This is a genomic window from Bacteroides graminisolvens DSM 19988 = JCM 15093 (assembly GCF_000428125.1).
Classification (GTDB): Bacteria; Bacteroidota; Bacteroidia; order Bacteroidales; family Bacteroidaceae; genus Bacteroides; species Bacteroides graminisolvens.
In genome coordinates, this window is sequence record NZ_ATZI01000009.1 from 1 (window position 1) to 57,671 (window position 57,671).

General features: G+C 37.7%; 43 protein-coding genes, 1 other RNA gene and 2 pseudogenes (1 of these 46 running past the window's edge). 7 read left to right on the plus strand and 39 right to left on the minus strand.

Features of this window, described 5'->3' with window-relative positions:
- Positions 1–1,080: 1,080 nt before the first annotated feature.
- The 15 genes and pseudogenes from C511_RS0108305 to C511_RS0108375 all read right to left on the minus strand — a co-directional run bounded on the left by C511_RS0108305 (position 1,081) and on the right by C511_RS0108375 (position 20,037).
- Positions 1,081–2,301, minus strand: coding sequence for a clostripain-related cysteine peptidase (locus tag C511_RS0108305; protein ID WP_034782011.1), 1,221 nt, complete (start codon positions 2,299–2,301; stop codon positions 1,081–1,083).
- Positions 2,302–2,315: 14 nt separating this feature from the next.
- On the minus strand, positions 2,316–2,720 hold the full coding sequence (locus C511_RS0108310) for a hypothetical protein (protein WP_024996512.1): 405 nt from the start codon (positions 2,718–2,720) through the stop codon (positions 2,316–2,318).
- Positions 2,721–2,879: 159 nt separating this feature from the next.
- Positions 2,880–3,740, minus strand: a complete 861-nt coding sequence (locus C511_RS0108315) for a sigma-70 family RNA polymerase sigma factor (RefSeq protein ID WP_024996513.1) — start codon at positions 3,738–3,740, stop codon at positions 2,880–2,882.
- Between the two features lie 184 nt (positions 3,741–3,924).
- Positions 3,925–5,430, minus strand: coding sequence for a Do family serine endopeptidase (locus C511_RS0108320; protein WP_027318031.1), 1,506 nt, complete (start codon positions 5,428–5,430; stop codon positions 3,925–3,927).
- Positions 5,431–5,651: 221 nt separating this feature from the next.
- Entirely contained in the window at positions 5,652–8,855 is a 3,204-nt protein-coding gene (locus C511_RS0108325) for an efflux RND transporter permease subunit (RefSeq protein ID WP_034782014.1), read from the minus strand.
- A 74-nt stretch (positions 8,856–8,929) separates the two neighbouring features.
- Positions 8,930–10,432, minus strand: coding sequence for a TolC family protein (locus C511_RS0108330; RefSeq protein ID WP_024996515.1), 1,503 nt, complete (start codon positions 10,430–10,432; stop codon positions 8,930–8,932).
- Positions 10,433–10,453: 21 nt separating this feature from the next.
- Entirely contained in the window at positions 10,454–13,531 is a 3,078-nt protein-coding gene (locus C511_RS0108335; RefSeq protein WP_024996516.1) for an efflux RND transporter permease subunit, read from the minus strand.
- Entirely contained in the window at positions 13,528–14,616 is a 1,089-nt protein-coding gene (locus C511_RS0108340) for an efflux RND transporter periplasmic adaptor subunit (protein WP_024996517.1), read from the minus strand. Before C511_RS0108340 ends, C511_RS0108335 begins: the two co-directional genes overlap by 4 nt.
- Positions 14,617–14,788: 172 nt before the next feature.
- A complete protein-coding gene (locus C511_RS0108345; protein ID WP_081698288.1) occupies positions 14,789–15,328 on the minus strand; it encodes a BF3164 family lipoprotein in 540 nt (179 codons plus the stop codon).
- A 166-nt stretch (positions 15,329–15,494) separates the two neighbouring features.
- Positions 15,495–16,547 (minus strand): BF3164 family lipoprotein, encoded by a 1,053-nt coding sequence (locus C511_RS0108350; RefSeq protein WP_024996519.1) that lies wholly within the window; start codon positions 16,545–16,547, stop codon positions 15,495–15,497.
- 516 nt (positions 16,548–17,063) lie between these two features.
- Positions 17,064–17,285 (minus strand): hypothetical protein, encoded by a 222-nt coding sequence (locus tag C511_RS0108355; protein ID WP_024996520.1) that lies wholly within the window; start codon positions 17,283–17,285, stop codon positions 17,064–17,066.
- A gap of 14 nt (positions 17,286–17,299) precedes the next feature.
- Positions 17,300–17,530 carry an NVEALA domain-containing protein gene (locus C511_RS0108360; RefSeq protein WP_024996521.1) on the minus strand — a complete coding sequence of 77 codons (231 nt, stop codon included), beginning with the start codon at positions 17,528–17,530 and terminating at the stop codon, positions 17,300–17,302.
- Between the two features lie 114 nt (positions 17,531–17,644).
- Positions 17,645–18,685: pseudogene (locus tag C511_RS16490) on the minus strand (BF3164 family lipoprotein).
- The gene (locus C511_RS0108370; protein ID WP_024996522.1) at positions 18,654–18,890 is read right to left on the minus strand and encodes a hypothetical protein; all 237 of its coding nucleotides are present in this window, start codon (positions 18,888–18,890) and stop codon (positions 18,654–18,656) included. The pseudogene C511_RS16490 and the gene C511_RS0108370 overlap by 32 nt, the downstream one beginning before the upstream one ends.
- A 130-nt stretch (positions 18,891–19,020) precedes the next feature.
- On the minus strand, positions 19,021–20,037 hold the full coding sequence (locus C511_RS0108375) for a winged helix-turn-helix domain-containing protein (RefSeq protein ID WP_024996523.1): 1,017 nt from the start codon (positions 20,035–20,037) through the stop codon (positions 19,021–19,023).
- 427 nt (positions 20,038–20,464) lie between these two features.
- Here C511_RS0108375 and C511_RS16495 point away from each other — a divergent pair.
- Positions 20,465–21,375 (plus strand): annotated as a pseudogene (locus C511_RS16495) (IS982 family transposase).
- A gap of 40 nt (positions 21,376–21,415) precedes the next feature.
- Here the strand turns inward: C511_RS16495 and C511_RS0108385 are convergent.
- The 16 genes from C511_RS0108385 to C511_RS0108470 form a co-directional block, all read right to left on the minus strand.
- Positions 21,416–23,059: an O-antigen ligase family protein gene (locus tag C511_RS0108385; protein ID WP_024996524.1), complete on the minus strand. Its 1,644-nt coding sequence runs from the start codon at positions 23,057–23,059 to the stop codon at positions 21,416–21,418.
- A gap of 19 nt (positions 23,060–23,078) precedes the next feature.
- Entirely contained in the window at positions 23,079–25,037 is a 1,959-nt protein-coding gene (locus C511_RS0108390; RefSeq protein ID WP_024996525.1) for a discoidin/SUN/FTP domain-containing protein, read from the minus strand.
- A 214-nt stretch (positions 25,038–25,251) separates the two neighbouring features.
- The gene (locus tag C511_RS0108395) at positions 25,252–27,168 is read right to left on the minus strand and encodes a hypothetical protein (RefSeq protein WP_034782019.1); all 1,917 of its coding nucleotides are present in this window, start codon (positions 27,166–27,168) and stop codon (positions 25,252–25,254) included.
- Between the two features lie 584 nt (positions 27,169–27,752).
- Positions 27,753–28,871, minus strand: a complete 1,119-nt coding sequence (locus C511_RS0108405) for a 6-bladed beta-propeller (protein ID WP_024996529.1) — start codon at positions 28,869–28,871, stop codon at positions 27,753–27,755.
- Positions 28,872–29,207: 336 nt separating this feature from the next.
- Positions 29,208–30,329, minus strand: coding sequence for a 6-bladed beta-propeller (locus tag C511_RS0108410; RefSeq protein ID WP_158332557.1), 1,122 nt, complete (start codon positions 30,327–30,329; stop codon positions 29,208–29,210).
- A gap of 345 nt (positions 30,330–30,674) precedes the next feature.
- Positions 30,675–31,829, minus strand: coding sequence for a DUF4221 family protein (locus tag C511_RS0108415; RefSeq protein WP_027318034.1), 1,155 nt, complete (start codon positions 31,827–31,829; stop codon positions 30,675–30,677).
- Between the two features lie 90 nt (positions 31,830–31,919).
- Positions 31,920–33,563 carry an O-antigen ligase family protein gene (locus C511_RS0108420; protein ID WP_024996534.1) on the minus strand — a complete coding sequence of 548 codons (1,644 nt, stop codon included), beginning with the start codon at positions 33,561–33,563 and terminating at the stop codon, positions 31,920–31,922.
- Positions 33,564–33,620: 57 nt separating this feature from the next.
- Entirely contained in the window at positions 33,621–35,516 is a 1,896-nt protein-coding gene (locus C511_RS0108425; RefSeq protein WP_027318036.1) for a hypothetical protein, read from the minus strand.
- A 25-nt stretch (positions 35,517–35,541) separates the two neighbouring features.
- Positions 35,542–36,705 (minus strand): 6-bladed beta-propeller, encoded by a 1,164-nt coding sequence (locus C511_RS0108430; RefSeq protein WP_024996537.1) that lies wholly within the window; start codon positions 36,703–36,705, stop codon positions 35,542–35,544.
- A gap of 628 nt (positions 36,706–37,333) precedes the next feature.
- Positions 37,334–37,882 carry a hypothetical protein gene (locus C511_RS0108435; RefSeq protein ID WP_027318037.1) on the minus strand — a complete coding sequence of 183 codons (549 nt, stop codon included), beginning with the start codon at positions 37,880–37,882 and terminating at the stop codon, positions 37,334–37,336.
- A gap of 8 nt (positions 37,883–37,890) precedes the next feature.
- Complete coding sequence (locus C511_RS16500) at positions 37,891–39,033, minus strand: 6-bladed beta-propeller (RefSeq protein ID WP_024996540.1); 1,143 nt, start codon at positions 39,031–39,033, stop codon at positions 37,891–37,893.
- 219 nt (positions 39,034–39,252) lie between these two features.
- Positions 39,253–39,570 carry an NVEALA domain-containing protein gene (locus C511_RS16505; protein ID WP_024996541.1) on the minus strand — a complete coding sequence of 106 codons (318 nt, stop codon included), beginning with the start codon at positions 39,568–39,570 and terminating at the stop codon, positions 39,253–39,255.
- A 324-nt stretch (positions 39,571–39,894) separates the two neighbouring features.
- Entirely contained in the window at positions 39,895–40,773 is an 879-nt protein-coding gene (locus C511_RS0108455) for a DUF1573 domain-containing protein (RefSeq protein WP_024996542.1), read from the minus strand.
- Between the two features lie 18 nt (positions 40,774–40,791).
- Positions 40,792–41,682, minus strand: coding sequence for a signal peptidase I (gene lepB, locus C511_RS0108460; RefSeq protein ID WP_024996543.1), 891 nt, complete (start codon positions 41,680–41,682; stop codon positions 40,792–40,794).
- Between the two features lie 2 nt (positions 41,683–41,684).
- The gene (locus C511_RS0108465; RefSeq protein ID WP_027318039.1) at positions 41,685–42,749 is read right to left on the minus strand and encodes a BF3164 family lipoprotein; all 1,065 of its coding nucleotides are present in this window, start codon (positions 42,747–42,749) and stop codon (positions 41,685–41,687) included.
- On the minus strand, positions 42,746–42,958 hold the full coding sequence (locus C511_RS0108470; protein WP_024996545.1) for an NVEALA domain-containing protein: 213 nt from the start codon (positions 42,956–42,958) through the stop codon (positions 42,746–42,748). The genes C511_RS0108465 and C511_RS0108470 overlap by 4 nt, the downstream gene beginning before the upstream one ends.
- A 110-nt stretch (positions 42,959–43,068) precedes the next feature.
- On the opposite strand from C511_RS0108470, the gene C511_RS0108475 reads away from it, so the two are divergent.
- On the plus strand, positions 43,069–44,073 hold the full coding sequence (locus C511_RS0108475) for a winged helix-turn-helix domain-containing protein (RefSeq protein ID WP_024996546.1): 1,005 nt from the start codon (positions 43,069–43,071) through the stop codon (positions 44,071–44,073).
- On the opposite strand, the gene C511_RS0108480 is transcribed toward C511_RS0108475, so the two are convergent.
- From C511_RS0108480 to C511_RS0108490, 3 genes are read right to left on the minus strand one after another with little or no spacing between them, the layout of a single operon-like run.
- The gene (locus C511_RS0108480) at positions 44,065–45,393 is read right to left on the minus strand and encodes a transglutaminase-like domain-containing protein (RefSeq protein ID WP_027318041.1); all 1,329 of its coding nucleotides are present in this window, start codon (positions 45,391–45,393) and stop codon (positions 44,065–44,067) included. The two genes, C511_RS0108475 and C511_RS0108480, sit on opposite strands and share 9 nt — an antisense overlap.
- A gap of 3 nt (positions 45,394–45,396) precedes the next feature.
- Positions 45,397–46,548 (minus strand): dipeptide epimerase, encoded by a 1,152-nt coding sequence (locus C511_RS0108485; protein WP_024996547.1) that lies wholly within the window; start codon positions 46,546–46,548, stop codon positions 45,397–45,399.
- A 32-nt stretch (positions 46,549–46,580) separates the two neighbouring features.
- The gene (locus C511_RS0108490; RefSeq protein ID WP_024996548.1) at positions 46,581–47,786 is read right to left on the minus strand and encodes a C40 family peptidase; all 1,206 of its coding nucleotides are present in this window, start codon (positions 47,784–47,786) and stop codon (positions 46,581–46,583) included.
- Positions 47,787–47,980: 194 nt separating this feature from the next.
- On the opposite strand from C511_RS0108490, the gene rnpB reads away from it, so the two are divergent.
- Positions 47,981–48,339, plus strand: an RNA gene (gene rnpB, locus C511_RS17260) — RNase P RNA component class A.
- A gap of 35 nt (positions 48,340–48,374) precedes the next feature.
- Entirely contained in the window at positions 48,375–49,694 is a 1,320-nt protein-coding gene (locus C511_RS0108495) for a YihY/virulence factor BrkB family protein (protein WP_027318043.1), read from the plus strand.
- Here the strand turns inward: C511_RS0108495 and C511_RS0108500 are convergent, their stop codons facing one another.
- The 5 genes from C511_RS0108500 to pstC form a co-directional block, all read right to left on the minus strand.
- On the minus strand, positions 49,695–50,297 hold the full coding sequence (locus C511_RS0108500) for a riboflavin synthase (protein ID WP_024996549.1): 603 nt from the start codon (positions 50,295–50,297) through the stop codon (positions 49,695–49,697).
- 283 nt (positions 50,298–50,580) lie between these two features.
- Positions 50,581–51,270, minus strand: coding sequence for a phosphate signaling complex protein PhoU (gene phoU / locus C511_RS0108505; RefSeq protein ID WP_024996550.1), 690 nt, complete (start codon positions 51,268–51,270; stop codon positions 50,581–50,583).
- A 61-nt stretch (positions 51,271–51,331) separates the two neighbouring features.
- Entirely contained in the window at positions 51,332–52,090 is a 759-nt protein-coding gene (gene pstB / locus C511_RS0108510; RefSeq protein WP_027318044.1) for a phosphate ABC transporter ATP-binding protein PstB, read from the minus strand.
- 23 nt (positions 52,091–52,113) lie between these two features.
- Entirely contained in the window at positions 52,114–53,004 is an 891-nt protein-coding gene (gene pstA, locus C511_RS0108515) for a phosphate ABC transporter permease PstA (protein WP_034782048.1), read from the minus strand.
- Between the two features lie 36 nt (positions 53,005–53,040).
- Entirely contained in the window at positions 53,041–54,225 is a 1,185-nt protein-coding gene (pstC, locus tag C511_RS0108520) for a phosphate ABC transporter permease subunit PstC (protein WP_024996553.1), read from the minus strand.
- Between the two features lie 190 nt (positions 54,226–54,415).
- Between pstC and C511_RS0108525 the strand changes: the two genes are divergently transcribed.
- The 3 genes in view from C511_RS0108525 to C511_RS0108535 are tightly spaced (at most 58 nt apart) and all read left to right on the plus strand, a layout consistent with a single transcriptional unit that may run on beyond the window.
- Positions 54,416–55,231, plus strand: a complete 816-nt coding sequence (locus tag C511_RS0108525) for a PstS family phosphate ABC transporter substrate-binding protein (RefSeq protein WP_027318046.1) — start codon at positions 54,416–54,418, stop codon at positions 55,229–55,231.
- Positions 55,232–55,289: 58 nt separating this feature from the next.
- Entirely contained in the window at positions 55,290–57,002 is a 1,713-nt protein-coding gene (locus C511_RS0108530; RefSeq protein ID WP_027318047.1) for a glutamine--tRNA ligase/YqeY domain fusion protein, read from the plus strand.
- Positions 57,003–57,032: 30 nt separating this feature from the next.
- Positions 57,033–57,671: the 5' portion of a DedA family protein gene (locus C511_RS0108535; RefSeq protein ID WP_024996554.1), read on the plus strand. Its footprint extends 6 nt past the window's final position; 639 of the gene's 645 nt are visible here — the first part of the coding sequence; the start codon lies at positions 57,033–57,035; its stop codon lies beyond the right edge, outside the window.

Consider the following 57,671-nt stretch of genomic DNA (forward strand, 5'->3'; position numbering starts at 1 on the left):
AACAAGAAGATCATACTCTTTTTTTTAAGAAGAAAGGAGCGAAAAGGCTTAAAGCGCTAGACATCAAGGGATAACAGCAGGAAAATAAATGCAAAGAAAGGGGGAAACGGAGAAATACGAAGAATGGGGATACCTTAATATTATATAGGGGGAATCCGTTGGCGGAATTAACTTAGCGCAAATGTAACTCCGGCAATGGACTTTCCATTCATGGCATCCCCCTTTTAGCTTCATGAATTCTGCCAACGAATACTCGCACAGGTGTCGTTTTTCCTCATAAAAAGTATGAAATAAAGTATCACCAAGTATCACCAAACTTGCAATACCTTGATTATCAGTTTTGTATGTGTGACACTTGGCTAAAAAAAAGCCTCACCAAGTATCACCAAGTATCACCAACTTTTTTGGTGATGATTCCTTATAATCATATAGCTGCTTATTGTTTGTATATAAAGCTTTGCGTTGGTTCCATTATGTATTTATTTTGCGGATTGGCTGTTTTCGTTACATTCGAAACACCGCGATTTGTGCCCTAATAATAACCTGATAAAAGAACCACAATGATTTGGAATTGACAGGATAATGTATTATCTTTGTACTTATAAGCTTATAGTATATTCAAATTATTATAGGCGCAAAGGCAGGAGTTCGTACTCTTGCCTTTTTTTATGTCTTAACGGTTTATGATTGCATTCACACGGTGTCTCGCGTCGGTTCGCACGGTAGCAAAAGGTTCCTGAGCAACCGTGTGATGGTCGTAAGACGGTTGCTCAGGGGCCAAAAGACGGTTTATGATTTAAAATTGCTGGTTATCTTTTTGAAAAAGTCGGTTATGTTTTTCAAAAAGTTGGTTATGTTTTTGAAAAAGTTGGTTATGTTTTACCAAGGTCTTGCCAATCTTTGCTGCTTCCCGGTTTACCCGTTAATAATATATAAACTTGCTCTTGACAAAATTCGTATGATTCAGGATATTAAGGGGTAGATTTGTAAAATTAGTTCTACCCGTTGACGGGATTAACTTACCGCATGTTTAACTCTGCCAATTGGATTTTCATTCATGTGGTTAATATGTGGAAAGAATTACCAACCCGTATTGCTCCAACCTGCCGCCGAATACCAGGCATAGCTATGATAGAAAGTATTAAGAGATACATAGCTACTCCTAGGGATATATGCAGATAAACCACTCGAACCGGACATCGAAAGCATGCCATAAATAAACGAAGAATAAGTTTTATCTGTAGTAAGGTGCTCCGGAACAGCCAACTCAAAAACGTCACTCCAAGTTGAAAACGAAGTTTGATCTACAGAAGAAGTTAATGACTGAACCAATCCTTTCAAATCGTAGTAATAATAAGTAGAACGAGGGTCATACGAATAGATGGAAGAAACATTGATTGCACTACCGTTAGTTATGTATTTAGGTAAAATAGCAGCTGTAGCAGTTGCTAAAGCCTGCACTTCGCTACTTTTTAAGACAGACACAGTAACCCCCATTGTCCAATTCTCATTGCTGCCAAGCTGCCCCGTATAGTTTCTAGCATAATAATCATAATAACCGTGAGCCACAGTCGACGCCAAATTATTCGCCTGACTAAACATAGCCGGAACCAATTCCGTGTAATAAGCTCCCGGGCCGGGAATTTCATTGGGAGCACCAATAAAATAATCGGCACGATCTTTTAGCTCATAAGCGACCTCTACTGACTGCATAAAACAAGCATCAAAAAGAATAAAGTCAAAATGAGGAGCACTATTTAAAGCGGTATTCAGACTTGAGATATCCATATAAGAAGTTCCATCCTGTCCGAACCAACGGGTAGAGGCCTTGCTCGCACTAATATTGGCAGGAGATGGTAACCATCCATCGCCGTGTGACCAAAGAACCAATCCGTAGCTTTTAGCAGGGAAAGCGGAAAATACACGGTTGTAAACCTCGGCCATCACAGTAGGGTAAACAGAATTTTGCTCTTCGTATTCATGCAAAATATTCTTAACGACTGCCCCTTTGCTATCTTTACTTATCTGATACAAAAGAGGTTTTGCACTTTGCGTATCAACATATACCAGCAAATTATTTTTATCGGCGTCTACAGCAGCAAAGCCAGATACCATTTCAGCAACATCATCAGCGGCAAAGGATGTAAGGGAGTTGTCAGCAGCAATATAAACCAATACAGTTCTTAAATCTTCTTCCTGAACAGGATCGGGTTCATCATTGTGATTACAAGCCACTAGCACAGTAGTTACTGTAATTACAGTTAGCACTGCCAAAATCAGCTTTTTCAGTTTACCAGTCATAAAAGAGAGCTATTTTATTCAGACACAATAGGCTTTTTAAAACTGAATTCTGTCGTTTTAACTTCCCGAAGCGTAACTGATTTGTTCTTTTTATATTGACTAACGATTTTAGCCATCTCTTTGTTTAACTTTACTTTGTTTTCTGAGAAGTAAATCATACAGGTGCGGTTAGAGAGATTTTTCTCCAGCTCCAAATAATTCTTCAACTGATAACTATACAAATCCCTTTGAGGCAAGAAGCCGTTTTTGTCGAGTTGAACACTATCAAGCAATTGAATTTCAGTATAATACACTACAGTATCAGTAAATGAAGCCGAAACTCCAAACGCATACACCTCTTTCTTTGCTTTTTTAAATGAGAAAGCCGAACAAACAACAAACGCCAATATAAGCGACAGCGTTATTTTCGCAAATTTCATACTATATTATTTTAAAAGTCCGTTACAAAGATAAACATTCACTTCAAACCAAGATACAAAATGCACTAGAAATAACAGATACAAAAGAAAAAACCGGTTCAGCCTTGACGGCCAAACCGGTTTAGTAAACCTTTAAATGTCAGAAACTGATATTCTTATTTATCCTAAATAAGATTTGAGCAACGTGCTACGATTACCTTGTCTTAATCTTCTAATAGCTTTTTCTTTAATCTGACGAACACGTTCACGGGTTAACCCGAATTTATCGCCGATTTCTTCCAGTGTCATTTCCTGTTGTCCGATACCAAAGAACATTTGTATAATATCCTTTTCCCTATCGGTTAACGTAGAAAGTGCTCTATCAATTTCCCTCGCAAGAGACTCATTTACCAGAGAGCGGTCAGCCATGGGCGAATCATCGTTGATCAACACATCCAGGAGGCTGTTGTCTTCTCCTTCAACAAAGGGAGCATCTACCGATATATGACGGCCAGATACTTTCAATGTATCAGAGATCTTATCAACAGGGATATCCAACTCGTCTGCCAGTTCTTCAGGTGACGGCCTGCGTTCATTTTCCTGCTCGAATTTAGAGAAAGCTTTGCTGATTTTATTCAGCGAACCTACCTGATTCAAGGGAAGGCGTACAATACGCGATTGCTCGGCCAAAGCCTGTAGAATTGATTGACGAATCCACCACACAGCATAGCTGATAAACTTAAAACCACGTGTTTCATCAAATTTCTCAGCAGCTTTAATCAGTCCTAAATTACCCTCATTAATCAAGTCGGGCAAACTCAAACCTTGGTTTTGGTACTGTTTTGCTACAGAAACGACGAAACGCAAATTGGCTCTTGTCAGTTTCTCTAATGCCACGCGATCACCTTTTCGAATGCGTTGAGCGAGCTCTACCTCTTCTTCCACAGTAATCAAGTCTTCACGACCAATTTCCTGCAGATATTTGTCAAGAGAAGCACTCTCTCTGTTAGTGATACTTTTTGTAATCTTTAATTGTCTCATCCTTCTAAAAAACACATTTTGGTGCGCAAAGGTACAACAAATTATTCTTATACTGAAAAATATGAAGTAACTTTTTGCTCATTCCTATTATCTAAAGAACAAAAAGAGCGTCGACATGTTGACTGTCAACGCTCTTTTTTCATCAATGTTAGCTAAAATTCAATCTTCTTACCTTAATATCATGCTACTCTTGACTTAAGTCGACCGCATAATTAGCTCTTTTTCCTGAGGGGAACATTCCTGTTAAGAACAATACTTGTTCGGGGGATTTGGTGGCCGACTTAAACGCTTCTTCCAAATCACTAACCGAATTCATAATCTGTCCATTGGCTTTCAGTATAATAAAGCCTTTTCTGATTCCCGCATCTGCCATTTTGCCAGCCGAAACTCCTGTAACCTGAATTCCATAACCTAAGTTGAGTTGTTTTTTCAACTCCGGCGACACTTCATTAAAGGCAGCGCCCAAAATATCGAGTCCGGCATTCTTCATCACTTTCGTAGTGCCTTGCTCATTTTTCAATGTAACCACGATTGTTTTTTCTTTCTTTTCGCGAATAACCTTCACGCTAACCTTGTCGCCCGGACGATGTTTTGCCAATTCGCCTTGCAGTTCAGCCATATTCCGAACCTTATGTCCGTCAATTCCTATAATAACATCATCCACTTTGATTCCTGCACCGGCAGCAGAACCACCTTCAACAACCTCAGCAACAAACACACCGTCAACAACGCCTAGTTCTTTTGCTTTTTTAGTCGCTTCATCACTTAATTGTTCATCGCTCAATGAACGTCCCTTTATACCAAGCAACGCGCGCTGAACGGTTCCATATTGTTTCAAATCAGATACGACTTTAGTCATAATGCTTGACGGAATGGCGAATCCGTAGCCTGCATAAGCACCTGTTGGAGAAGAGAGAACCGCATTGATTCCCACCAATTCACCTTTGGTATTTACTAATGCACCACCACTATTACCTTGATTAATAGCCGCATCCGTTTGAATAAACGACTCAACACCACCGCTGTAAACACCCAACATACGAGCCTTGGCACTCACAATACCGGCAGTAACCGTAGAAGTAAGGTTGAAAGGATTTCCCACTGCCAATACCCATTCTCCAATTTTCAGTTCATCAGAGTTACCCACTGCAAGTGTTGGGAATTCGTCTCCTTCTATCTTAATCAAAGCCAAGTCAGTAGCGGGGTCAGCACCTATAATTCTCCCTTTGAATTCGCGATTATCATTCAGCTTCACACTAATTTCATCGGCACCTTCAATGACGTGATTATTAGTTACGATATAACCGTCTTTGGAAATAATCACACCCGATCCATAGCCAACTCTAGGCTGTGTTTGCATTTGACGCTGGCGACCGGTTGCTCCGTCACCGAAAAAGAAATCGAATAAATCGGGGGCTTGTTGCACTGTTGTCACTTTCGACAATTGAGTCGATTTAATATGTACAACCGCATGAACAGAGGTTTCGGCTGCCGCCGTGAGATCAACGGGTTGTCCTCCTATGGCATTATAGGCTGCCAAACGAGAGTTTGGGTTTTGCTGAAACATTTCATCGTAAGTCAAGGGCCTGATTTCCGGCCTCAACATGGTGTAAGTAGTGATTCCTGCCACTCCCGAACTCAAAAGAACTATCGCTCCGACTCCGAGGATTTTTCTGGTTGTCTGTTTCATATTATTCGTTATTTAGATTGTTAATATTAAATTCGTTTTTAACATTGCCGACGTTAAAATAACGACAAAATTCGTTCTCTTATTCTCTTTGTCACCTTTTTTTGTTCTCTTTTAACATTGAGTATGAACCGATTAACAGCGGTTAACGACAAAGCCTGACAAATTTACATTCATTGTGACATAAGTATATAACTTGCATCTGGATAAAGAGTAAGAGTTCGCTATTTCGAGGCCCTTACCTCTTTTTTAGCAAGGGTAAAAACTGGCAAAAACAGGAATACACCCACCACAGACATCACTAATCCTCCAATAGTGCCTGCAGCAAGAGGAAACCAAAAGGCTTCTTTTTCTGCACCCACCATAAACGGTATAAAACCAAGTATAGTAGAGAGAACCGTGAGAAAAATGGGAGTCGCCTTGGCATTCCATGCTTTGGTATATGCATGTAAGGCTTTCATAGACGGATGCTGCCGACGAATACCATTGTATTCATTGAGTACATAAATACTTGCATTTACCGTAATGCCACACAAAAGAATAAATGAAGCAAAACCTCCCTGATCAAAGTTTAATTTGAACCAATAGAAAGTGAGAAATACACCGATATATGAAATGGGTATAATAAAGAGAATGATTAACGGCTGTTTCAAAGAGTTAAACAAGATACTGGTTATGAAAAAAATAATGGCAATAACCACCAACAATAGAAAGTACTGTTTATTTTCCTTCTTTCCCCATGACCAAGCATTACTATCCGACTCGGCACTGTATCCCATCGGAAGTTCTTTATTAAATTCTTCCAAATCTTTCTTCAAAATCTTATTCCCCTGTTCAGACGAGCCAATGTATTCGTATTGAAGGCACAATCTATATTGTTGGTTTTCTTTGGCTATCTCCTGAGGCATCTGTCCTTTACCAATATCTGCCAGCTCCGAAAGCTTATACCATTGAGCTTCATCTCCATAAGGATAATTTTGCATAGCCCAAATGTCATATTCATCAGACTGACGAGAAGATAGCTTTATTTGCTCTATTCCATTATCAGTTACCACTGAGCCACACTCTATGTTCTTGCCAAATATAGGGCTGATTGCATCAAACAATGTACTGGCCTGAAGATCTTGTTGCGCCATTTTCGCTTTGTTCAAGTCAAAAAAGAATTCCTGATAGTCATCTTTCCACCAAGAGAATTCGGAGTTAATGAGCACCTCTTTTATCCTTCGATGCTCCAAGAGCCTTTCTTTCAAGTTCTCTCCCCAATGGTACAATTCATCATAATTATAGCCATACATCTTTACTCTAAATGAGCCCGCCCCTTCACGCACATCATTGCTAAAGCCCTGATCTTGCAGTCCGTATACTCCCCAACTTCCACCTCCCAATTCAAGGGCCTTACTGATAATATTTGCTTTCAGTGTATACGGGAAACCACTATTTTGATGTTCCTTGTCAAAGTAAATACTAATAGTAGCCCTTTGTGCACTGAATATGGATGTCTGAAACTGTTTAATGTCTTTAAACTCACTCAGATAAGTTTCCATTCTTTTCATCAGCGTGTTCATCTGTTCAAGCGTGCTGCCATTGGGCAAGTTCGCATTGGCATACAATACAACTTCTTCGTTCCGGGTAAAGTAACTACCTTCGTATACTTTTTGAGCAAACAATCTTAAACTACCTCCCAAGTATTTATCGGTAACAGGTTTTACAGTCTCCTTATAAAAGATACTCCCAATCGTTTTATTGTATACTTCCGCCATTTTCCCCTCTCCCTCTATTTTTTCGGGAAGTAAGAACAGCGGCAGTCCGAAAAGTAGAATAAGAATTAAGCAAACAGTCATCTTCCAGCGACATAAGAATCGTATCAGCATACTATAGATCCGAGTAAAATGCACAATAATCCGTTTCACCAATAAAGAGTTTCGTCGAAAAAAAGGAAGTCGTCGAGCTAAGAAGGTACGAGAATGGTTCTTTTCAAGATGAATCTTATCAATCATAGCCGGAACAAAGAATAAAGCGACAAAAAGCGAGACTGACAGATTAACGATCACAACCGCTGCAAAATCTTGAAGATTCAGCCGTATTTTTTCATCCAAAAAGAAGATAATGATCAAGGCACCCATGGTAGTAAGTGTGGCTGCTAATACAGAGATAAAAGCTTTCAGATTACGGCGATGCAAGATGTGATCAGCCATCACAATAGTGTTATCAATCACCAAATTGAGTGAAACAGTGATACCGGCTAACGAGTAGAGTTGCATCTCCAGTCCAAAGAAATAATAAAAAATAATAGCGATGGCAATATTGACACTTAAGCTGGTGATAATAAGAAACAGATAGCGCAAATTCAAAGTAATCATCAGAACGAACGCCAATAAAATTAAAACAGTAAGTCCCGTACGAAAATAAATCTTATCCAGCTCTGCACGAATAAATTCGGTAGCATCGTAACTTGTATGAATCTCATATCCTGCGGGCAAAACACGCTCTATCTCGTGCATCTTCTGCATGATTGAATTACTTAATTGCAATTGATTAGCTGTTTCTTCTGCTGTAATAGACAGATAAATAGAATTTAATCCGTTGATGCGAAAATAGCTTTGTGGAGCCTCCTCTACTCGTTCTACCGTTACCAATTCATCGAGCCGTATCAGCTTACCCTCTGAATAAGAAACCTGGATTTGAGACGCGTCAAAGGATGATCCATCATGTTCGGGCACTAAAGCCAACCGTATCCATTGTTTATTCCCCGGAAGCGTTTCAGTGTCATACGTTCCTAAAAAAGACTTTTGATAATAACGGTAAATAGCTTGTCGAATATCTGCAATCGTTATTCCCAAACGAGAAAGCTGATCACTGTTATATTCCAGCCTCCATTCCATAGGAGTAGCTCCATTCAATTCAATTTGATAAACACCCGGTATCTGTGCCAAGCGTGTTTTTATGTGGTCTTCCGCATATTGCTGAATCAATATCGGAGTCGACGGAGCATTTAGAGTAAACGACATAAATGGACGCGAAGCATCTTCATCAGGTTGCTTCATTCGAATGTACGGATAACTAACCCCTTGAGGCAATTGCGCCCACGTTTGCCTGATAATAGTAGAGGCTTCAAAGCGTGCTGCATCTACATCAACATGCTTATCCAGTTCAACTGTGATCCGCCCCCATCCATTACCCGAATTAGAATTGATGTATTTTATGCCCTTAATACGGGCCAGCATCGCCTCAAGCTTGGCTGTAGCTTCCATTTCTACGACACGAGAGGATGTACCTGCCATACCGAATTGCACCGTGAAACCCGGTAACGTTCGTGAAGGATTCAACTTAACAGGCAGTAGAGGTATCAGTGCCAATCCCAGCAATGCAACACAAATAAATGCTACAATTATCGTAAAAGACGAAACAGTTCTTTTATTATTAGTCATCAATACTTCTTTAATAAAACATTAACATCACTCATTGAGTGCCAATTCCCAATCAAAATACCTAAATAGATGAATCACCACCGAGAGTTTAAATTATAATCAAACTTTTCGGAGAGAGAAAAGCCGGAAGCAAAGTCATGCAACGTTAACTTCCTTATCTTATAATAATTCAACCAATAGTTTTGTAAAGCGGATATATAATTCTGCTGAGCTTCCTGCTGCCTATTCAGTGATAGCGTGAGACTATTGATGTCTGTCTTTCCAATCACAAAGCGTTGACGAGTTTCGTTATAAGCTAGAATAGACAAGTCCAGAGCTTCCTCCGCACTTGCAATGAGACTTTGCTGGATATTAAAGTCATTAACCGTCATAATCACCTCCTCTTCAAGAGTAAGTTCACCCTGACGTGAAGACGTTTTCACAACTTCCAAGTTATTATGTGCCATGTTACGTTTACCCTTACTGACCCCCCAGTCCAATAATGGAATACTGAAGCTAACCGATACCAGTTCTTGTTGCATAGGTCTACGATATGCATCACTTAAATTATCCGCTACCTGATTATAACCGACACTAGCATCAAAACTAGCGTTCAAACGAGACTCTTTTTTTGCTTTATCCAACGCCTGTTGTGCCTCCAATACATTCTGCTTCCACTCCAAAAAACTAGGATTGTTCTCCTTTGCCAAATTAAGCGCCTTGTCTACCATAATAGAAATCTCGTGCGGACGTCCGGGAAGATCTAACTGGATCTCCGTGTTCTTGTCCATACCTAAATATGAAGCCAACGCAAACATCGCTCGTTTACGAGAAATGGCTATATTCTGCAAAGTATTACGAGCATTCACCAAATCAAGTTTCAACGTTAACAGATCCGCTTGAGAGATAGCCGCAATCTTATGGCGTTGCATACCCATCCGATAAAGAGTATCACTAGAGGCAACAATATCCTGCGCTAATTTGTACTTGGCATCCGCCATTGCCAAAGCAAAGAAATAAGTAGTAGCTTGCTCGGAGACGGCTTCCATATTATATATAAGCTGTTTCTTTACTTTCTCATATTTCAAAGGCTCAATGCGTTTTTCCCACTTAAAAGCATTATAACCCAACAAACTCTGCGAGTAACCTATTCTTAAAGGCACACTGGTAAATTGCGTAGCATCCGTGGCTCCAAAACTACGGATATAACTAAGATTAGAATTCACATAGAAAGTACCTCCCGTCCAATCAAGATTCTGCTTAACAGATAAGTTACCATACGCAAAATATGATTGCTGGCTACGATACACATCCACATCATTTTCCGAGTCATACCGTTGCGTAATAGCCCTATTATATTCGGCCGGCGTAGCATTCAGAGTGATGCTAGGAAGGCGGTTTGCCTTATAAGTACGATATTCCCAATAACCTGACAGATAAAGATTCCGGACACGAAAAGCTTCCAGTGAACTATCATTTGCCAGTTCAATTGTTCGTTGCAAGTCTAAGACTATTTTCGTCTGAGCAAAAAGAAAAGGTACAAATACACACCCTAAATTCAAGCAAATAGCGAAACGTAAGAAATTCCTTCTCATCATAATATGAAAATTCATAGTAGTTTATTTTTTGATTCTTGATATGGCACTTCTATCTCTGTAAATAGACCAATAGACCAGCGGAATGACAAACAAGCTCACCAATGTACCAATCGCCATGGTTCCTATCATAGCTATAGATAGAGGTTTTTGCAATTCCGACCCCATATCATAAGAAAAGAGCAGTGGCACCATGGCAAAAATGGTAGTCAGCGAAGTCATGATGATAGGGCGCAATCGACGTCTCCCTGCTTCGTGAATCGCTTCAAGTAAGGGAGTACCCGCTTTCCGTAATTCATTAATCGCATCCAATTTCAGAATAGAGTCATTAATGATAATACCGCAAGTCACAATCAAGCCAATGGCCGACATTAAATTTAGCGTATGCCCGCACACCCAAAGCAGCAATAACGCAAAGGCTACATCAATGGGAATTTCAAGCAACACGATCAACGGTTGCACGAAACTCTCGAACTGAGCCGCCAGAATGAAATACATCAGTAAAATGGAAACAAACAGAATGATCACCAATTCATCCAACATTTTTTTATTCGAGAAAAAGCTACCCGAAAAAGCCATATCCCAATCATCCGACTCTCCTACCACTTGCTTTGCTTTCGCCATTAACGTTTCGGGAGCCTTCACATCATAAAACCGAAAAGGGATGTATTCTCCGTTTTTACCTGCTGTAATGCTTTTAAAGTCTTCAGCCGGAGTAACCGTAATCAGTTCGCGGAGCGGGATATAATTCACAGCCCCATCTTTATCAGGCGTTGTGCGTATAAGTGTTTCTTGCAGCACCCTATTTACTGTTTTCTCACTTCCTACAATATTAATAGGCAGATACTGCTGATAAGAATGCAGCATAGCAACACTATTTTCTTTAAAGATAGTCTTCAGTTCCCGATAGAGTTCATCATTAGATACCCCATACAAAAGCAATTTCTCATGGCTGATGCGAATATTCAACTGATTTTCAAAAGCAATGCCTGTGGGAGCCACACCGGTTTTACCGGCAAAACGTTCTTCCAATTTGCGCACTTCACCGGCAGCCGGAGCCTTCTCTTTATTCCGAGCATAAAGTTCAGCCACAACATCCGCCTCATTGGTTGTAAAAAGCTTCTCAAACACCGTTTCAGGAGGCGAAAAAGAGATCACCGCTAACGGATATTGCTGCTTTAATACCTTATACACTTCTTTTTGTAAAGGCTCAATTTCTTTGGGATCAGCCGTTTTAAAGTATAATTCAGCCTCAGATGCCGATAGTTCTTGTTCTCTGTTGAGGATAAAATCTTGTTGCCCAATGGATGCTGTTTGCTCCACCGTCTTATCTTTCATTTCACGAAACAGCCCATCTACCCTCTTTCTGTTTTCGTCAATATGAATATTTTCGTTCCACTCCACACGCACCACCAATTCGTTCTCATCAATTTTAGGCATTCTCTCCTTATCTATAAAGAAAAACAAAGCGACACAAAGAGGTATGGAGACGATGCAAAACACTGCCGTAATAGTTTTATGCGCAAAAACCCAATCACACCATCGATCATAAAAAGCATCAAGAGTATGCTCCTTTAACGGATTATTTATCTTCCAATTAAACCTTCGTATCCCCATACCATACACCAACATATACAGCACCGGCAGCAACATAATTCCCGTAAAATAAGAAACGATCAATCCCACAGTAACTGAAAATGCCTGATCAAAAAAGATTGCCCCTGCAATGCCGCTCATAAAAATTAACGGCACAAACACCGCAATAGTAGTTAAGGAGGAACTCAACATAGGTGTAATAACCTCAGAAGTACCGGTTATGCAAGCCCTTCTCAACGAATAGCCCCGCTCACGATATTGCGATATATTCTCCGTTACAATAATAGAGCTGTCTATCATCATACCCAATGCCAGTATCAAACCCGACAAAGAGATTATATTCAAAGACATGTTGCATAGATAGAAAAACAAAAAGCTGATTACGATGGACACCACCATACTCAGTCCAATAATAAAAGGAGATTTCACATCGCCTAGAAACAATACAGCCACAATGCAGATAAATAGAAACCCAAGAGATAAGTTTTGCTGCAAGTTAGAGATTGTATAATCCAGCAATTCCGTTTGGTTGCGACTCACGCTAAATTCAATATCGGGGTATATGCGGGCAAAATAATCCGTAGTTCTCGTCAACGAAGCTTTCATCTGATCCATGTTTTCATCAGCCTGCTTGATGATAGCCAATGTCACAGCCCGTTTCCCATTAGAGACAGAGATTCCCTTCTCTTTTTCCGGTACAATGCTTACGTTACAGAACTCCTTAAGCTGTATAATGCGGCCTTCCTTTCGGATATAGATATTCTCTACATCCTGCGCAGTGCGAAGAAGAGTTGAAAACTTGATGTTATATTCATAATAACCATCACGCACCGTCATGCTTCCCGGTTCAATATTATTTCGCTCCAGTGCCGCTTCAATATTTTCAATAGACAATCCCAGCATTGCCATTTTACTCATATCCGGCACTATCTGCAACTGCCTTTGCAGCAATCCACTAACATCCACCATCGACACTTCCGGTAACTGTTCTATCCGGCGCTTGATTACCGATTCAGCGAATTCACACAGGTTGAGAAATGCCTTTTCATCCGTTTGGGTATAAGCACTGTCACTCTTCAAGGTTAAGTTCAGATACAGCACCGGTATATCCGTAGCACTAGCCTTTACCACTTTCGGGCGATCCGTATCTTTGGGAAGATAGTTCATTGCCGCGTCAATCTTCTCATTCACCTCAATAAAAGCTAAATCAGTATTGGTACCATGCTCAAAACTAAGCCTTATAATGCCTGCGCCATCACGTGTTTCGCTAGTCATATCTTTCAGTCGCGCTATTTGAATCAACTGTTGACGAATAGGCTTCACTACAGTATTCTCCAATTCACGGGCAGACGTATTGGGTACTGCCACCTGCACTGTAATTTCGGGTATAGATATGTCGGGCAACAAAGAAACCGGCAAGGTGAAGTATGTTACCAAACCGAGTATAAAGCAGGCTGTAAACGCCATCAGTACTGCAATAGGGCGTTGTATTAAGAATTTTATCATTTGCGTCCGGTCTGTAGGTTTTTAACAACAGAAACAGGTGCTTCGTGAGCCAAATTTATGTTTCCGGTTACGATCACCGTATCTCCCTCATTCAATCCGTCTGCAATACTATAACTGTCGGCGTTCTCCAAAGCCGTATGTATATAGTTCCACATAGCTTTCCCATCTTTTAGCGTAAAGACTACCTGTTTGCTCGAACGAAGTACAACAGCGCTCTTCGGAATCACCAATTGCTCGCCTAGTGAACGGTGCACACTCACCCTCACATTCATTCCATTGAAAAGTTTGGCATTGCCATTTACTCGCGCCCTAACCTTTACCATTCCCTTGTCATCCACCAATGGATTAATCTCCGCAATGCTTCCTTCATGCAGGGCAGATACATCTGCAAAAGGAGTTATCTGCACTTTATCTCCTTTCTTTAACAGCGGCAGTTCACTTTCCAGTACGGAGAAATCCACCTCCATACTCCGGGTATCCATCAGTGTGCAAAACACATTGGCAGTACTTGCTACATTCATTGGTTTAGAAAAAAGATTAGCCACAGTTCCATCAAAAGGAGCAACTAACGTAGCATGTTGTTCTTCGTACAATGCCAAATCATAATCAGCCTTACTCTGATCATATCCACTCTTTACCTTTGCCAACTTCATAGTTGCGTCCGGTACCTTCTCGAAATCCTTCGCTGCATACCCCTGTCCAATGAGTACGTCTTGCAACTCCAAGCGTGCTTTTTCGAGTGCATTCTTTGCCTGTAACAGTTTATTGCCCAATCGAAATTTATCCAGTTCAGCCAGCTTCTGTCCTTTGCGCACTTTATCGCCATTCTTCACCCAGATATGTACAATCACTTCAGCCGTTTGGAAGCGAAGATCAGCAAAACCCAGAGCAGCCACCTTCCCATTACTTACTAACTCGTGATTAAAAACCTGCTTACGCAATGGGATGACGGTAACTTCGTTTTTAATATCAGGCAACACCGTTTCCACTCCTTTTTCGGAGGCTTCTTTTTTCTTTTCACCGGAACAAGCAATGAATAAAATCATTAGTAAACAAAGGCACAAACAGGTTTCTTTTCGTTTCATATTTAGTAGTTTTTCATTTCAGTATTTTTCATCAAAAAACATATCAGAAATTTTAATCATTCAAACATAGCAATTTAGTCTTTAAAGAGCAAAAAAAATATCGTCACATTTACGTCACATTTGAAAAAACGTACAAAATCAGCTATTAAGCACAACTGTATTGATAATAAAGTTATATTAAATCCTTAATAATATCTCCAATATAAAATACGACAACACAGGTAAGATCGTCCTTGTCTTTAGCAATAGCATATATATATTGATTATCTTCACTAACAGTAATTCTTCTCAAATTTATATCCGAGTGTAATTCTAATCCAATAGATCCATTCCAATCGAAGATACGTATTATACTACCAAAGCTATAATCTTTTTCTTTAACTTTTCTACCAGAATAGAGTGCATAAACCAATTTATCAGTTGACTCTATATCCGCATACCCATATCTAGTTTCATCAGTAATAGCTGCTCTAAAAGTTTCTCCCATTTCAATAATGTAAAGATGCTCTGGCAAAAACTCATGATAATTCCAAGTTAATATAATAGAATTATTTTTTATCGAATAGACATCAATCATTCCAGCAGTATATGTTGCAAGTGCTAACATTGAGCCATCTTTTTTTACTGTAATACCCGATGCATATAAATTAGCATTTTCAAAATCTGATATTTTCGTTTCAGTTTTACGAGGATATTCTCCTCCATATCGAATAAAAGATAGACATTAAAATAAATATTTATTACCACTAAATATTCACTTGATAAATAATTTCTGTTCATTATAATATTATATAATACCTCCTTCACGCTAAGTAGACGTACCTCAATCGCGTAATATCTTTACTTCAAAATTTACTATGCTTACCAAAAAATAAAAACTAGTTAGATTTCAAATTAAAATAGATTAATTCAGGATCTGGTTTATTTGATATTGCATACAGAACTGCATCGTCTGGCGAAATACAAATTTCAGTTACAAATATATCTAAAGCATATTTAGTCACTGGATTTCCAGACCAATCAAAGACTAAAACCTGATTAGATTCAAAAGCCCCTGAGGCGGCATCTTTAATCGTCTTACCTGAATATAACGCATATACATACTGCTCTGTTGTATAAACATCAATATAACCTATTTTATTATTACGGCTCATTGCAGCAGACATGGAATTCGATGTTTCCTCCGGCTTATATTCTGGATAAGCACTAATGATTGAAGCAAGCAGTTTTAATGACCGAGGAGTAATTTGATAAAAAGATATAATTGGAGAATATGAAACAGCAAATACCAGCTTATCCATTGAAGGATTAGTCAGCACCTTTCCCTGGTACGCCATAGCCCTCAACCGATTAGATAAACTTTTTTCATATTCATCCTTATAAGGATATTCAAAAAAATCATTAATTCGATGCCCTTTAGGATCAAGCATCCTAAATAAACAATCTTTGTAGCCACCCATTGCGATATAAGTATTATATTTTGTTGCTACAAAAGAATGACACATTACTGAATCCAAGCGCATGATGTTATAATTTTGCAAATAACCTAGAGATACACTATTCGCTTTAAGACCTATTAAAGAACCTTTCCATAAATCAAAGACTGCGAGTATCGAGTCCGAGTAATACTGGAAATGATAAGGTTGTAAGAACTCATCTGGGCCCTGTCCTTTCTTTCCAAACCCTCCCACATATCGATCCTCCACCATGTCAATAATATGAAAACAGCTATCGCCATTTTCCTCCATCATAAAAAGCTTGTTGTTAACGAGGTGTATATCAGAAATACGTCCCATAATAAGATCCGAATATTTTTTTTGCTTATAATGCAAATTTCTTGTTTGCGGAAATAAAGATTCAATATCAATTGTTTTATTCTTGTTACAAGAGCAAAATAATGCCATAAATAGTAAAATTATTATTGTTTTCATACGTAAATTATCATTATTAACCTCACTAAAATGAAGTATCTTTTTCTTTCTTAATTACAAATATAATAAATTTAAACAAAGCAAATAAAAGCACTTATAGATATACAAATGCGATAGGCTACAAAATTTGCAACTTTTTAGTTTAATAATAGCTCTATAATATAAATAGGTTTTCTATAGACGCCCATAGTATCAATTATAATATCGATAATATTATCAGACAAAAAATGCCTTCTCAATTCTGTAAAATAACTTCCTGAATTCTTCAAATTACTACTCAGTTAGAATATCTTAGCTACTGATTAAGCATAACCGTTACTCCTCAGCGAGCACCTATTTCACAACCCTATAAAATTTTCTTTGGAAAGCGACTGTAATAATAGCATTATATAGTTTATATGAATACTTCTAAGACAACCATTTACTAAATATTTAGTATTCCTTGGACGAATTTTATTTTATAGATGGCATATATTTTTGTGAAAGTAGCTATTGCCACTTTCACAAAATAAAATATTAATATTGACGATACCCCCATATAAATGTATTATCATCAGTAAACCTAATACATATCTTAGGCATATAGATACAAAAACCAACTTCAACTTCTGGAGTTGCTAGGGCTTCAATATTAATCAAATCCAAAGCGACATCTGCTTTCTCATGATTTAAATATAAATATGATGATATGGAGGCCACGAGAGCAACTAACAAAATAACTAGACCGTACTTTTTCATTGTATATTATGATATTAAAGATAACGATAACCTAAGCATCCACCCCAGGCAAACACTTTACAAATCCCATTCCATGGAGAATTACATCCAGAACATTCAGTGGCTTGTTCTGTATTATTAGCTAATGCCTCAACATTAGCTAACATCAAACTGGGCATATTCTCATTATTTTGCGAAGAATAAACGTTATACCCTACAAATCCAACAAACGCTATCACAAAAACTTGTACTATAACCTTTTTCATTTTCCATTATTTTTAAATGTTTAAAATATAATAAATAAGCCGTTTATATCCTTTCAACGGAAAGCAAAAATGCTAAATAAAATAGAATTGTAATGCTAAATCAACCTCCTTTCTCTATATATTATATTGTATTATCAGTTCATCCCTATTCACACCTACAGCAACAATAATACTTTTTTTCATCTACAAAAATACCATATATATAATCGTCCAATACGTATTTGCATATAGGATCCCCTTTAAGATTAAAAACATAAATAAATTGACCATCATCCGGCAGATCAACTCCTGCTTGCGCACTCTTAACAATCTCTTTAAAAGAACGTCCATGAAAAACGGCATAAATAGCATTTTCAGCTACCTGAACATCACTAAAGCCCATTATGCCAGTTGGAAGCTCATAGCCTTATGATATTTAGAACTCAGGTTCACCACTTGCTCCAACACACACAATACGAGTACTATCTTTCAAGTTATAAATCTCAAGGACCTCACCAAGTTGGGTAACTGAAGCCAACACTCCATTTTTAGGATTATAATCAATAAAACTACGCCATGTCAGCGCTAACGCTGGGCGTGCATTCTGTAAGGCAGCATCATTTAAAGTCGGAATAGAGCCTGTATTAGCAATCATTTGCCCTTTTGCATTTACCCAACAAAAACGATTATCACCTGAATAGTCAGAAATAATAAAAGTAGAATCATTATATTGAGCAAAGTCTAAAGCACAAAGCAAATCTTTATCAAGGTTCACTGCTTCTTGATAAAGCAGCGAATCATTAGTTAAAGCGAACTCAAAGCTAATTAATTGTGACTTACCTGCATCCAAAGCCCATACCCTTTGCTTGTCAAATAAAAAATTCTCTGCTGAAAGCATTTCTTGAGGAGTCCCCCTCGTTTGCCAAAGGATGACAAATATTGAAAAACGTGAAAGGAGTAATCAACTCCATGCAAATCCATTATTATCGCTTTATCGTTATGTATCTGCATACGAAAGGGACAACTAAACAGAACCGAGTCTAATGTAATATGGCTTGCCTTCAAATGAACTGTTTTCAGAAAATCATTATAAGTTATACTATTCTCCACAAATGTCTGGTTGCAAGATGAAAAGGAGAGCAGACTAATAAAAAGAACTATAATAAATGCGTACATGAGCAACTCCTTCATTATTAAATGGACATATAATAGAACCAGCACCTATACACTCTCCTCCCACGCTACCTTCACCAGCCGCTAATGCATCAATATTTTCCAATAACAAATTATCTAGTTTTCGGGGACTATAAACTTGAGTATAACAAAATGATGCAACAATTAGAGTTACGGCTATTCCAAATAATTTAATTTCGTTTTTCATAAGCTATTTTTATTGTTTTATAGAAGCAAATATAGAAAGACACTTCTAATATGAAGACAATTATAGCGTGAAATAAACGTGAAAAAGGCGTGAAATAAACTTCACGCCTTTCCAGATAATCAAATACACATCATTTATTGTATATAACAATCTGATAAGCTTTTTTAGAAGACAAAGCGATAATTGTAACTGAATCATCTGCCTCAAACAACTTACGTAACAGATTAATAGCTTTTCTACGACGTTCGTTTATACCATCATCATCCAGAGACCAGCCACAAGCCATCGCTATTTTGTCATTAGTAAGAAGATAATCAGGAGCTCCAGCAAAAGCTAATAACAATCTTGCAGCTTGAGGAGTACAAGATAGCTCCTCTTCCTTATAAGATAATCGATGTTGTATCGTATCAAAAGTATAGTTTCCGAACTTATAAGTAGTCGGAGGTAAAACCTCTACAGTTTTTGTGTCTTTTCTAATTTTATTTATGACCCACATAATTAATCCCAAAACCATAAAAAACAAAAGTAAAGACAAGAATAGAAGTAAAGGAGCGGTCCAATTGATACAGTCCCAAAAAGTGGATTGCAGAAAAACATTCAATGTCATTGTGTACATCTCATCTAAATAGTATGAGGCTAATTTGTTCTGAACAGAAAAAATAGTAGTGTCTCCACATGAATATTTTTGCAAATGAGTTGTCCCCAAAGGAGTTATTTCTAAAGACAATGCATGTTTTACTTCTCCGTAATTGCCTGTCATTCTTTTCTTCCAATTAAACAGAATGTCTTTCAAGGGAAACTTGCCGTAGCAATTTAGCACATCTGCTTTATATCCTATCGCCTCCAAAGAATATAAACCTTGAGTTTCTTTCAATGAATCAACCAATATTTCAAATTTCCCATTTTCAGTAATTGCCAAGCGTTTTATATGTTTTGCCTTAGCTCTCCAACGGCTATAAGAAAGCCCTAGTTTCTCGAACTCCTTATTGACAGCCAGTTCACCAACCTCTTTCAGCGTTTGTATAGCTACATTTTTTAATTTTATTTTACCTTGAATTCCATTATTGTATATTGTAGTTCCCCAAAATAATGACACTGCTATAATTGCAGATGCCCATATCATAATAATTTTATTACAGCAGTTCATTCTCACTTTAATTTAAGTGCAAAAAATGTCAGTTATTTATTTTGTCACAAAGATAATATTTTTTATCAGAAATGGATAGATGTCTAGCACTTTTTTTTAGGACGGTATTAAATTAATCCATCTAATCTTAAATAAGCAAATTAAATTTCATCGTCCAAATTCATTATGATTCTATTATCATCATAACAAAAATCTACTATTTTATAACCTACATCTAAAGTTTTCAAATAATTACCTTATAAATCAAAAAACAATATTTTTCTTAGGATCGTATTTATCAGAAAAACTAGCGCTACCAGAATACGAAGCAAGCATCTGATTTTTACCTGATTTCGGGATAAGATTTCATCGTAATAAATAGGTAATTATGTTAATTTTCTGTATCTTTATGGTATTCAAAAACAACAAGATATAGTAACATTATCCCATGATTACCGTAGGCAAAGTTATTGAACTATTCTGTATTGCAGACGATTTTCGCCAAGAATATTCGAGTGAAGTTCAAAAACATCAATTAGAAATCAAGGATGGTAAGAAACGCCGTAACCGTCTCTGCCAGCTTTCTGATAGTGAAATAGTGGCAATTCTGGTTTGTTTTCATTTTGGTACGTTTCATAATTTCAAGCACTATTAGCTGTTTTTCATCAAAGAGCACATTCAGGAGTATTTCCCTGCTGCGGTATCTTACAATCGTTTTGTGGAACTTGAAAGCCGGGTAGCTGTTCCTATGATACTCATGCTTAAACTTCTTTGTTTTGGAGAGCGTACTGGAATTACTTATGTAGATAGTACTTGTGTTCCTGTATGCCATAATAAAAGGATTAAGCGTAATAATATTTCAAAGATTATGCCAAAGTGGGCAAAAGTACAATGGGCTAGTAGTATGGATTTAAGCTGCATTTTGTATGTAATGATCAGGGAGAATTATTGAATTTCTGCCTGACCAAAGCTAACGTCGATGACCGTAACCCTGAAGTATTCAACGTATTGAGTAAATACATATTCGGAAAGTCATATGGTGACAAAGGGTATATTTCAAAAACGCTCTTTGAAGCATTGTTCAATGATGGAATACACTTAGTAACAGGAATTAAATCAAATATGAAGAATAAGCTTATGCCACTCAGAGATAAGATATTGCTTAGAAAAAGGTCGGTCATTGAAACAATCAATGACGAACTCAAAAACATTGTACATGCTGTACACTCAAGACACAGAGGACTGGGAAACTTTCTGATGGATATGATCTCGGCAATCATGGCATACAGCTTCTTTCCTAAGAAACCTGCCATCAAATGGGAGATAGAAAAACAGAATCAATTGGAGCTGTTTTTCTAATTCCTTATCCCGAACTCAAGTTAATAAAGTTTAATATCTCTCAATGATTACCTAACAATTTCCGTGCTTCCTCTCTCATCTGTTTCACAGCAGTAGATTGCACTTTAGGTTCCTTCGTGAGTACTATCTCAACCGACTGTCGCAACTTATCCGAATGATAAAATTCAGGTTCAGCATATAGCTTGGCTAACAGATAATAAGGATAAATTCTTCCCGGCAATAAATGAGTAGAACGAATCAGGAATTTCTCAGCTTCAACATACTCTCTCATTTGCTGGTAGTTCTTCCCAATAATATTCAATATCATTGGATCGCAACTGCAAGTGGCAGCTTCCTTTAGTATCACGTTCGATGCTTCATATTTTTTTTGCTTATGTAAACAGTGCCCATATTCAAATAAGAAGGTAGCTCTATTTCGTAGCAGAGGATATAATCTTTCGTAATCCTTTTGTGCCTCTTTTAGACTTCCTGATAAATAGAATATCCGAGCATTTGCCCACTCTCGACATGCTTCTGATTTATCATTGCACCACAAACTAAAGCCTAAGCCCCCCATAACAAGAGCAAATACAAGCAAAATCCATTTTCTGTTATTAGCAATTAGGCAAGCCATAAGCAGAAAGAGCAAAGAGATAACGAAAGCAGGATACTGCAACGGATACGATGAAAAAGAAAATACCATCAAAGAGATGACACCTCCACAAGCACTTAGTTGTCCATTCTTCACTCCAAACCAAAGACAAAAGGCCAAAGCTAGTATTATGCATAGCAGCATAGGGATTCCCCACTCTACAGCTATCTGCAAATACTCATTAAATGCATATTCAGGGCTTCCCGCAACCAATTCTTCTTGCAGAGAAAAATCACCTCCTGAAAAATAAGCTTCCTGAAAAACCCCATACGTTGCAGGAAAACTACCTCTTCCATGACCCAATAGAGGCTTATCTGCAATAGCTGAAAGGCTTATCTTCCACATAAATAGCCTTCCGTTGGCAGAATCTTTCTTTAGATAAAATGCAGCGCCAAGAAGCAGGAACAGAACCACAAAGCTAATAGATGCAATCAACAGAACCTTTCTTTTATCCTTTATCCAGAAGTTATTCAGCATCGCCCTCCAGTTCCGATGCATGCCATAAATCCATAAACCGGATATAGCAGCAGCTAGCCATGCCGAACGGCTCATTCCTGACGGAAGCACGCAAATAATAAGAAGCATGGAAGCTAAAGCAATGTAACAGCCGGCTTCTTCTGTCCATGTCTTATTCTTTTTAGCTTTCAAAGCTAACCATTCATTCAAACAGAGAGGAAAGACCATAGCCAAATATCCGGAATACGGTCCGGGATTAAAAAAAGAACCAGTTACAGCAAATAGCGAATGATTGGAATAAGACAGCCCATATATCTGTCGTAATCCCCAAACAGCCTGAATTCCTCCCAGCATAATAAGCGTCCACACTACCATTCTACTAAACGGCAACAACTCTAAGGTTGGTTGTTTAAAGCAAACAGTAAAAGCAAACAGAATACATACAGCAAAGAAGACACATGCTTTACCTAACCACAGCCATTGCCCCGCAAATTCCCCAACAGGAAGTTCCGGAGTAGATAAGCAAACCACTCCAAGCACCGGAATGATTCCCAATAATGTAAGAACGTGAGAGAGATATTTTTTAAATTGCAGCATTGATCATTTCAATTTTATATCACCACCAAACTTGCTTTCCATTCTCATAAGTAAAGATACGCTCCTCCGTCCCTTTTGTAAGATTACGCAGTAGAAAAAGAGCATTTGTAGGTGCATCTTTATAAATCAACCTATAAGTGTCACTTGATCCCGTTTGCTTTCCCAATGAGACCCATTTATTATCCCAATAAAAAAGCTCATATAACTCACCATCACGAATGCAGTTATCATCATTCTTTGGTATATAAACAACTTTCGCTATCCGTTTAGGTTCATCAAATTCAAGACCAATCCATATATTATTAACTTTGCTATATATCCGAAAGCAAGTAAGCGGATCTCCATCAAATGCATTTGCATGGCAGAACTCTGGAAGTACCGGAGTCGTTCCTATTATTTTTCCAGAAAGCTTTATTTTTGAATTGGACTCATATACTTCTAATTCTGCAATATCGCCAATAGAATGCTTTGGAGAAAGATATCTGAAATATTTATAAGCACGTGAAGACTTAATTTGTACAATTTGAAAACAGGCTTCGGGTTTCGTTTTTATTGTAAATAAATCCACCGCATTAATAAAAGCCGGATTATTTGCGGCTTGAAATTTTCCACCGACCATTTCTTCACAAGATCTATCCACTAAGCTAGTTTGATATTTTCTCTTCAGAATAAGGCTTTGTCTTTTTTTAAAATTAGGTTTTATTGATAGTATGTTCCCTGAATCGCTAATAATGACAGGATAAGAAGAAGGTATAAATTGTTTGTTATAATAATATCCTGGCATATATAAAACCCCTTTGTGCAAATCTCTAAAAACGGCTCTATCGTCTTTGATTTTTGCCCAACATACAGGTATCCAATCGCGATTATTAAACACTGCAAGGTAAGCAAATTGATTATGCGCTGGTGCTTTAAAATTAAATTTAATCAAAATATCTGTAGTTGAATAATAATCTTTGGTCACATCTTTCATGCATGGCGACTTTAGCGAATTAGGAATTTCTTCCTTACCACAAATCATTGCCAAACTTTCTTTCTGTTTGGCAAAAGTTTGGCGATATACTTTAGGAGGTATCCTATCAGGAATTAATTCAACATGTTCACCTAATTTGCACTCATCATTCATACCAAAGCTTAAAGGCTTTCCGTCTTTAGTTATCAATGCATTCCATTCATGCCCCAGACTACGAGTAGCCCATTGCGGAGTAAAATCAATAACAACTGGTACTCCAATACATCGAGCAGCCAAAAGGCTTTGCAAGCAATATTCTCTACACGTTCCAAGTCGAATTGATGGCAAAAGCCGGGCATTATAATCAGGCACATCCTGTGGCGTAGTAAATAGATGCGCGCATTTACAAACTCTTAAAGCCTCACATATTTCAATTGAAGAAATGGAATCTTTATTTTTATTTATTGAAGAAAATAAATTTGGGATATATTGTTCATTAAATATATCTTGCCATGTGGTTAGCGGCTCATTTCCTGCTCTATATGGCAACAGGTATTCACAAAATTGATCAAAATTAAGATGCTCAGCATATGACGTTTTCCATTTTTCAAAAGCAAAATCAATACATCTTATCAAAAAGTCAGCTTTGACAGTTTTCAAATCCGATAAATAGCGTACATCTTTCAAATCATATCTGCTATAAATAGAGTTATATGCCTTCGTTAGTTTTTCTCTATCGCACTCATTTTTATATAGAGTGTCTAATTCTACTTGAAATTGCTCCCATGAATCACTTTGATATGAATAGTGGGCATCCATATTCTCAATCAGAAAACATGCAGCTCTATATTTTAAAGAATCAACAGGTGATTTCATATAGTGATTTAACACTTTTTGAAGTTCACTTCTATTCTTCCCTGCTAACTCTAATGCCTGATTCAGTTTTATAGAATTTGAGCAGGCAGCAATAAAAAACAATAGAGAAGCTAATGCAAACCCTATAAATATAGTTCGATATCTATCCATACATTTAGTGAGAATATCAAATAAAAAATTAGAAATTACTTATACTAAATTTTAATTAACAATTAAATAAACATTCCGTAATTATATCCTTTCAACAGAAAAAGCAATATTTGCCTTATTCGATCCTTATTTCTAATTCCTGCCAAACGCCTCCTTTCTTTTTAGATGTTCGGAATGAATGTAAACACATCTTTCAGAGAACAATCATCATTCACTACCACCAAACTTGTTTTCCATTCTCATAAGTAAAGATACGCTCTTCTTGACCTCTAGTAGTATTCTTTAGTACGAACAGCACATTTACCGGAACTTGTTCGTAAATTAATTCCTCACTTTCAGCAACTTTCGTTCCCAGCGAGTGCCAATTTCCTTCATTATAATAGAACAATTCATACAAATCACCCGGAGTAATGAAATTATCATCATTATGGGGATAGTACACAATCTTATCCAAGTGGCAACGCTCCCTCAAGTCAAGTCCAACCCAATAGTTTTCAGTTCTGGGATCTCCGATAGTCTTCCAATCGCGGTCAAAAACGCGTTTCTGCGAAGACGGTGTCAACCCTTCGCCTATAGCTTCACCCTTCAACTCTTTTTCTTTATCAAAGAAAAACAATTCGGCTAATGCACTTTTTGAAATACCAGGAGAAATATAACGAACGTAACGATAAGATTTGGATGTCTGCAATTTCACTTCATTACGATAAACAGGAAGTTCCGAAATACGCCACAATACATCTGCACGACGAAAATGGCTATCATTACTCCCTTCAAAACAGCCACCAGTCATTTCATTCCATCTGTTAGTCCAAGTAGTCAAAAATATATATTTCCGGTTCAGTCGCACGGTTTGCTTACCACTTGCAGGAATCATTCTCCGTACCTTTCCGCCTCTATTCAATGCAAACGGGGCATCCAGCGCAATGATTTTACCTTTTTCCAACTTAGCAGGCAGATAGATGATAGAAGCCCCCAAATTACGAAACACACAACGTCCATTGTTGACTTCACCTTTTATAGCGACCCGCCAACCATCTCCGCTTTTGAAAGTACAGAGACAAATAGCCTTTTCGACACCATCCGTATAAATGACCACGCTATCCGTCAATCCGTATTTTTTTGAAACGTCCTCAGTATGTTGATCTTTTTCGTTTACACTATAAAAAGCTTTCCGATAAACCTTTGCTACCCGTTTCAGCGAATCCACCCAATAGGGATAAGAGGAATCGGGCAGCATTGATGGCTTAAAAAAGGCAGCATCAATCGGATTATCTGTTTTCGGTATAGAATCTCTAGGATATAAAGTATATGTTTCTCCGGTATTTTCCACTAATGAAATCCAGAAATGCCCATGTCGGCTATAATTAGCCCATCCATCGACATAATCACCCACCACAGGAAGTCCTAAAGCGCGCATCACATTACCACGCACAATGCAACGCTGTTCGCAAAGCGAAAAGCCAACCTCTTCCATTGTCAAGGCATCAAGCATATAAGGACACTTTAATAATGGACGCTTTCGAAGATCATCAAACTCCTTTGACAATAAGGCAAAAGCCCTTTTCATATCCGTCACTCCACTAATGCAATCTGCATAACGTTTTGCCAAAGTATCCCGCCAATGAACATCATCCGCCAACTGTTCATCGGATATACGATAAGGTAAAATATAACAACAAAAGGTCTCAAAGCTAACCTCCTTATGCCAAGGTGCCTCTTCCCATATCCGAAAGGCTTGATTAATGTTTGCTATCAGATAAGCACTCTTTATAGTCACACAGTCGGGTATTCTATCGAAAGCACCGTCAGGATACATTGAAGCAGCTTGTTGCCAGAAAACTTTCATGGAATCCGAGCGAAGTTGCCTTGGCAAAGTCTTCAATTTACGCTTACAGTACTCCATTGCCTCTCCCTGATAAGAAAAATGTCCTGACATATTTTCTATTAAAAAACAAGCAGCCCGATACTTTAATGAGTCATTTTGATAGAATTCTAGGACTTTTTCCAATTCCTGTCGATTCTGTCCCGCACATTGCAATACATCATCAACCCCAGAAGGTCTATTTCCTTTATGGTTGCAAGAAACGACCATAAATAGCAGAATGCCTAAGTAAACCTGTATGTGATTCATAATTTAAAATTAAAGTATTATTTCCACTGTTTTTTAAGAAAATGAAGTTCTCTGTTCTTATCTATTAAGAAAGTATGGAATACTATGTCCGTAAGAAGATTATTCAATTTATTGAATGTAACATTATGATCTATGCATACAAGATAATCAAATCTATAACCCTTTAAGAGCAACAATATTTCTTTAAATTGTTGAAAGATATAACAAAAATATTACTATTTTTCATCTATAAGTTTAAATAATTCAAAAGTCATATAATCCTCAGATTGCCCGTAGAGCATTTGATAATCACGGCTTATATATAGTTCATCACTATTTACAAAAAAGACATATGAATTATATATTGCTTCTGGAAACAATGTTTCCTCTATTATCTGAAAATCTTTATTCAATATCATAAGTGTCCACTAAAAAGTAGACACTTATGTTTTCAACATAAGATCTAAATATCCTGCCGATAAATATTTGTTGTCGCATTTGCCAAACAAAGATTATTATACTAACTAAGAGACTATTTAAATTTTATTTAATAATAATCTTATCTCAGCTATTTTGATTACCGAAGCGAGCACACACATCTTATTTCATTCTATAATTGTTAGTTTACAAGTTGTCTGTATGGGATTTTCAAAAACCTTCCCACTAAAGTTTTCTTTATAAAATACACCACTTCCCTTTTTATTGATCTCATTAAAAAATGGAGAGTTCATTAAAAACACTAATTCATCATTCTCGGTCAACTGCAATGGATACTGTAAGCCCATAAAATATGTATTTTCCGGTTCCATTTTTATAATGGCATCTTTGTCGTTTCGCTTATCAATCACCCAATGATAAAGAGCCTTCAATTCTTTGCCATCATATTCTATTAAGCCAGCATAAATAAAATGGTTGTTTTCCAAATAGCGAAATACAGCGATGTATGGATTCTGCTTTATGAAATTTCCAAAGTCTTCATCTGTACCATCCAACACGTTCTGAGGAACTTGAAGCTTGCCAAAATTTAATTTATACATTAAACGCAAGCTATCGCCTTTAATATGATATATATTCTCATAAAAACTTTCTTGAAAAGTACGAATTGGACTATTTCCAAAACACTCGCAATCGGCTGGAGATCGCTCAGAATCGAATGGCAAGAAACCTTTCTCTTTCTGATTTCCTTTATATAGTAATAATCTATCAGGACCACTAAGCGTATTTCGCCCTGTATAAATCCAATACTTGTTTTTATCTGCAAGAGTAAATGCTGATATTGAGACTTTTAAAGATTCAATATTACGAAAGGTTCCATCTAAACCATAATGATATAAAGTGCCTGTAGGTGATGCATTAATGATTACTTCATCATCCGGTTCGTTTACAACAAAGTTCTTAGCCATAGTATACTCTCCTGGGCCTCCTCCTACATTACCAATAAATCGTTCAAATCCTCCCTCGCGATTAAACACCAATACTCTCTTATTATACTGATGATCATATATGTATATCTTTGATGAAGAGACATAAAGTTGTGGATTAAAACCAATTAACGTTTCATTGGTCGATTCCAGTGGAATATAATCTACATCTGAAAACAATTTGTTTAAATCATTATCAGTTGCAATACTTTTATTAAATACATATTCTTTATGAAAAGAATCTTTCTGCTCCTTACATGAGAGCAAGATTAATGCAAGAAAAACAAGGTATAAATTTTTCATAAGTATTTTTTTATATTACTTTAAAAGACCATCCAACTTCAAATAAGCAAACTGAATATCATCATCTAAAGCCATAATTATACGATTATATTTAGAATCATAACAAAATAAAACAATATTACAAACCACCTTTAATGTCTTTATATAATTACCATCTAAATCATAGACAATGAGACTAGTTACATGTACTTCACCTACATCAAGATTTCTTTTACCAGAATAACCTACTATAAATCCGATTATTACAGATTATAATACTTTCATAATAAAAAAAACAAATCACATAACCAGAGAATCTTTCCATACGTTTTCATTATACTTTCGCCTCAAATTCATTTATAAGGAAAAACGAACTAATATAGGATTCTCATCAGGATTTTCACATGTTTTTCGCAATTTAATCATCTCTTGATCAATCGGTGGATTTAAATCAAAAAAATCTTTCAACTCGCTCACTGTATATGAATATATGACTGAATTCTCATTTCTCCCTACACAGTTAGCAGTATTCGGTAATCCTTTGCATAATTTATTGTATAAAAAAACTTCTTTTTCTTTAGAAGAATAAAAAGCGTATAGATTATTCATCTCATACATAAATGAAAAAAATAATTTATCATTTATATATGCCACTGAGTATATTCCAGAAATATAATTTCCAGTCTTACAAATCATATCATATTCGCGTGCATCAGAAATTGGTTTATCGATTGAATTAATAGATCGTTTACCAAAATCAATAAAATAAGCAGGATATAATTTTTCTTCATCTATTTCAAAATGATAGATAGTATCTGACAGCATATGTGAAAAGAGATATTTACTATCTCCACACATGCTAAATACATTAGACGGCATAAAAGCAATTTGTTTCAAATATTCATTTTTCTTACAAAATGATTTATCTTTGGAATTATTATTAAATAGCCGTAGGTGGAAGTTGTTCTTTTTACTTAGGTTAGAATCAAATAGCAAAAAAGAATCATTAACTCGAGTAAACAAAAAACAAGGAGAATCTAATTTATGCTCATTCAAGAATGTTCCACTTAAGTCATATTCTTTAATTACTCGATATACATCTAAGACATATAATTTATTATGAGGCTCATCTACATAAAAGTCAGTAGCAAATGTCAATTCTCCGGGTCCGTTCCCCTGTCGCAGTTTCGAAATATATTTCCCATTATTACTATACTTATATATATTCCCTCCATATGATGATAAGAGATAAATATAATCATCAGAGAAAACAACCTTAACAACTTTTTCTAAAAGACATTCGTCTTTTGTTTCCAATTTTATAAAATCAAAAGATGAAAATAAAGGAGTCTTTTCATTTACTTTGGATAGATCAACTTCTATTCGTTCAACGCCTAGATCTTTATTTAGTCGATTCATAGTACAAGAAGCAAACAGTAGTAAAAAAGAAATTTCAAATAAAACAAATAAATTTTTCATATGCATATTTTTTACGGTCATCTACAATAAGTAGATGACCATTTTGTGAGTTTATCAATAAGTGCAATTGGAATACCACAAGAGCAACTTTCATTATATCCTTTTTCAGAATCAATAAAAGTTAAATAATATTCCGTATTATATCTTTTCAACGGAGAAAGCAATATTTGCCTTATTCTATTCTTATCCACTTTTTTGTCTGATGCCTCCTTTCTTTTAGTTGATCGAAGTGAATGAAAAAACAAATTTTTCAGAAAACGATTTTCTTTCACTCCTCAATTATTTTTTTCTTTCAAACATAAGATTTAAAGATTCCACAGACAAATTTTCATCGTCACATTTACGTCACATATTCCAAACAGATACTTTTAAACGGAATAATTTCAAATACTCATAATCCAGACTTGGATCTTTCGGATTATTACCACCCACGACAAGCCCAGCTTTTGTAACTCCAAAAAAGATGAAATTATATTTGTAATTATCCAATCTAAACTCTGAAATCATCTCTAGCTTTTCATTAAAAACGGAGAGCACAATCTTTTTATCATAAGGCGTTGGCTCTCCATAAAAATGTTCACGAAATTCTCCTAACTGAATCCGATAATATAGTTTCCGATATTTATCATAGATAGGAGAATAAAAGATAGGATTATCAACCCAATGTTGCCATTTAGCCTTTTCATTATTATCATCACCCTTATATAAAGAAACATCACTCTTCACCATGCGACTTTTTCCACCTGCAACGGTATTACTTTGTTTTGATATATCATAGACAAAAATATCCGAAAGACAGGTAAAGTTGTAGCAAATAAGACCATCACTAATCCACATATTGAGATGATTATTTTGGCCCAAATTTCGCCAATATTTTTCCATAAAAGACGGCAAATAAATTGGAAGTAATTTCCACTTTTGGGTTTTAACATGATATGCCGCAAACAATTCCTGTCCGTCAGGATAAGGATATGGTTCTTTGGAAGTAATCAAATTACCATATATTATTCCCTTTTTTATATCATAGAAAGGCTGAGTAAATTCTCCTAGTTCTAAGTTACCAACACAATCTGAAGCAGTGTACCGAATCACCTCCTTACATATAATATTTCCATTAGCATTCAAAATAAAAAAACCAGAATCATCAAAACAAACCAAACTGTCTGGTGATAATACTTGTAAGGCCTTGATGTATGGCACGCCATTCGCACCCTCTCTGTTTAAAACAATGTGACTTTCTACTAATCTATTATTTAGATTAAAAACATCAATGCTCCATGTCTTCGTATTAAAAGCATATAGATACGTATGTTCATTATTTGAATAAACAAATGACGCTGATGGATAGACTGGTAGAGATAAGGAATCCAAAGGAATACAAATGGAGTCTACCTCCAATTTCAAGGACGTAGTCGTATTATATTTGGTAGTTGTTTTTATATTATTGCCACACCCAAACATTAAAGCAGTAAGCAATATAAAAATGCATTTTTCTTTCATTGTATTCATTTATTATTTATTATTTCAAACCACTAGTGTCCCGTTAAAATCGGGACACTAGTGATTCAATATATTAAAGTTTAATATCTCTCAATGATTACCTAACAATTTCCGTGCTTCCTCTCTCATCTGTTTCACGGCAGTAGATTGTACTTTAGGTTCTTTCGTGAGTACTATCTCAACCGACTGTCGCAATTTATCCGAATGATAAAATTCAGGTTCAGCATATAGCTTCGCTAACAGATAATAAGGATAAATTCTTCCCGGCAATAAATGAGTAGAACGAATCAGGAATTTCTCAGCTTCAACATACTCTCCCATTTGCTGGTAGTTCTTCCCAATAATATTCAATATCATTGGATCGCAACTGTAAGTGGCAGCTTCCTTTAGTATCACGTTCGATGCTTCATATCTTTTTTGCTTGTGTAAACAGTGCCCATATTCAAATAAAAAGGTAGCTCTATTTCGTAGCAGAGGATATAATCTTTCGTAATCCTTTTGTGCCTCTTTTAAATTTCCTGATAAATAGAATATCCGAGCATTTGCCCACTCTCGACATGCTTCTGATTTATCATTGCACCACAAACTCGAGCCTAAGCCCCCCATAACAATAGCAAATACAAGCAAAATCCATTTTCTGCTATTAGCAATTAGGCAAGCCATAAGCAGAAAGAGCAAAGAGATAACGAAAGCAGGATACTGCAACGGATACGATGAAAAAGAAAACACCATCAAAGAGATTACACCTCCACAAGCACTTAGTTGTCCATTCTTCACTCCAAACCAAAGATAAAAGGCCAAAGCTAATACTATGCATAGCAGCATAGGGATTCCCCACTCTACAACTATCTGCAAATACTCATTAAATGCATATTCAGGGCTTCCCGCGACCAATTCTTCTTGCAGAGAAAAATCACCTCCTGAAAAATAAGCTTCCTGAAAAGCCCCATACGTTGCAGAAAAACTACCTCTTCCATGACCCAATAGAGGCTTATCTGCAATAGCTAAAAGGCTTATCTTCCACATAAACAGCCTTCCGTTGGCAGAATCTTTCTTTAAATAAAATGCAGCGCTAAGAAGCAGGAACAGAACCACAAAGCTAATAGATGCAATCCACAGAACCCTTCTTTTATCGTTTATCCAGAAGTTATTCAGCATCGCCCCCCAGTTCCGATGCATACCATAAATCCATAAACCGGATATAGCAGCAGCTAGCCATGCCGAACGGCTCATTCCTGACGGAAGCACGCAAATGATAAGAAGCATAGCAGCTAAAGCAATGTAACAGCCGGCTTCTTCTGTCCATGTCTTATTCTTTTTAGCTTTCAAAGCTAGCCATTCATTCAAACAGATAGGAAAAACCATAGCCAAATATCCGGAATACGGTCCGGGATTAAAAAAAGAACCAGTTACAGCAAATAACGAATGATTGGAGTAAGACAGCCCATATATCTGTCGTAATCCCCAAACAGCCTGCATTCCTCCCAGCATAATAAGTGTCCACACTACCATTCTACTAAACGACAACAACTCTAAGGTTGGTTGTTTAGGGCAAACAGTAAAAGCAAACAGAATACATACAGCAAAGAAGACAAATGCTTTACCTAACCACAGCCATTGCCCCGCAAATTCCCCAACAGGAAGTTCCGGAGTAGATAAGCAAACCACTCCAATCACCGGAATGATTCCCAATAATGTAAGAACGTGAGAGAAATATTTTTTAAATTGCAGCATTGATCATTTCTATTTTTAATTAAAAGTTTGATCTTGTTATTCGTAGCTTATCTCATACTAATACCATATTTGTTTTCCTTTCTTATATACAAAAATACGTTCTTCATTGCCCCTGCTTATATTCCGTAACCATAATAAAGCATTGGCGGGCACTTCATAGATTAGCTGAAAATCATCAGCTCGCTGTTTCCCTAATGATTTCCAGCCACAACTACTATAATAATACAATTCATATAAATCACCTACATGAATAAAATTTCCATCATTTTTAGGGTAAAGGATAATCTTGGATATGCACATAGGACTTTTCATATCTAATCCTATCCAAAATTTTTGCTTCGTACTACAAACACTCATTAGATCATTATCAAAGGGACGTTGAAGTATTTTTTCGCTAAAGAAATCAGATCCGATAGGTTTTCCTTCAATACGTTTTCCTGTTACATTATCATAGATTTCCAATTCAGCCAAGGGAGTCCGACAATTATCAGGACAGACATAACGTATATAACGATAAGATTTAACAGAAATGGGTAAAGTGAAAACATTTCGATAGACAGGAGTTGTGGATATAGTATCCACAACCAGAGATTTGGAAAAATCTTTTTTGTTGGAGACTTCTAATCTACCTCCTATCATTTTGTGCCATTGGTTTGTCCAGTTCGCAAACAAAGGATATTTACGCATTAAAACAGCTTGCATCTTGTGGCTATTATCTGGATACAAAAACTCTGTCCGCCCATCGTCATGCAAGATAAAAGGCATTGACAACGGCTTCCAATCTTTTTCTACTTTTTCCATCAATAAATAGATCGTTTCTCCTCCAAGCTGTTCAAACTGGCATCTGCCTCTTTTAACTGTTGTAGCATCTACTGGCATCCAACCATAGCCGGTACGGAATGTACATAAATAAGCTGTCTCACATTCTTTTTTTACTTTCATCTCAATATTCAGATTAAGGCCATAAGCCTTAGAAACGTTTTTATTATCTATCGGTCCATACAATGAACGATAAACTTTTGACACTCGCTTTTGTGAACTTATCTGATAAGGATATTCTTTCTCGAGTGCATATTCCGGTACGAAATGAGAAGCCGGAATATATTTGGCTTTTCTCACTAAAGAATCTGTTTTTTCGCATATAAAAGTACTATCGGATATGACTAAAGCTATCCAAGAATGTCCTTTTCGACTATAATTAGTCCAGTGATTTACATAATCGTAAGCTACAGGTATTGACAAAGCACGACATATTGCTCCCGTTAAAACGCATTCATCCTTACATATACCAATTTTCAAATTATCAAGAGTCAATACATCAAGTGTATATGGACATGCTGGTTTCATCTCTCTGAATGATTCCTTTATTTTTTTGTTTATCAAAGCAAAAGCACGTTTTAAATCTGTCACTCCTTTAAGCATAGGCTGATACCGTTGACGTAGCGAATCAATCCAGATATTAGAAAGCTGCTCGTCTATTATACGATAGGGCAGAATATAAAAACAAAAATCTTCAAAAGTAACCTCATCCCGCCACGGAGAAGCCCTCCATCCATCGACACAAGTATCTATATGCCGAATCAGATAATCAGCGGTGATAAGGGCTACATCACTCTGTTCATTAACATTTCCTCCTGTTTGCGCCTCTTTCCAAAAAGCAGTCAATGTATCGCCTGGCATAGGTTTATGCCAAGCGATAATCAAACGTTTATAGGCTTCCAACGGCATACCTTGTGACGAAATTTTCTTTTCCATATGAGCAAGGAGGAAACGAGCAGCTCTCAATTTTTGTTCATCAGGTTGTTCTTGTCTGTAATGATAGAGGACTTTTTCCAACTCTAGACGGTTCTCACCCGCTTGCTCTAATGTAGCATTAATTTGTCTAGTTTGTGTATCACAACAAGAAAAGCAAACCAAACAGCTAAAAGATAAGAAAAAAACAGAAAAATTCATATGCAATTATATTTTTTTCAAACACCTATTTTTTAAGATAATATTTGATAATAATAAGATTATCATCTTCCTTTAAACCTTTAATTTTTTGAATATCTTTCGGTGACAAATATCGATTATCTAATTTTGTATTTGCAACATTCACTGATATTATGCCTAATAAAACATTATCAGAAAGGCCGAAGCAGGGAAACATATTTATTGGAGACCCGTTTCTTTGAAGAAATTTTTCTTTAGTTTTCCTATTATAGATAAAATTACTAGAGACATCTTCTTTCTTATAATAGACGTATACAAAATCATCATTGAGAAATTTAATTAATGGTTGCGGATCTTTCGATTTTTCCATTATATATTGATTCCTCTCACGCAATTGCTTCTTAAAGTTTTTTTTCGTGCTCTCTTTAACATCTTTTTGAGCCATACCAGGCAATTTCGTCTCATCAATTGTTTCTTCTCCAAAATCTAATTTTATAATAGGTTCTAAAAGATGTTTTTGAGTATCAATATGATATAAATAATAGTTTATTCCATGTGGGGCTAAATATGCATTAGAGTTATTCATATAGAATGCCTCGTCACTCACATTAAAACTAGCCAATGATTTTTCTTTATAACTGATTTTATCCACAATCTTTCTTTTCTGATAATCCGCTAAGTAGATACTTCCATCATCCCACTGTACAGAAGGTGATAACATATATCTATTACTATCAATTGGCATAAAATTCATATATACATGTTTATTATCCTCTAGCTTTTTTTTAGCAATAAGCTGAAAATTCTGATCATACGTATAAATTGTTCCGTATGGATTTAGTAGATCAATTCCATTATAGAAAGGATTAAATCTCATATCTACTATTAATTGGTATTGTTTAGGACCATCACCCTGCATTTTTGCAGAACTTGCTATAAACTTACCGTCACCAGAAAATAGAAAAACAATAAATCGACTATCTAAAACGGCATACATATCCATTTTTTTATCGTACACGACTTTCCTGCAATCTGAAATGAGTGAGGAGTCATTGGTCTCTAGCGGAACAATTTCCAGCTTATCAATAAATCCATCTATCGACTTTGACACATTGTGTAATTCTACAGAAACAATTTCTGTAGAATCTTCAGTTTTATGTCCAACACAAGAACAAAAAAACAATAATAATATATAAGCTACTTTTTTCATATTATCATATTTAAATATAAAATACGGATAAGTGGACTAGCCAAGCAACAGATTCTTTCATATGGACAACAACTGTCATTCATTGAAACTTTCAGCATATTGCCTTAAAAAAATAGCAACTAGGAATAATATCTGCTTTTTGAGCCTCTTAGAACTCCACATCAACTTTACCTCAAAAATTTTACAGTATTTTTTTGACAAATCTATAAATCAACAATTATTCTTAGAAACGATGCTCAGCGCTTTTTTAAGATGTCATTCTCCATTTCAATATCACGCTCTCATAGAGTTCCTTTTCTTCAGAGGTATTTTTGATGATGCAATTGCTCGAAAAATTACCTTTGCTATATCTAAGTGGACTCTTTTCACCAACTATAAAGCAAGGTCGTACTCACACCAAGCTAACGGATCAAACCACTCACACTCTTTCTCTCATAACTTAATTTTGCCGCATCTATTTAAAAAAAGATTCATTATGCGTTCTTCCTTTTTCATTTGGTAAAGTTAAACTTTTTATACTTAACTCATTATCCAGGCAAAGTAAGCTATTCCACCGGACAGCAATATATCTATAATTTAATTAATCCATTTGTGTATTTATTAGTACAATTTATATCTATCATTAATTTTAAAAATACTTCTTTTTTATTTCTTTTAGATATGTGTTTGTATAATTCTCAAATTTTTCTTCAGGGATAAAAATACGACTTATACTATTATTTTGAACAATAAAATAGCAAACATTATTAGATTCTTCTATAGCCAATCCATCTATCTTTTTATTCCATCTTATTGTGTTTTTCTTTTGAAATTCTGCTTTTTCATTGAAATTACAAGCAACAAAATAAATTCTTGATTGTTCTTCCGGACTTGGAAAGAATTCATCTATTTTAGATATAGCAAAGTTCACACAAGCTCCGCATGTCAAAGAAGAATAGTAACAAACCAATAATTCTTTTTTTGAGTTCAACTGCGGTATGCTAATTATACTGTTATCATTGTGTATCAACTCAAAAATATTACTCTCAATATACATTCTTTCCATCCATATTTCAGAATCATCATTTAATCTTTTTTCTTGTTTTTCAGTGAAAGAACTTAAACAATTATAAGCCCCATAAGATGTAAATAAAAACACAATAAGCTGAATTATTTGAATTATTAATATTTTCTTCATCTTTAAAACTATTTAAAAGTATATTTGATTATAATAGGATTATCTGCAGGAGACACCTTATTAATTTCATCTCTGTCTTCTTTTGATAAAATATTTGGATTAACAGCAACATTTAATTCTTCTGGATAAGATATAAAATACAAGGCTTTTTCATCCATACACAGCGGAAAACACAAACAATTTTCTTTTAACTTAGTGAAATAATATGTTTTTCCTGTTTTTTTATCCATCACTAAGTGTGATAATTTCTTACGGAAGTTAAAACGAGATATGTAATATTTTGAATTTTCACCATAAGCTATAAAACGATTAGCATATTTAGCACCGACTGTGGCTGTATAAGTTATATAATATCTCATATCTTTATCTTCCAGCCCAGATATATCGAAATTATATTCACCAAAATCAAAGTTGTATTCAGACTTAAAATATCCTTCACTATCAGCCGTAAAAACGGTGCCGTTATATGCTTGAACAAAATGTACTCTATCATTATAAGAATAAAAAGGAGTGAAAGTATGATGAAAAGGGGTATTGAAGAATAAGAATTTAGGTAAGTTATAACACTCTGCAATTATGTCATTTTTTTCAACATCATACCACATCATTTTATTACCCTTCCGGCTCTTTGAAAAAAAGAGGTATTTGTTTGGAGACAACTCAATAAAATTATGGACTACAGATGTTTTGTTCCAGTCAAATGAAATACGTTTTTTAAACGTTTTTCCGGAATGATCATATACATTTATATATCCCCAACAACATAATATTTCAAGATCACCATTGAAACGATTAAATCTAAAATCGGACAATGTAGAATATTCATTTGGGCCACTTCCATAATGATTTATTTTATCCACGAAATGACCCTTCTCATCGAAATGCCATATCACCTCTTGCTTTCCCGTCAAAAGATAAAAATGTCCATTATCTACTCTCATCTCACGAATAGGTTCCCCCACAACAGCTTCGTTTGTATTCTCTAAGGGTATAAGCTCTACTTTAGAAAATAGGTCATACATTGATACAGAATTCTCTTTCTCCAGGTCAACGAAAATTAAATTTTCACTTTCTTTTATAGGCTGGCGTTCCGCGCAAGAAGATCCCAATAAGATAATTATCACATATAAAAATTTACTTATGCTTTTCATATATTATAGAATATTACATTAATAAATAACAGAATAGGAGTTTATACCAACAAGGAATCATTAAAGACACAGTTAATTGCTATATGTATCAATTTATAAATAAACAATCAACTAAGCAATTATTATGGAGATATTATGGAACACTATATCAAACCAATAATTTATAACTACACTTTCTTAAATTTCACATATCAAGACAAACTCCTTTCCCAATTTAACTCACACGCCCATAGCCGAGCAGAAATTTACAAAGCCAACATAAAGAGAATTGCAATAATCTGCAGGATCACCTGTTGCATCGCAATCAAATCGACAAACGCCGTATAAACCTTCTTCCCAAGTCATATTATAACACTTTCCGGAACCTCCTTTATCACATTTAATTTCTATTTCAGGGAGTTCATTACGTGCTAATGCTTCTAAGGTATTCAACGCTAATTCAGAGAAGATTTCTTTTTTTTGAGAATGATATATAGTATACCCAACAAGCAATACAAAAACCGTAGCTAATGTTATTTTAAAAGCACCCTTTTTCATAAATAAATAATTTTAAATAAAAAAATAAATAGCATTCCGTATTATATCTTTTCAACGGAGAAAGCGATATTTGCTTTATTCGATTCATATTACTATTTTTTTCTCAATGCCTCCTTTCTTTTCTCTTAGGTGATCGGAGTGAATGAAAAACAGATTTTTCAGAAAACGATTATCATTCACTCCTTTCATTATTACTTAACTCTTAATTCTCCTCTCAAACTTAAGATTTAAAGATTCTGCCGACAAATATTCATCGTCACATTTGCGTCACATTTTACAAACAAAGACTATACCCCAATTAATCCCACAATAGCTCCAATAATTTTAGAGTTTCATTTGCCGAGCATTACCTTTGATTCTAAGCTTAATCGGTGAAGATGGCACATTGCAATATACTGTAACCGTTTTGTCTAAATGCTCAGCGTAATCAGCTTTATAAAACACCTGAAAATTCATTTTTTTTCCAGGTTGGATCGGTTCATGACTATATTCAGTCGAGATACAACCACAAGAAGTTGTCACCCCATTTATAACCAAAAGTTCATCACCTTCATTGTGAAAAGTAAAAGTGGCTTGTTGTTTCTTTTGCCAGTCAAAGATTCCCAAATCAATCATCTCTTTGTCTATTGATATCTTCGTTTGAGAAAGAATAGCATTATTTGTATACGCTTTACCCAAAACTAACTTCAGGTATAATTCTTTAACCTTAGGGTTGTGGAGAGGATTTCCAATAGCAATGACTTGATTTTCTTTATTCAAAAGAAAAGTTTGAAACATCATTTCACCTGGAAATTGATTCAATTTATTGATGCTATCCGCATCATCTATGCATACCGGATGTTCAAACTGATCACGCTTCAAGATATAAGCAATTTCCTTTTTACTTTTCGGATGAAAATAGAATAAAAAAGCAGTATTGTTATTAGTTAAGGAATCAAACTCAGTCATTAGTTCTTTCCATTTAAGTAGTTGCAGCTTGCAGCTGGTGCAACCGATAGAATCAATATAAGTAAAGATTCTATAGTCACAATCATCCGTATCAAACGCAATAGTATCTCTACCTAATTTTGTAAAGATTGGGTTCTCCGGAAAAATAAGCTCTCGGCTCTCCCACTCATTCACTAAGCGTGCTATTTTATCTTTCTCTGTTTCCTTGCAAGCACAAAGTAGAAAAATAAGCAATGAATAATAAAATGTTTTCATAGTAATTTTATTTATATCTTATTCAATTGATTTAAGCAATCTTCTCCATTCACATTTGCTTGTTCCCGGCCTTACCGATTTCCAAATGAGAGCGGCCTTTCCTACAATGAATTCCTCGGGTAGTAATCCCCAATAACGGGAATCTCGCGAGTCACGGGTTTTATCACCAGCCATGAAATAATAGTTCTGACGAAATTGATACCATTTAATCGGGTAATTATTTAGAAAAACAGTATCTCCGGAAATAGTTATTTTCATGTTCTGTTCATATTCGATTAACTGTTTATAAAGAATAGCATTCATCTGATTCATAATCACAACGCTACCTTTAGCCGGAACATAAAGCGGACCAAAATTCCTTATATCCCAATCTACCAGTGAATCATGAGGATATCCCTTAAGAGAAATTTCCTTATGTGTACCTTCATTTAACAAAGTCAATAGATTGTCTTGCGATTCCATATTACCCAACGCATCAGAGCATCCCTTCACATAGTAATGTGCATTTACTATTGAAAAAGTATCTCCGGGTAAAGCTACACAACGCTTTACGTAATATTTCATCAAATCGAATGCAATGCTGTCCCATCTACTAGGGTAAGGAAAATTAAAAACCAACACATCATTACGCTTAATCTTTTGAAAACCAGGCATTCTGCGAATATGAATAGGCTTATTTTCTGCTGCAGCCGTCAAATTAAACAATCGGCCTCCAAAAGCTAATTTATTGACTATTATATTGTCCCCCGGCAATAGAGCTGGTTGCATTGAATCTGTTGGAATACTGAAGGATGTGAAGCAAAAGACCTGAAGCACAATCCACAAAGTAGCTGCCATACACATCCAAAATAAAATAGTAAGTACTTTATTACCGACTTTACAGATGTGGCTTCTAAGTTTTACTAACATATTCAACTCTTTATCAAATTAACCCGAAACTCAACGATCGGTTGATCACTATTTACATCCGTTGCAATGATGGTTCCTTGCGATTCATCCACATAGATACCATAAATATAACGGTCTAATATATATTTACATACGGGTGCACCCTGTAAACTAAAAACATAGATATATTGACCACCATCAATGATTTTACCCTTTTGTTGTGACAATTCTTTAAACGTACGCCCATGAAACACGGCATAAATATAATGATCGGTAACCTGCACATCACTAAATCCCATGATACCTGTAGGGATAGCATATCCCTCTGATTGACGAAATTCCGGCTCGCCATGCGGCCCCTTACAAACAACGTGTGTGCTATCTTTCAAGTTGTAAACTTCCAACACTTCACCTAACTGAGTAACAGCAGCCAATACTCCATTATGAGGATTATAATCAATAAAACTACGCCATGCTTGTGCCAATGCCGGTCCCGCATGTTGTAACGCTTCCTTATCAGCAGTAGGAATAGTGCCCGCTTTGCAAATCAAGTGCCCTTTACGATCAACCCAACAGAAACGATGAGCACCCGAATAATCGGGAATGATAAACGTTGAATCATTGTAAAGGGAGAAATCGAGTGCACGAAGAATGCCATTGTCCAGCGACACGACTTCACGAATAAGAAGTGAGTCGCCGGACGCTGACAAAGGGAAACCTAACCTAATTAGTTTACTTTTATTAGCATCGAGTGTCCAAACATCATGTTGTCCGAAAAAGCGTATATTCTCTGCAGAAAGCATTTCCAAAGGTGCTTCTCCCTTCTTTCCGAAGGAACTAAGATAAGTAAACTCGGGATAAGTAAACAGATGGTAAAAATTATCAGTATTATGCAAGTCTAAAATCACAGCTTTATCTTTATGAATGCGAACACGAAAAGGGTATCTGAAAATTGCAGTATCTAACTCAACAATAGTCGATTTAAGGTATTTTTCTTGAGGAAAATCCTCATAAACAATCTCTTTCCATTCACTTAAGTGAGAGGAACAAGCATTGAAAAATAGAAGAGTTAAAATAATAATTCTCATTGGTCCCAGATTCTATAAGCTTTGCTCTTGGTTAGAGGGCAATCTAAAGAACCTATTCCATAACAAGAAATATCTCCATTTTCACCACCCGCCAACGCTTCTACATTAGACATAAACAATTCACTTTCAACAGATTTGCTTTTTTTGCACAGATATGTAAGTGTACATACAACAAAAAACAAGCAAAATAATTTCAATTTCGCATTCATTGTGTTTTATTTTTTATAACTTTGCAAACATAGATTTTAAGACGATTAATAACAAAAAAATATCGTCACATTTACGTCACATTTTTAAAACACCCGATTATAGGCCTATTATGAAATACAAAAAACACATTACTAAAGCACTAGCTGGACTCTTTTTATCTATTACAATTGCTGAATTGATTATATTTTGGGTTCACTATGAGGAAGCAAAATATTACATACACCATGAAATTCGTCCGCTCCTTGAAGAGGCAATGAGGAAAGACATAAGTGAAAAGATGAAAAAGGAATATTTTTATTTTCCTCAACATGAAAACGATCCAAAAAAGAAAAATTTAGGCAAGTACGAAAAAAGAACATATATAAGCCAAGATACCACTTTTACTTATCAATCAAAAATTGTAGATTGGGAAACTGCTTTATTGAGAAGTAGTCACTGTTACTTACAAGTAACAAATAAGCTACATCCCCAAGACGTAAAAGTCATCTTTGACAGTTTGGCAACAAGAAAGAAAATAATAGCGACAAAATCAGCAATCGGTATTATATCGACATTTTATAAAGAGCAAAACGAATGGGCGGGTGACACAACAAGCATGTCCATTGATTATCGCACATCCATTGATAAATTAGGTGATTTTGAAAATATCAGTTACCTGGTTTACCTTGATTACTCATTCGGCACGATCTGGAAATTAATGCCGAAAATAGCATTGTATATTCTCTTACTTCTGCAAGTGCTTTGCGGCATAACACTGATTGGTTGGTTAATAAAAAGAGCGAAAGAACGTCGCAAAGAAATCGTCAAGTTAAAAAATGGCAATTACAAGATAGATAGTATCATCTTTAACCCCGATACGATGAAACTTACCAATGAAGAGAAGGAATTAGTACTTCCTGCTCAACAAAACCAATTGTTATTACTGTTTCTGCAAAGTGAAGACCATAAAGTGAGCAAAGACACGATAATGGATACGTTTTGGGCAAAGAATTACTCTGATTCAAGAACCAAAATGACTACCGCCATAGACCGATTAAGAACCAGCCTGAAAGGCATAGGATCAGAAAGGATTATTTACACCCAAAAGGGTAGTGATTACTATGAATTAATTTAAATATTCAATATCCATTTTATACTTCCACTTATTAAAGTACAAATTGCCTCCCTCCCATTCAACTTCACCACGTTGGAAGTCGACTGTTTCGCTGCGAGGATATTTCTTTTCGGGCATCAACGAAGCCGAATAATCGCTATTCACAATCATACGCCAAGAATCAATGCCACCCAGAAAGAAGTATTCTTCTTCCAGACTACGGGCAAAGGTAGGAATGCCAAAAGATTGGTCAACAGGTACCCAACCAATGCCCTCCAAATAAATCTCGGCCCAGTCATGCAGATTCCAAGCACCGGGATGCATCATGAAACCGCTTTGAAAATGAGCCGGAATGCCACTACACCGGCAAAGGGTAATGAAGAGTAGACTAACCTGTCCGCAATCGCCGTGATGATTATCGAGAACGTATTCGGGAATGTTTTCAATGGTGGAATATTCGCGTGCCGATGCCCATGGAAAATACCTGTTCACCCAAGCAAATATGCGGCGAGCCTTCAAAAGCGGATTGGTTTCACCCTCTGTTAGCCGGGCTGCCAGCTGCCTGATGCGAGGCGAAAAACGAATGTGAGTTTCACGTTCCGAGGTGTATTTTTTATAAAGAACCGAAGTTGTGTCATAAGGAAGTATGTCTTGCGGCTTCAGAGCATGCCACTCGGCATACGAGGTGTATTCTACTGTTTCCGAAAAAACAGTCGGCTCATTACGCACGGCCTGTTTCTCCATATAAAGCGTACTGTGTGCACACGTTGCAGGTGATTGCACATACTTGTCTTCGCTGGTTGCAAGTAACTTCACATGCTGCTGCCGGCGTTGATCGGTTCGGGGAAAAGGTAGCCAACAACGAACCATTTTTCCGGAAGGCACCGCATTGGGTTCTACTGTAAGCGTATAGGTTACCCGCATGCGCTTAGGTAAAACAGTATCTGTACCTGTTGCCCTGACCGCACTCATCACCTCCGGAAGATGTTCTTTGTTCACCTTTTCACTGCCACTGAGTTGCGTACCCTCTTTGGCTATCTTGATGCAATAAGCGGCAGAATCTATTCGAAACAGATTGGGACCGGCATTGCGAAAATAACGTTTCTCGCCATCAATCTCCATGCATTCAAGGGCTTTGCTCTCTTCCCAGGCACGCATTTGTTCATTGGTCACATCCGGAATATACTTACGAATATACTCTTTAACTTGCGACTCGCTCATGCAGAAATCAAGTTTGATGCGTTCCATCCGTTCCTGCTCCCAAGCGTCGGTAACCGGTGCGGGTTTGGGTGCACAACCTGCAACAAACAGAAAGGCAGCCAAGTAAATCAGTCTCTTCATGGTTTACAATTTAACAAGGCCCAGTCCGGGCAGATCGTTGAGTGTGATTTTACCTTTTACTACCTCCATGCCTTTGAAACGATCGTTGGCAATAAGCAGGTTCCCATCCAGATCAGCAAAATCTACTGCAGGCGAGAATTGAGCAGCAGCCGATACGGCACAAGAGGTTTCAGTCATACAACCTACCATCACTTTCATGCCTAGCGCCCGTCCCAGGGTAACCATCTTCCAAGCCTCGCGCATGCCGGTGCATTTCATTAACTTAATGTTGATTCCCGTAAATGCATCTTTCAGCTTAACCACATCCGATAAGCGTTGCAACGATTCATCGGCAAAAATAGGTAGCGGACTCTGTTGCGTAACCCAGGCGATGTCATCTAGTTGTGTTTTCGGCATAGGTTGTTCAACCATAACAATGCCTTGTTCCTTGAGCCAGAAAATCATATCGAGCGCATGATGCTTGTCGGTCCACCCTTGGTTAGCATCCACTGCAATGGGCAACTGAGTAACGGAGCGAATGGTTTCAATCATCTCCTTGTCATTGTCACGCCCCAGCTTAACCTTCAATATATTAAATTGTCCGGCTACCTCCAGTGTTTTCTGTCGCACCACATCGGGAGTATCAATGCCAATGGTATAAGTCGTTGAAGGAGCTTTCGACTTGTCGAGTCCCCATATTTTGTGCCACGGCGCTCCCAGCAATTTACCTACCAAGTCGTGCAAAGCAATATCGACCGACGCTTTGGCAGCCGTGTTGCCGGGCATAATACCATCTACATAAGCTAAGATTTCTTCCAGCTGAAAAGGATCACTAAATTGTTCCAGATTTACTTGTTGCAGGAAACGGGTAACCGATTCAACCGACTCACCCAGATAGGGGGGCATGGATGCTTCTCCGTAACCCGTTATGCCATCGTACTCAACCTCTACCTGTACATCGGGGGTAGTGGTGCGCGAATATGTAGCCACGGTAAACACATGCTTCAGTTGCAGGTTATAGGGATGAAAACGCAGTTTGAGTTTAGCACCCTTTCCTGATCTATTAATCGAAAAGAGAGAAACCGGTGTCTCGGCAAACAACTTATTGGCAGCTATTCCCGAACCGATAGCTGCTAAAGCAGCCGTCTTAATAAAATCACGTCTATTTTGAGTCATCAGTAGTGTCGTTTTATAAAGTGAACAATCAACTATTTGGTATAATATGGATTCGTATCAGTGGTATTGATACCCGGTGTTCCAATGCCGTTGAGTATGCGTACTGCATAAAGCAAACGGTTGAGATTGTACTCATCATACTCCTGATCGGCAGGATTGAAGCTACTTACGTGCACATCTCCCTGCGAATGAATAAATTTCTGGTTACCGATGTAAATGCCCACGTGTACCACGCGTTCTTTCTTATCTGCTGTGGCTTTTCTTCCGAAGAAAATCAAATCACCCGGCTGCACATTGCCAAATCCGGGAACAATATCAATGTGTTGTCCTACATAAGCTTGTTGGGATGCATCCCGAGGAATAATTATATTGTGCATAAACAATACAGTACGCACAAAGCCGCTGCAGTCTATGCCTTTAGATGAAGTTCCGGCCCAAAGATAAGGAACCCCCATCAATGTATAGGCAGTTCGGATAATACTCTGTGCATCTTGTTTCACTGCCGCCTTCCATTCTTTTTCGGGCATGGAGGCCGCTTTGGACACAAACGCTTCGCGTCCGTCGGGGTATGCAACCCGATAATAATCACCCGCTGTACCCAGCCATTTCAGTCGGTTACCCGCCACAACGTCGGAAACCGTTTGAGAAGTAGCATCGGGGTTCACGTACGTAAAGGCATAGTGCGAAGTAACCACAATTTTATCGGCTCGGTTCCATTCATCGTACGCTTGCTTGGTGACCGGATAGACTCCTACCCTATGCACCCAAGCAATATAGTCATCGGGAGTCTGCACCCGATACCAGCCATCACGCTGCAATACTTTTACGGGCATACCCAGCAGGGCCTGACTAGTCATTTCTGAAGAAAAATCGGGTTCCACGCGCAGGTTACAAACGGAGAGGTTTACAATTCCGTAGGTTTTACCTTCGAGTGCCACACTGTCGGGCAATAACATCATACTGTCCGTTATCTGATAATGACTTTCTTTTAATCCACCAAGAAGTGCCAATTTAGCATCCAAGGAGGTGGTTGCTCCTTTTACTGTGATTTCTTTCCGGGAAGGGAAACGGTAATCAACATCGAAGATAGCCACTCGTTTATCGGGAATAAACTGTTTGCGCACATGCTGAGTCAGCTCATCAACTTCCACCGGTAGTTTTTTCTCGTTTTTTTCTGTCTGTGCCATACAGGCTGATACAGCAAACGAAAGCAAGAAGAAGGATAAATACTTTTTCATCTATAAATAATTTGGGGGTTTCGTTGAAGCAAAGATAGGAAATATTTCAAACGACCATACAAATTCCTTATAAAAAGAGCACATTGCTAACAAAAAGGTTTAAAGCAATAAAGGGTAGCCCAATCATTTAAATGTTAATTACGAATAACCATATACCAAGTTATCAGAAAATTTGTTTACTTTTGCAATCTAAAGCAGTCGGCCGGTTTGTCGCTTGCATTTCGCAAGAGGAAAGTCCGGGCAACACAGAGCATCCTACTTCCTAACAGAAAGCTGTCCGCGAGGGTAGAGTAATGCAGAAGAAAAGAACCGCCTCTTCCGTCGGGAAGAGGTAAGGGTGAGAAGGTGAGGTAAGAGCTCACCAGCCGCGTGGCGACACGACGGGCTGTGCATCTTAGGAGTTGTAAGGTCATGTATACCGACGTTATGAGAGCTGCTCGCTCCATGTCGGAGGGTAGACCGCTAAAGTGACGTGGTGACGCGCCACTCAGATAAATGACAAACACCTCTGGTCATTGAGGTACAGAACCCGGCTTACAGGCCGACTGCTTTTTTTTAATCGCACCTTGATGCCCAAAAGATATTACCATGAACAAGAAATTGAATACCATCTGGAAGTTCCTGACATACGACATCTGGCGTATTACCGAAAGTGAGGTTACCAAAACCAAGTTCTCCTTATATACTATCATCAAGACCATTTATCTTTGCGTGAACAGATTTTCCAAAGATCAAATCATGAATAAAGCATCGGCACTGACTTACAGCACCTTGCTGGCCATTGTGCCCATATTGGCCATTTTGTTTGCCATTGCCCGTGGTTTCGGCTTTGCCAACCTCATGGAACATCAGGTCAGACACGGGTTCGGTGGAGTTAAAGATACAACCGAACTGTTGATGCAATTTGTAGACTCGTATCTGTCGCAAACCAAAAGCGGTGTATTTATCGGAGTGGGATTAGTCTTATTGCTTTGGACCGTGATTAACCTGACCAGCAATATTGAGCGCACATTCAACCGCATTTGGCAGGTAAAGAAGCCCAGAAGTATGTATCGCAAAGTAACCGATTACTTTTCGATGTTTCTGCTTCTGCCTATCCTCATCGTGGTATCGGGCGGTTTATCTATCTTCATGACTACCACCATGAAGGAGATGTATAACTTCGCAGTACTAGCGCCCATCCTGAAATTCCTGGTACGACTCATTCCTTTTGCGCTGACTTGGTTCATGTTTACCGGCCTCTACATTTTCATGCCCAATACCAAAGTAAAGTTCAAAAACGCGTTCATCTCTGGGGTGCTTGCCGGAACGGCCTATCAGGCTTTTCAATACTTATATATTGATAGTCAGGTGTGGGTTACCAAATACAACGCCATATACGGAAGTTTTGCCGCCATACCCATGTTTCTTTTATGGATGCAAACTTCGTGGACTATCTGTCTCTTTGGTGCGGAGCTGACGTATGCCGGACAAAACATTCAGAACTTTAGCTTTGATAAAGACACCCGAAACATAAGCCGTCGGTATCGTGATTTCATAGCCATCTTGATCTGCTCGCTTATAGCCAAACGCTTTGTCAATAACGAACCGCCCTACTCTGCCGAGGAATTATCGGCCGAGCATCACATTCCCATCCGGCTAACCAACCAGATTCTTTATCAGCTTCAGGAAATCAACATGGTGCACGAAGTGGTGACCGATCACTTAAATGAAGACATCGCTTATCTACCTTCTATGGATACCAACCAGATGAGCGTGGCAATACTACTCGACAAGCTCGATTCTTACGGTTCCGAAGATTTTAAAGTAGATAAAGATAATAAATTTGTGGGGCAATGGAAAGTATTAATAGAGGCCCGCGAAGAATATTATAAAAACGCGGGCCAGGTATTATTGAAGGATTTGTAATTATCCCAAGGCAATCATACGGCTGATGTACTTGCCGATGATGTCAAACTCAAGGTTAACAACACTGCCCACTTTTATTTCGTGGAAGTTTGTATACTCATAAGTATAAGGGATGATAGCCACCTGGAAGGTATCTTCCGTTGGGTTACAAACCGTTAAGCTAACACCGTTAACTGTAACTGATCCCTTGTCTACCGTTATGTAGCCACGTTTAGCCATTTCACGATCAAACGCATACTGAAAGGTGAAATACCAGCTACCATCGGCATCGGCAATATCAATGCAAGTTGCCGTTTGGTCAACATGTCCCTGCACAATGTGTCCGTCTAAGCGACCGTTCATCATCATGCTGCGTTCTACATTCACTTTATCGCCCACTTTCAACAAGCCGATGTTAGAGTGATCAATGGTTTCCTTCATGGCGGTAACCGTATATGTATCATCTGTTTTGCTCACAACTGTAAGGCACACTCCGTTGTGAGAAATACTTTGGTCTATCTTCAGTTCGCTTACAAATGAACAGCTCATGGTGAGGTGAAGGTTTTCCTGGTCTTTAACCAGCGATACGACCTTTGCGTATTCTTCTACTATTCCTGAGAACATATTTTCTATTTTTACAGGTTAATAAATGAGGCATATCCGCAACATAGACAAACCTCCGTTATGAATAACGCAACAAAGATACAAGAATAATATGGATAATAAAAAAGTGGGGCTTTTCACAAAGCCCCACTTTTCAGTTTTCAATAGGTATTAGTTTTTTTTAAGGTAAAAAGATTGTTTTCAGGATAACGGCACAAATATAAGACATATTTTTAATACCTACCAAACATTTAAACATGTCTTATAACATATTTTTGAGATTTCTTTGCCTTTATTATCATTTTCACTTCTCCGGGTAGTGTTCATCTACCTTGCCACTGTGCTTCAATACTTTTGCATCAATATAGAAAACAATCTCTTCAGCAATGTTTGTAATGTGGTCTCCGGAGCGTTCCAGCTTACGAAATACAGTGAGCAGATTGAGGTAAGGCAACAGGCTATCGGTATGGTCTTTTAAGTATTCCGCCAAGACTTTTGAAACATTGCCATTAATTTCATCCAGCAAATTGTCTTTCGCAAAAACCGATGTTGCCAAATCTAAACTCTCTTCGGCCAAAGCACGTTTGGTTAATTCAAGCATAGAAAGAGCTTCGGCATGCATTTCTTCCAATCGCAACTTCTTAAGCAAATCGGCATCCAAAGCAGGTTCCTGGCAGTTGATAACAAAACGGGCAATACTCTCTGCAAAGTCACCCAAGCGTTCCAAGTTAGTGTTAATCTTAAGCATAGCCAATACAAAACGAAGATCAATAGCTACCGGATTGTAAAGTGCAATAATATCTTCCACGTCACTGTCTATCTTCAATTCAAATGCGTTGACGCGCTTTTCGCGAACCACCACCTGGCGAGCCAATTCTTTATCTAGGGTAAGTACAGCCTCTCCTGCCCTGTCGAGCTGACTGTATACAAGCGTCCACATCTCATCAATCTCTTTTCTGAGCAGCACGAGTTCCGATTCTATAAACTTAACCATATTCGAAATGTATTATGAGTTATTTTAATTGCTGTTAGTTACGGGTACAAATATAACATTATTATCCAAATCTTCCTGTTATATAGTTCTGAGTTTGTTCTTTTAGCGGATTGGTGAATATCTTTTTGGTTTCACCAAACTCAACCATTTCTCCAAGATAGAAGAAAGCGGTTTTATCACTTACACGAGCTGCCGGCTGCATGTTGTCGGTAACAATCACAATAGTATATTCTTTCTTCAGCTCATGAATAAGTTCCTCGACTTTGGCAGTAGATATGGGGTCGAGCGCAGAGGCCGGTTCGTCCATCAGCAGAACGGAAGGCGAAATAGCCATCGCACGCGCTATACATAAACGCTGTTGCTGTCCGCCCGATAAAGCGTAAGCAGACTGTTTGAGTTTATCTTTCACTTCATCCCACAAAGCAGCTCCTTTCAGCGTTTCTTCAACGCGCTGTCTGATAAAAGATTCATCTTTAACTCCATTTACCCTAAGTCCGTAAGCTACATTTTCAAATATACTTTTAGGAAAAGGATTGGGACGTTGAAAGACCATACCTACTTTTTTACGGAGCTCATCCACTTCGATCCCTTTCTCGTATATGTTCTGATTATCAATCAACACTTCACCTGACAGGCGGGTATCAGGAATTAAGTCATTCATTCGGTTGAGCAAACGAAGAAAAGTTGATTTTCCACATCCTGAGGGACCGATAAAGGCTACAACCGATTTTTCATCAATTGAGAGACTTATGTTTTTCAATGCATGAAAGCTTCCGTACCAGAAATTCACATCACGCGTGGTTATTTTACTATTTGTCATTTTCTATTTTTCTTTTTTAGATATCAATGCATTTTTACTTTTTTCTCGAAATACTTGCGAAGGGCATTGGCCAGCAGGTTCACAGCCAGCACAATAAGGATAAGCACCAACGCAGTGCCATACGCAATGGGCAACTGGGCTTCCATATCGGTTCCGCTCGTCGAGATAACGTATAGGTGGTATGGCAACGCCATACATTGGTCCAAAACACTCTGGGGCAGTTGAGGAAGAAAATACGCTGCACAAGTAAAAAGAATAGGAGCTGTTTCGCCCGACACACGTCCCAAAGCCAAAATAAGTCCGGTTATAACATTGGGCATAGCCATCGGTAAGATTACATGCCATATAGTTTGCAACTTAGTGGCTCCTAAAGCACGGCTGCCTTCACGCAAAGTATCGGGAATAGCTTTGAGTGCTTCTTCGGTCGTTCTAATCACAATGGGAACACAAAGCAAACCCAACGTTAACGAGCCGGCCAAAATACTATCTCCAAAACCTAAGTAATTGACAAAGAGCGCCATACCAAACAAACCGAAAACAATAGAAGGAATACCGCTCAGGTTATTTGTCATAACCCGTATAAAACGAACCAACTTTCCTTTGGGTGCATATTCATTCATGTAGATGCCGCTCATCACCCCTATCGGAAAGGCAAAAAGAGCACTGCCTACCATCAAATAGAAAGTTCCTACTATGGCAGGCCATATACCTCCGGCAGTCATCCCCTCGCGGGGTGCGCTACTAATAAATTCCCAATTAATAACTCCCACGCCTTTATAGATAATAAATCCCAGAATGGCAAAGAGAATAAGCACTACGCACAAACTCAGCAAGCGAAACAAGCCAAATGCAACGTATTGCGAAGTACGTTTCCGGTTGCTTGCTGATGAAGTGATTTGAGCCGATTTATTCATTTCAGTCATATTATTATTTTTCTACGAATGATTCGTCTATTTTCTTTTGGCAGAAATAGCCTCCACACTCAAATTGATTATCAATGTGATGATGAACAAAACAACCCCAAGAAGGAACAACGCCTGATAGTGTGCTCCACCCGCCGGGGCTTCACCCAACTCGGCAGCAATGGTTGCCGGTATGGTGCGTAAAGGTTCAAGAATAGTAGTTGGTATCACCGCAGCATTACCGGTTACCATCAGCACGGCCATGGTCTCGCCAATGGCACGACCGATGCCAAGTACCACACCCGATGTGATGCCCGATATCGAATAAGGAATCACAACTTTATAAATCGTTTGCCACTGCGAAGCGCCAAGCGCCAAACTAGCTTCGCGCATAGAGCGGGGACAGTTTCGCATAGCATCTTCCGTAACCGTAATAATGGTAGGCAATGCCATTATGGCCAGAACAACACTTCCGGCAAGACCGGTTTCTCCTACGGGCAAATCAAATGTTTTTTGTATGAACGGAACGATGACAATCAATCCGAAGAAGCCATAGACCACCGAGGGTATACCACTCAGCAGTTCAATAACCGGCTTCAGTATGTTACGCGTTTTAGTATTTGCCACTTCGGAAAGATAAATAGAAACCGAAAGACCAAAGGGAAGGGCTATCAGAATGGCAAAAAGGCTCACCCACAAGGTACCGGTTATCAAAGGCAGGAAACCAAACTGCGGAGCAGGTGTAGCAGTAGGGAACCACTCAGCTCCGGCAATTACATCTTTAAAAGATATATTATTGTCTTTAATCAGATGAAGGTTACTACCTTCTTTTACAAACTGGGAAGGAATGAACGCTATCATTCCGGGGTTGTGCTGAACTAATTCTGCAATCTTATCTCCTGCCAGTTCATACGCCTCTCCTAATTCTTCCTCAGAATAATAATCGGTAATATTTTCGAGTCTGAATACTTTGATTGGGGCATCAATACCTCCAACTTCTTTCCAATTAGTAATTTCTTCATCGAAGATGTTCTTAATTTCAGACGGGCTAAGCCTGTTAACAGGGTTTGCCTTATTGAGTGCCAACACGTAGCCATCTTCAATAACCTTGCTTTTAAATAGGCCAAATGCTTCTATAAATAAGAAAACAACGATCAACAAAATCGTAATACTTGTTACAAATCCGCTGCACGTAAGCAGGCCTGCCACAATCTTTTCAAAAAACTTTCTCATACCTTATTATTTGATGACGCAAAGTAAGGGGCTTTATATTAAAAACGTGTGAATAGAGTTTGAAGGAAATATTGCATAAGTATTACATTTTGGTTACAATGGACTTATTTAAAGAAAATGTAAACGAAATGTAATATCGATTTATGTAATTTGCATCCATCAAAAAAGAAATAATAAAAAGAAATAGAAAATGAAAGCAAGCTATTGGGTATTTCTCCTTATTGGGGCATGTAATGCAATCAATGTCAATGCACAAAAAATCAAAGGCAGTGACACTGTACTGCCACTCTCGCAACAAGCAGCAGAAAACTTCATGAACAAAAATCCGCAAGCACGTGTCACCGTTACCGGTGGAGGTAGCGGCGTGGGTATTTCTGCCTTACTTGATAACACAACCGATATTGCCATGGCTTCGCGAGCCATTAAGTTCAGTGAGAAAATAAAACTGAAAAAGGCCAAGCAAGATGCTGAAGAAGTCATTATTGCCTATGATGCCCTTGCCGTAGTTGTTCACCCATCAAACCCGGTCAGAAAGCTAACCAGACAACAATTGGAGCTTATCTTCCGGGGCAAAATAACCAACTGGAAACAAGTGGGAGGTGACGACCGTAAAATTGTAGTTTACTCGCGTGAAACGTCTTCGGGTACATACGAATTCTTCAAAGAGAGCGTATTAAAAAACAAGAATTACATGAGCCATAGTTTGTCTATGCCGGCTACCGGAGCCATTATTCAGTCGGTAAGCCAAACCAAAGGGGCTATCGGATATGTGGGGCTGGCGTATCTTTCTCCCAGAGTGAAAGCTATAGCTGTTTCTTACGACGGTACGCACTATGCAATGCCATCTGTTGAAAATGCAACTAAAAAGTTATATCCCATCGTGCGTCCCCTATTTTATTATTATAACAAGCAGAACAAACAATTAGTAAATGCCTTCATTCAATACATCCTTTCTGACGAAGGACAGGAAATAATAAAAAAGAGCGGATATATCCCTGTACACTAGGTAATCAGAAAAAAATATCATATTTTTGTGCCCTTATTACAAGTTTATATTCACAACTATGACAGATATTATAAAAGAAGATGCAGGTGAGAAAAAAAGCCTCAACTTCATTGAACAGGCTATTGAAAATGATTTAAAAGAAGGCAAAAACGGAAGCAGACTTCAAACTCGTTTTCCGCCTGAGCCTAACGGTTATCTTCATATTGGACATGCAAAAGCCATCTGTATGGATTTTGGTGTGGCACAGAAATATGGTGGCGTGTGTAATCTGCGCTTTGATGATACGAACCCGGTAAAAGAAGACACTGAATACGTGGATTCTATCATGGAAGATATTCAATGGTTGGGTTTCCAATGGAAAAACATATATTATGCGTCTGACTATTTTCAGCATTTATGGGACTTTGCCGTTGAACTGATTAAAGAGGGCAAAGCATACATCGATGAACAAAGTGCTGAAGAAATAGCCAAACAAAAAGGCACTCCTACTCAACCGGGCGTAAATAGTCCGTATCGCGACAGACCGATAGAAGAAAGTCTCACTCTCTTCCATCAGATGAATACCGGTGAGATTGAAGAGGGTGCTATGGTGTTGCGTGCCAAAATTGATATGGCACACTCAAACATGCATTTTCGTGATCCTATTATATATCGTGTTATTAAGCATCCGCACCACCGCACAGGAACAACGTGGAAAGCATATCCCATGTATGACTTCGCCCACGGACAAAGTGATTATTTTGAAGGTGTTACGCACTCCATCTGCACATTAGAATTTGAAGTACACCGCCCGCTTTACGATTACTTTGTTGACGAACTAATTGAAACGCCGCTTGCTACTGAAGCCGGATATCGTCCGCGACAAATGGAATTCAATCGTTTGAATCTTACCTATACGGTAATGAGTAAGCGTAAACTTCTTGCTTTAGTGAAAGAAGGATTGGTTAACGGATGGGACGATCCTCGTATGCCTACTATCTGTGGTTATCGCCGCAGAGGGTACTCGCCTGAATCAATACGTAAATTCATTGACATGATTGGCTACACTAAATACGAAGCGCTAAATGATGTTTCTCTCTTAGAGGCAGCCGTTAGAGAAGATTTGAACACCAGAGCAACACGCGTATCGGCCGTACTGAATCCCGTGAAGCTTATTATAACTAACTATCCTGAAAATACGGTAGAACAAATGGAAGCGATCAACAATCCGGAGGATCCGGAAGCAGGCTCGCACATGATAGAGTTTAGCCGTGAATTATGGATGGAACGCGAAGACTTTATGGAGGACGCTCCTAAGAAGTATTTCCGAATGACACCCGGACAAGAGGTTCGTTTGAAGAACGCTTATATTGTAAAATGTACCGGATGCAAGAAAGATGAAAATGGAGAAATTACGGAGGTTTATTGCGAGTACGATCCCAATACACGTAGCGGAATGCCGGATAGCAACCGTAAGGTAAAGGGAACGTTGCATTGGCTAAGCTGCGCTCATTGCTTACCGGCTGAAGTACGCTTGTATGACCGCTTATTTAAAGTAGAAAATCCGGGTACTGAAACGGAAGCTGATTTCCGTGAGTTATTGAATCCTGATTCTCTGAAGGTGCTAACCAACTGCTACGTTGAAAAATACTTGGCAGAACTCAAACCATTGTCATACCTACAATTCCAACGCATAGGATATTTCAATATAGACAAGGAATCGACTCCTGACAAACTAATATTCAACCGCACAGTAGGACTAAAAGATACTTGGGGGAAAATAAATAAATAAATAACAAGTAACCAAATAAATAAAAACGTCATGGAATCTGTAGCTTTTATACAATGGTGCTTGGATCACCTCAATTATTGGACCATCACCTTGCTGATGACTATTGAAAGTTCGTTTATTCCTTTTCCTTCAGAAGTCGTTATTCCGCCTGCTGCGTACAAAGCAGCAGTGGGGCATGAATTGAACATATATCTCGTTGTATTATTTGCCACCATTGGTGCCAATATTGGAGCGTTGATTAATTATTATCTGGCCATGTGGTTGGGCCGACCGCTTGTGTATAAGTTTGCTAATAGCAGGTTTGGACACATGTGCCTCATTGATCAGGCTAAAGTAGAACATGCTGAAGCCTATTTCGACAGAAATGGAGCGCTTTCAACTTTTATTGGCCGACTGATACCTGCGGTAAGACAACTGATATCAATTCCGGCCGGATTGGCACGTATGAAACTGAGTACGTTTTTACTGTATACAACATTGGGAGCCGGAATATGGAATGCGATTCTTGCTGCAATCGGTTATTACTTAGCCAGCGTACCGGGCATTGAAACTGAAGAACAACTGATAGCTAAAGTGACGGAATACAGCCATGAATTGGGTTATCTTTTTATTGCAATAGCTATATTTATTGTAGGATACCTGGTATATAAAGGTTATAAATCGAATAAT

Bases quoted from the DNA above. Each gene is read 5' to 3' on its own strand.
- C511_RS0108375 (WP_024996523.1), bottom strand. From the start codon at position 20,037: ATGAACTGCTGTAATAAAATTATTATGATATGGGCATCTGCAATTATA.
- C511_RS0108530 (WP_027318047.1), top strand. From the start codon at position 55,290: ATGACAGATATTATAAAAGAAGATGCAGGTGAGAAAAAAAGCCTCAAC.
- C511_RS0108495 (WP_027318043.1), top strand. From the start codon at position 48,375: ATGAACAAGAAATTGAATACCATCTGGAAGTTCCTGACATACGACATC.
- C511_RS0108415 (WP_027318034.1), bottom strand. From the start codon at position 31,829: ATGAAAGAAAAATGCATTTTTATATTGCTTACTGCTTTAATGTTTGGG.
- C511_RS0108430 (WP_024996537.1), bottom strand. From the start codon at position 36,705: ATGAAAAAAGTAGCTTATATATTATTATTGTTTTTTTGTTCTTGTGTT.
- C511_RS0108500 (WP_024996549.1), bottom strand. From the start codon at position 50,297: ATGTTCTCAGGAATAGTAGAAGAATACGCAAAGGTCGTATCGCTGGTT.
- pstB (WP_027318044.1), bottom strand. From the start codon at position 52,090: ATGACAAATAGTAAAATAACCACGCGTGATGTGAATTTCTGGTACGGA.
- C511_RS0108385 (WP_024996524.1), bottom strand. From the start codon at position 23,059: ATGCTGCAATTTAAAAAATATCTCTCTCACGTTCTTACATTATTGGGA.
- pstA (WP_034782048.1), bottom strand. From the start codon at position 53,004: ATGAATAAATCGGCTCAAATCACTTCATCAGCAAGCAACCGGAAACGT.
- C511_RS0108340 (WP_024996517.1), bottom strand. From the start codon at position 14,616: ATGAAACGAAAAGAAACCTGTTTGTGCCTTTGTTTACTAATGATTTTA.
- C511_RS0108360 (WP_024996521.1), bottom strand. From the start codon at position 17,530: ATGAAAAAGGTTATAGTACAAGTTTTTGTGATAGCGTTTGTTGGATTT.
- C511_RS0108465 (WP_027318039.1), bottom strand. From the start codon at position 42,749: ATGAGAATTATTATTTTAACTCTTCTATTTTTCAATGCTTGTTCCTCT.
- C511_RS0108370 (WP_024996522.1), bottom strand. From the start codon at position 18,890: ATGAAAAACGAAATTAAATTATTTGGAATAGCCGTAACTCTAATTGTT.
- C511_RS0108320 (WP_027318031.1), bottom strand. From the start codon at position 5,430: ATGAAACAGACAACCAGAAAAATCCTCGGAGTCGGAGCGATAGTTCTT.
- lepB (WP_024996543.1), bottom strand. From the start codon at position 41,682: ATGTTAGTAAAACTTAGAAGCCACATCTGTAAAGTCGGTAATAAAGTA.
- C511_RS0108335 (WP_024996516.1), bottom strand. From the start codon at position 13,531: ATGATAAAATTCTTAATACAACGCCCTATTGCAGTACTGATGGCGTTT.
- C511_RS0108305 (WP_034782011.1), bottom strand. From the start codon at position 2,301: ATGACTGGTAAACTGAAAAAGCTGATTTTGGCAGTGCTAACTGTAATT.
- C511_RS0108310 (WP_024996512.1), bottom strand. From the start codon at position 2,720: ATGAAATTTGCGAAAATAACGCTGTCGCTTATATTGGCGTTTGTTGTT.
- C511_RS16505 (WP_024996541.1), bottom strand. From the start codon at position 39,570: ATGAAAAAGGGTGCTTTTAAAATAACATTAGCTACGGTTTTTGTATTG.
- C511_RS0108410 (WP_158332557.1), bottom strand. From the start codon at position 30,329: ATGAAAAATTTATTTGTTTTATTTGAAATTTCTTTTTTACTACTGTTT.
- C511_RS0108455 (WP_024996542.1), bottom strand. From the start codon at position 40,773: ATGAAAACATTTTATTATTCATTGCTTATTTTTCTACTTTGTGCTTGC.
- C511_RS0108525 (WP_027318046.1), top strand. From the start codon at position 54,416: ATGAAAGCAAGCTATTGGGTATTTCTCCTTATTGGGGCATGTAATGCA.
- C511_RS0108435 (WP_027318037.1), bottom strand. From the start codon at position 37,882: ATGAAGAAAATATTAATAATTCAAATAATTCAGCTTATTGTGTTTTTA.
- C511_RS0108395 (WP_034782019.1), bottom strand. From the start codon at position 27,168: ATGAATCACATACAGGTTTACTTAGGCATTCTGCTATTTATGGTCGTT.
- C511_RS0108350 (WP_024996519.1), bottom strand. From the start codon at position 16,547: ATGAAAACAATAATAATTTTACTATTTATGGCATTATTTTGCTCTTGT.
- phoU (WP_024996550.1), bottom strand. From the start codon at position 51,270: ATGGTTAAGTTTATAGAATCGGAACTCGTGCTGCTCAGAAAAGAGATT.
- C511_RS0108470 (WP_024996545.1), bottom strand. From the start codon at position 42,958: ATGAATGCGAAATTGAAATTATTTTGCTTGTTTTTTGTTGTATGTACA.
- C511_RS0108480 (WP_027318041.1), bottom strand. From the start codon at position 45,393: ATGAAGAGACTGATTTACTTGGCTGCCTTTCTGTTTGTTGCAGGTTGT.
- C511_RS0108485 (WP_024996547.1), bottom strand. From the start codon at position 46,548: ATGACTCAAAATAGACGTGATTTTATTAAGACGGCTGCTTTAGCAGCT.
- C511_RS0108420 (WP_024996534.1), bottom strand. From the start codon at position 33,563: ATGCTGCAATTTAAAAAATATTTCTCTCACGTTCTTACATTATTGGGA.
- C511_RS16500 (WP_024996540.1), bottom strand. From the start codon at position 39,033: ATGAAAAGCATAAGTAAATTTTTATATGTGATAATTATCTTATTGGGA.
- C511_RS0108425 (WP_027318036.1), bottom strand. From the start codon at position 35,516: ATGAATTTTTCTGTTTTTTTCTTATCTTTTAGCTGTTTGGTTTGCTTT.
- C511_RS0108325 (WP_034782014.1), bottom strand. From the start codon at position 8,855: ATGACTAATAATAAAAGAACTGTTTCGTCTTTTACGATAATTGTAGCA.
- C511_RS0108390 (WP_024996525.1), bottom strand. From the start codon at position 25,037: ATGGATAGATATCGAACTATATTTATAGGGTTTGCATTAGCTTCTCTA.
- C511_RS0108405 (WP_024996529.1), bottom strand. From the start codon at position 28,871: ATGAAAAATTTATACCTTGTTTTTCTTGCATTAATCTTGCTCTCATGT.
- C511_RS0108355 (WP_024996520.1), bottom strand. From the start codon at position 17,285: ATGAAAAAGTACGGTCTAGTTATTTTGTTAGTTGCTCTCGTGGCCTCC.
- C511_RS0108315 (WP_024996513.1), bottom strand. From the start codon at position 3,740: ATGAGACAATTAAAGATTACAAAAAGTATCACTAACAGAGAGAGTGCT.
- C511_RS0108490 (WP_024996548.1), bottom strand. From the start codon at position 47,786: ATGAAAAAGTATTTATCCTTCTTCTTGCTTTCGTTTGCTGTATCAGCC.
- pstC (WP_024996553.1), bottom strand. From the start codon at position 54,225: ATGAGAAAGTTTTTTGAAAAGATTGTGGCAGGCCTGCTTACGTGCAGC.
- C511_RS0108330 (WP_024996515.1), bottom strand. From the start codon at position 10,432: ATGATGAGAAGGAATTTCTTACGTTTCGCTATTTGCTTGAATTTAGGG.
- C511_RS0108475 (WP_024996546.1), top strand. From the start codon at position 43,069: ATGAAATACAAAAAACACATTACTAAAGCACTAGCTGGACTCTTTTTA.